This window comes from Iodobacter fluviatilis, assembly GCF_900451195.1.
Classification (GTDB): Bacteria; Pseudomonadota; Gammaproteobacteria; order Burkholderiales; family Chitinibacteraceae; genus Iodobacter; species Iodobacter fluviatilis.
On the sequence record NZ_UGHR01000003.1, the window covers coordinates 287344 to 345014 of the forward strand.

The following is a 57671-nucleotide window of genomic DNA, read 5'->3' on the forward strand; positions in this document are numbered from 1 at the left end:
CTGAGAATTTGACGACAGCTATCCTCAAGTTAACCGCAGAGGGATGGTTATCGGGTGTACTAAACGGAACAGCCAGTGTTGTCGGGCTGGAAGAACCATTGCGCAGCGAAGCGACGTCTGGGCTCAAAGGCAACATGGTGCTGCTTTCTATAGCGCAAAAATCTTCTGCACAGTTCATCAATATCATCAACGAGCTTTACCCTCAGAGTGACAATGATTGCGTCGCACTGCTCAATTCAATGTCGCACAGCCATGATTATCGCCTAGCACCAGCTCTCGCAAAGTCGCTGGGCCAACTAATTCAAGATCGTAGCTGGCGGTCCGCAGCTGCACACTCCGCCAACATTGTGCGCTTACGTGATGATTTCCAACCCCTTTGCAGGGAGTGTTTGAACATCATGCCATTGTGGGATTGCATCACCTTAAGTTGGAAAATGGGAGACTCGGTTCAAATATCCCCCGATGATGCATGGCAGATGTTTGAGCAAACGCTGGCAGAGCTCTATTCTCAGGGACCAACCCACAATGAAATTTGGAGTCGCTGCGGGGGTAAAGACGAACATCTAAGTTCAGAAGGCAATGGTATTGCTCAATGGCATCGCTGTATTAAACATGTGCGTGCGGGAAATGGCCCAGATGCATTGAATCTCCTACAAACTGCACTACGTGACTTCAGTGAAAATGCTGTTCTGAAAGTTCTGCGTGACAGCCACTCATTAAAGTGAATTGATAAAAATGAATAAATCCTTCCATTCTGGACGTGCACTTATTATCGGCATTGGTGAGTATGACTCACTCAGTTCTCTTGGTGTTGAGCCAATCAACGACGCTGACGGAGTTGCTAACATCCTCACCAGTTCCAAGTACTGTGGTTATCTCCAAGAAAATGTGCAGGTTCTTCGCAATGGTGACGCGTCTAAGATATCTATTGTCAATGGACTCAAAAAACTGGCTACTGAAACGCAAACTGGTGACACAGTAATCGTTTATTTCTCTGGGCATGGCGCGCAGCGGATGACGGGACAAGACATCGGTACGTATTTATGTCCTCCAGAGTTCGAAGGATCTCGCCCCCGCCAAACAGGAGTAGAGGCCGAAGAGTTTTCAGAACTACTCAAGAAGATCCCTGCTGAACGTCTATTGGTCCTTATCGACACTTGTCATTCAGGGGCTGCGGCACGCATCAAAGGACCATTCGATGAAATCACCAAGTGGGCATTTGGAGGCCCGAAACTTGATTCCCTTGCTCAAGGGAAAGGGCGCGTCATCATTTCAGCAAGCGCAGCTCACGAAACCTCGCTCATCCTTGGAATTCATCGCAATAGCCTCTTTACGCACTTTCTTCTCAAAGGATTACAGGGGGAAGTGGATGATCGCTCCGATGGCTTCATTCGAGTTTTAGATCTTTTCCATTATCTTGCAGAGCAAGTATCGACAACACGCAAGTCTCAGAATCCAGTACTGACGACACATACGCAAGACAACTTTCCTGTTGCCCTGCATAAGGGGGGAAGTTTCAAATCTGAAGTGGAGGTTGCTGTATTGGTCGCATCCACTGTAAGTACTGCCCCCCTCCGAGATGTGGAAGATGTGATGGTCGACCTCTATCCATTAGGTCCACTCGACCGTGAAATCTGGTCCCGTTCTGGTGGCGATGTCGCTAATTTGCGCATAGGAAGTACCGGGCGGGCAGGCTGGCATGCAGCACTTCGCTTGCTGACCCAAGGAGGTGGCGGGGCTAATATCACCATTCGCAGTTTGCTAATGGAAGCATTAAGTGAGTACGGGGCCAATTCAAACCTCAAGCGTTTGCACGATATCATTTAGACAGCAGTCCCAAAATGACTGGCAGCTTTACTATCGAAACTCGTCACTCATGTTGTCGACGAACCCGCGTCGGCAATGGGGTATAAACTGCCAGAATTTCTCCTGTAGCATCATCGCCCGACAGCATCGATCCATAATCGGTAACAATGGGAAGCAATAGACCATAAGTTTCTCAACTTATGGGTCTATCTACAAAAGCGGTAGGCCAAGTAATTTGAATGTCCTAATGTCTAAAAACGGAGCTCCGCCAACAATCCATAAGTAGTCACTTACCCGACAATCGAATAATTCATGATTATAGGACTCGGTGGCAGAGGCTCCTTATTAAAAAAATAAATCATTGAAAGCTCAATTACGCAGAATTAGTTTTCAAGTGCCGCAATAAAATGAATTCCCGTTTTTTTGACCAATGCTTCATAGCTAATAACACCTTGAAGCTTGGCTTCATTCTGGTTATCGACCCAATATGCCCATGATTTACCCGCGGTTGGGTCATAAACTAACTTATACAAGGCACTCGGCACCCAAACATGAGTCATGCTCGGATCTGCTGTTTTTCCATTTTCAAAAAAAGGCCCAGTAATAACGTACACATCGCTGCTAGCGCGCATGACATATTTACGCACAGCTTTTTCTACAGATTTAGCCCAAACGCCACGGTTATTTTCCGGGGCTTGCGGCACCATATTCGCCAGTGAAAAACTCTGTGCCATTGCTTCTGGGGTGGGCATATCCCCCGCAGGCGCCATGTGCCCTCGGTCATAACCAGTACCTTTATAATCTTCGAGTGTGGCACGCTCAGAAAAAGGTAGTCGTGCTTCTGAATAAAAGCGGTTTGTTCGCTGTTCACCTTGTGCTTCCTGTAACTGTTGCTTGTTGAGGCGTTCGGCAACAAACAGCGGCGTATGCGTTAGACCTGAATGATAAACCGCAAATGTGGAAAAGCAGATGGCGCGACCTTTCCACTCTGAGCTTAGGACTTTGGGTGGTGTCCGGTTATAGAAGAATTCAGGGCACGCTTTGAATTCACCTTCATTGCTAGGGGTGGTTTTTTCTGAGGTACGTTTTGGGTTGAAACTCAGAGCAGGTAATTCAGCCTGAATCTGTTGAATATGGATGACTGCATACTGGATTAAATGTCGGCCCTTCGGAGAGAAATGCAAATAACCGGCTGTAACGAGGGCAACTGTAAATATCAGGGGAAATCTCATAACGTATTTTGTCTTTATTTTTCAGTACTGAATATGCGATTGTGCGCAAATATTCAAACAGATTAGAGGTTAACTTGGCATCATCATTTGCAATGATTAATCAGTCTCAAACTGCTTTTACAACAGGCAAATCTTCCCAGCGTGTAGTCCAATATGGCGATAAGGTTTTTTGCCGCATTTTCCAGCCCTGATTAAATCCTGCACTAGCCACTCGAATTGAACCGCGCCCCCATTGTCGATTAATGTCATCCATCACTTTATTGAGTGCGGCGCGTTTGATGGGGTCTGCGGTTTGTAGGAATAAGTGGCCTTGCACCGCCGTATGAGGTTGCAAGTCACACAGCATCACACCTGCTTTAGCATAGGTAAAGCCAGTTCGGTAGATACGTTTGAGTACCCACATCGCGGCGCGAGTCAGTAGTAAGGTATCGTCACTGGCTTGCGTGAGTGGAATCAGAATGTGCTGGCTGTATTGCGGGTCTTTAGGGCGAAATGGATTAGTGCGAATAAACACCGCTAAACTGCCCGCCACTGAACCTTGTTTACGCAGTTTTTCAGCGGCACGTGAGATGTAGGTGCTGATGGCTTCACCCAATTCTTGTTCGGTATAGATTGCTTGACCAAAGCTGCGTGAGCACAGGATTTGCTGCTTGTCGGGGGTCGATTCTTCCAGTTCAATACTCGGGATGCCACGTAACTCATGCACTGTGCGTTGCACGACGACGCTGTAGCGTTTCCGAATTTGCTCGGCGTTCGCTGCTCGCAAATCCGCAATGGTATGAACTCCTTCCCGAGCCAACCTTTCTGATATTTTGCGACCAATACCCCAGACTTCGCTTGCATCCATGGATTGCATTTGCTCAGTTTGTTGGCTTTCACTGAGTTTCTGCCATTCGCACACCCCATCAAATGGTGCTTGTTTCTTGGCGATGTGATTGGCGAGTTTAGCGAGGGTTTTGGTCGGCGCAATCCCAACGCAAACGGGTAAGCCAGTCCATTGCAACACGGTTTGGCGGATGTCTTGCGCCAGTTTGGTATGATCTTGTAATTGACCGTCAAAACTCAGAAAACACTCATCAATGCTGTAAATTTCTTGGTTTGGGCTAAAGCGGCTCAGTATCGTCATCACCCGATGGCTCATATCGGCATACAGCGCGTAATTGCTGCTGCGCGCGATGATGCCTTCTTGCTGGGCAAAATCACGCAATTGATGCCAGGGAGCTCCCATCTTAATGCCCAATGCTTTCACTTCGGCACTACGCGCCACCACACAACCATCATTATTTGATAACACCACCACAGGTTTGCCCATCAACTTAGGTTCAAACACCCGTTGGCAGGACACGTAGAAGTTGTTCACATCGACCAAGGCAATCATCGCGGCTTCACTATCCATGCCGTAACCACGCCCCAAATTGACAACTCTTGTTCATCGCCAATGACGATGGGTGGATAGGCCGGATTCTCTGCAATCAATGCCAAACGTTGATTTCGGCAATACAGCCGCTTCACGGTAAAGTCATTATCAATCACCGCCACGACAATATCGCCATGCTTGGCGCTTAAGGCACGGTCAACAATCAGCGTTGCAGCATTAGGAATCGAGTGCTCTGCAATTGGGCTGACCATGCTGTCGCCTGAAACAGTAAAATAAAAAGTTGCTTCGGCATGCTGAACATAGCGCAAGTTTAAATCTACACGTTCTTCCGCCCAGTCTTCGGCAGGGGATGGAAAACCTGCTGAAACAGATACGCCCATAAGGGGGATCAGCATTAATGGCGGCTCAAGCATAGCCGGAATCGGAGGGTGCAAATGTAGTGACATCGGATTATCCTGAAACCATCTGAATCAGAATATTATAGAACGAACGTTCTCTTTTATGTGCGTAAACTACATTCCAATTCCTAAACGGCTGGTACTCAGCCATTTTGCCGCGGCCGAACCGCAAGCTGACTGGCCTGATGAAGTCTGGCAGGACTACGCTGCGCCAATGATTGTGCATGGTCGGCAAGGGCGACAAGCCGTGGTGGCGAACTATGGCTTCTTGCCCAAAGTAAAACTTCCCCAAGGTGCACGCTACAGTACGATGAACGCACGTGCAGAAACGATTGGCCAAGTTAAGAGCTATCGATATGCATGGCAACGTAGTCAGCTTTGCCTCATACCAATGCAGGGATTTTTTGAACCATGTTACGAATCAGGCAAAGCAGTGCGGCATAAAATCAGCCTGTTGAATGATGTGCCGTTTGCTGTGGCTGGATTATGGCGCGCATGGGAAGAAGACAACGGGCGGCGCAGCTATTCGTTCACTCAAATTACCATCAACGCCGATGAACATTCGCTGATGAAGCGAATGCACAAACCCGATGATGAAAAACGAAATCTGGTCATTATTTCTGAGGCCGATTACGACGCATGGCTGGGCTGCAAAAGCATTGAACTAGCGCGGACTTTTTTGAAAAACTATCCCGCACAATTAATGTGTGCAGCGGAACAAGCTGTGCCGAAAAAGCCATCGAAAAACTCAACACAGCAAAAATCTCTGTTTTGAGAAAATATGCAACTTAGGTGTAGTTTTACAATTTTAATAAAAATACGCATGCTGGTGAGAACATACCTTGGCCTTGCATTTTTATTTGGAGTGAAGACAATGGTGTCGGCTAAAAAGTGGTACACCACAATTCAAGACGCTGCTGATGGTAGCGGCGACAGCATATTGCTCTTTCCGGATGAGCTATTGGAAGAAATGGGGTGGATCGAGGGGGACGTTCTTGATTTCCAGATCCAGGGCGATGGTTCAGTGCAAGTGCAAAAAATAGTGCCACCCTGCTCAGATAAATAAAGTCACCCTTAGACTGCCATTCCATTGGGTAGATATATGACGGAGGTGAATGCCATGTCACAACGAGTTTCAAAATCTAAATTCAAGGCTCAGGCTTTAGAGTTTTTTCGGCTAATAGAGTCAAGCGGCGAGTCTGTGGTTATTACAGATCACGGAGTGCCAAAATTTGAGGTGCGCACATTTCTCTTACAAACTAAAAAACCTTTGGATGTGCAGTATGGCTCTGTTTTACATTTTGATTACCCTACAAATCCTGTCGCAGAAAATGACTGGGAGATAGCCTAGTGATCAATTTATTTACCAGATGAATAAAGCATCCTTGTTTGGCAACCTGCCTCAAATGGGCAAAGTGTTAATTTTTAAAATACCTATCTAAGAGCCATGCCATTCAGAAACCTCATACTTTTTCTGTGCCTTGCTATGGGGGTTTTTAATCTGTCGTAAAAAGCTACATTGCGGACACCAATGCCCCCTAAGAATCATGCCCGGATTAGCATCCCAGATATGGCCGCGATGGCATTGCCAGGTGATTTTCGTATTTGCATTCACATAGTGATCAGAGAGGCAACGTCCCTCGCGTGCTTTTGCCACATTTTGCATCGTTTCTAGAGAATGCCAGGAATCTTTCAAGCATTGCATACACCCTTTGCCAGCGATAACATCACCAGCACTTTTGACGAGTTCATGGCCATTTTTGCAGCGCCACAGCATGGGGGCATTTCTGTTTTCATAATGCGTACTTAAGCACTGCCAGCCACGCTCCGCAGCCACTGCTTGTACCTTTTGCAAAGTATGCCGACCTCTGTCATAACAAACAGGACAAAAACCACCGCGCAATATAGTGCGGTCATACGACTCCCAGCGATGCCCTTTGCTACAGCAAAAAGACAATTTAACGCTGCTATTTATGTACTCCTCAGAAAGGCATTCTCCACCCCATGCCTTTGCAACCGCTTGTAATACCCGCAAACATTGCAGCTTACCTTCAGGGCTTCGACGCTTACCAGTAGTAATGAGAATCCAGCTTTGGGCCGCTTCTTTGATGGCGGCAGGAAGGTTCTCAAACCGCAGTGAATGATCTGATTTTCTTGGCATATTTTATGCACTCGTCGGCGTATTCACGAATCGTTATGGATTTGGCATCTGAGCCGTTCCACTCGATATTCTGTTATCTAATTGGACATGACGTAAATTTTTCCCTTAGACCTTTGAATGGCATTGATTCGATTAATGCGATACTGTTTTTTTGTAAGTTGATCTCTTCCTTTAATATTTCAGTATTTTTTAGTTCAATTGTTAGCTCTTCTGAATTTTCGTATATGTTGTCATCTCCAAACTTCAAGAGTGCCGAGTAAGATAGCAGATCATTGATTAGAAGACTGTCTGAAGATAGCTGGGATGTGTTATCTAAATTTCCGCTAATTATGAAGAATAGTAAATCAATAATTTATAGTAAAAAATCTGAACCTATGCCATAGCCGTTGCCGTACAAGCTAGTTATGTATTCAATGTTTTTATGCACAGCTTCATTGTCGATTTGAAAGTCTTTCTCGATAGTTATGCCCCAAATTTCTTCTATTATTGTTTTAAGCCACTCAGATTCAGTACTCCGTGTTTTTTCGTAAAATTTGAAATGTCGTTCACAGCACATTAAATTAAACAAAAATATTTTTTCCCATTCTTTAATTTTTAAAAACACAAGTCTAATCCGATTATCGTTAACAATATTCACGACATTTTTATTTAAACATTGAGAAATCAATAAATCTTATTTTTAACTTAGAATCCGAACAAAGCTTACGAAAGCGCTCAGTAACAAAGTAAAACTGCTCATTTTCAGAATCTCTAATAATAAAATCATTTTCGCTGGGTATAAATTCATTCCTAACTTTAATTGCGTACTCTCCCTCTCTTACAAAAACAGGCTTAAAATTTAAAATTCTTCCAGCAAATGCTTTTACAAATATACCATTAATGAATATTTCACAAGGCACAAAATCAATATCGTTCGTGCATGCTTCAATAACTTCTTTTGCGTGACAAGAAAAAACAGGAAATGGCATTGTTGGCTGAAAAAAATCGTAATCTTCAATGTTTGTTAAATTAAAAAATTCTTGGGCTTTTAGCTTTAAACATACTCCCTTCTGAAATTTACTAACATTAAGTCCCAAAACGAAATATTTCAATATGTCGCCATTTTGATCTTTCAGATCAAGCAAAGATCTCTCAGTTTTACTGGTATTTTGCATTGTAAACATATTATTTTCCTTTAGTTCCCTTTTGAACTTTTGCTGAAGCGCAGGTCAGTTTTCCTGAATTCAAATCTGCTCTGAGCGTTTTCTGGAGTTCAGATATCTCTTTTTGTGTCCTTACCTTATCCCACCCTTCACGAGTAGCTTTAATATTTATAGCATCCAATTTACCAGCAACCATCCGATTATATGCAGCATGCTCTGCCGTCCACCCGCGATGGTAACCCTTCTTATTTGAATCAATACCTTCGCACACTGGCATATACATCATATTCCCAGCCGCGTTTACGTCCATTCCTGCTTTATCAAAAATAGAATGATCTTTTAAAGAGTATGGGATTATATGTTGTCGTTGATACCCTTGTTTAGTCGGCATCCAACTTGGAAAACGATCTAGCCCATATGGGTCAATCCACTCAACTGGATTAGGCGCATAAGCATGCGTATTAAATCCCCCCAATAGCCCAATCGGATCGCTGCTAATAAACCGCCCAATCTCCGGATCGTAATAGCGGTGGCGGTTGTAGTGCAAGCCGGATTCTTCGTCGAAGTATTGGCCTTGGAAGCGGATTGGATTGTTGATGCCCGCTGTCTTTGCGGCTTCGCTGATGACGACCTGCGCTTCACCCCACGCTTTATATTCCGCGCTCCATGCGATTTCGCCGTTTTCATCGCTCAGTGTTTGTGGCGTGCCGAGATGATCTACGTGGTAGTAGGCGGTGTGGCTGCTTTCGCCTTTTTCTACGATCTGCGCCAGCGGCACAAAGCTATTGGGCTCGAACAGATAATGCCGGGTGTGTTCGGCGGTTTTTTCCAGGGCAATAACGTCGCCGTCCCAAATAAATTCTGTTCTGCCTTGGGCGTTTTCTTTGCCGATGCGGCGGCCGAATACGTCGTAGAAGTATTTGGTTTCGCCTGCCGCGCTGCTGATTTTACTCAGGCGGTTAAAGCCATCCCAGCTGAATTTGGTGATCTGCTCGCCTTGCTGCTTTTCAATCAGATTGCTGCGGGCGTCGTATTTATAATGGGTTCCGGCGTATTGCTTGAGCAGGTTACCGAGCACAGCGGGTACTGCAAGGCTGTTGGCGGTGGCTTGTTGGTTTGCCCCGACCAGATTACTTGCCGGATCAAAGGCAAAGCTTTCATGGCCGAGGCGGCTGTTGGCGGCGATAAGGCGGCCCACTGGGTCGTACTGGTAGCTGATCTGGCCGCTGCGGCTGTCGCTAATGCCCAGTAGCTGGCCGACTGGATCGTATTTGTAGCTGCGGTGGCTGCTGGTTTTACCGCTGAGTGTTTGTTGGGTAATGCGGCCCATTTTGTCGAAATGGGTGTGGGCAGTCAGCTGATTGCCCAGCGTGCGCTGAGTTTCACGGTGCAAATCGTCACGTTCGAAGCTAGCGATTTCTTGTTTATTCCACAGCATGCCGTGCACATGGCCACTGCCGTAAATCAGCCAATCGGTGCGCTGGCCATCGGGGCGGATGCTGGCGATGCGGTTGCCCAGTTCGTCGTATTCGTGTTGCCAGTTGTACTGCTGTTGTTGGCCGAATAGCTTGTATTCGTGGCGCTCTGTGATGAGATTACCGACGGCATCAAAGCCAAAATGGCATTCGCTGTTTTGGTTTTTGGCGGCGTAAATCCGCCCTAATACGTCGTATCTAAAGCGCTCGCTGCTTTGGCCACTCTGCCTTGCGGTTAAGCGTCCGGTTTCATCATAGGCAAGGGTGGTGATTTTTCCAGCTTCGTCGATTTGCTGCAGTCGGCCCGTTGCTGCTTCGTATTGGTAGCGGGTGCGTTTATTGCCGAAGTCGGTTTCTTCTTGCAGGCGGCTGGCGGCATCGTAAGTAAAACGATAAGCCTCGTTATTTTCATTAATCAGGCTGAGCAGGCGGCCCAGCTTATCGTATTGGTAATTCAGCGTTTGATTGGCGGCATCTTTGCGGCTACTGACGCGGCCTGCGCGGTCGTAATCAAACTGAGTTTTAGCTTGTAGCGCGTCGGTGTGGCTGAGTAAGCGGCCTTCGGCATCGTATTGCAGCAGGCTGTGCGTGCCGTCAGGATTGACGACTTTCGCCAGCTGGCCATCGCTACCGTAGTGATATTGGCAGGCATTGCCTGCGGCATCTTGCGCCACAATCAGGCGGCCACGGGCATCGTATTGCCACAGGTTGGTTTTGCCAGAGCAATCGGTATAGCTGCTGAGCTGGCCATTGGGCAGATAGGCGAGTTTTTTACTGCCGCCTTTGGCATCTTTAATGGCGACTGGCAGACCCTGAGGGTTATAGCTGTATTGGGTGCTATGGCCCAGCGGATCGGTTTCTTTGGTGAGATTGCCCTGGGCATCGTATTCGCGCACCCATTCATGACCGGTAGGGTCGGTAATGCGGATTAGCTGGTCTTTATCGTCGTAGGCCATCAACACCCGCGTTTGATCCGGGCGGATATGCTCGATCAGGTTGTCTTTGTCGTCATAGATAAAGCTTTCTGCTGTGCCATCGGGATGGATGTGTTTGGTCAGGTTTTTAGCTTCATCCCTGAAGGCCCATTCTTCTTTGCCATCGGGGTAAACCGTGCGATACACATAGCCGTCGATATCGAAGTAATAGTAAGTCTCTTGCGCCAGCGCATCGGTGGTGATGGTCAGGCGCAGATCAGGCACATATTCGAGCTGGATACTGTTGCTGCCATCGTCGGCGTATTCACGAATCGCTTTGGATTTGGCGTCTGTGCCATCCCACTCGATATTCTGGCCCCGGCCAGTGCGGTCGGTGTAGCGAGTAATCAGGTGGTGTTGGTATTGGTACTGCCAGCGCTGCTGGTCTTCGTCGCTGGCGCTAATCAAATCGCCCGCATCGTTGTACTGATAGCTGGCGAGTTGACGAGGGGGCGTGCTGGCTAAGCTAATGCTGCTGATTCTGTTGTGCGCATCGTATTGCAACAACGCCCAAGGCGATTCGCCATTTCTCAGGCGGCTCAGGCGGCCCTGAATATCATAATCCAGCACAATTTCATTACCAGCCCGGTCGCGCAGCATGGCCAGTAAATAGCTTTCGCCATGACGCTCAAAAATCTCAAGCAGCTCATGGCCATGCGCCACGGTGAGCAGTTTGTCGCTCAGCTGGCTGAGGGTTTGGCCTTCGCTGCGGTCTTGGTGGTGTTCGCCCACTTTTAAGCGAGGATAAGGGGTTTCGCGTCCCTGATCGTCGATATACACCATGCCATCTTCGCTTAGATCAAAGCGGGTGTGGAATGGCGTCAGCCAGCGTGCGCCTTGGCTGCTTTGGTCAAAACGCGCTAAGCGGGAGTTATAAGTACGGGCCCAAACTATAGGCATCACGCCTTCTAATACAAAATCAGTGTGGCTGAAGCTTTCTTCACCAAGGGCAAAGCCAATCGAATTGTCGGTGCCACCAGTAATCGGGCAGCTTTTGCAGCTATTGGGGGCTTTTTCTGCTTTTTTAAGCTTGCGGGATTTTTCAAACTGCTGTTGGGAGACGCGGTATTTGGCTTCAGACTTCACCCCCGGCGTGGCGGAGCCATGAGTTTTATTGGTTTTTTTATGCGCCAGACGTTCTAACAAGGTTTTGAGCAGCTGGGCAATGCTGCCTTGTACTTTGTCATCGCCCAGATCTTTCATCTTTGCTTTCACCAGCGGTGAAATTTTACGTTGTAAGTGATCTGCTGCTTGCATTAGCCATTCTTTTTGCTCCGTAGCGAGCGCCAGTTGGCTAATGGTATTGATGACCACATTTCTGGCGCTGGCATGGATCTCCAACAGGGCATGGAAGATACTGGTCTTGGTGGCCTTGGCATCGCGGAAATTAGTGCCTTTGTTGTAAGCAATCCCCGCTGGAACAGCACGATAATTGCTATCTAGCTTTCCACTCGCTAGTTGCGTGAGAAATAAAGCAAACTGATCAATCAGGCCAATGATAAACGTCGCCACGCTTTCCATAATTGGCTTAATGGCTTTGCTCAGATCTTGAACCGCTGTTTCTACGGTGGCCGCCACCCGCTGGTCAGCCATGATATGGCTGATAATGACTTCAACCACGGCAGAAGCCACTGCGCCTTTATTGGCAACCACGGATTGCTTCACGACGGCAATCACTGGGCGCAAAGTCATACGCAGCGGCGCCAAGCCCGGTGGCAGCGGAATCACGCCTATCGTATCTACCCCAATGCCAAACCAATCCATCAGGCCGGGTTCTTCTTGCTTTTGCGTTAACTCATACAAGCCAATAATCACATCGCTGGCCGCAATCAGATTGCCCACTACGGGAATGCCCGCCAAAACCATTTGCAAATCATTCAGCGATAACTTGCCGCCCGTTAGCTCCTGAATCCACTTATCAAACTCCCCAACATTGCTTTGCACATCTTTAGACAATTGCGCATCCAGCGGCACCAGCGCGTATTGCTTCATCACATCGCGCACTAGCTCGCCGCGCTCGGTGTATTCGCCCTTGGTTTCTGCGGGGGTAGGATTAAGGTATGTGCCCATATTTTATTCAGCAATATTAAGCCTGGGTATGAAGCCAGGTGGGGTTATAGGAGAGACGATGCTTATTGGGTGGTCAGGCTCAAAGAATTTTATTTCTGGCTTGATCGAGTAAGGCCTGCGCTTGTTCCGCTTTGGCCTGTACTTGTTTCAGCTGATCCAGCCCCTGCTGGGCCTGAGCCTGCACTTGCTGAACTTGTGCTAAGCCTTGCTCTGCCTGCCCGAGTAGTGCTTTGGCGGGGGCAAGTTGTTCAGCGATCATTGGAGCCACAGATTGAGTCGCTAGCTGAGCTGCTTTAGCCTTGGCCGCAGGGATTAATCCTTCGAGCTGGCTTAAGGCTTGCGCCTCCTCGACTATCTTATTGGCCGCTAATGGCGCTTGGGGCCATTTAGGAATATCGAATTTACGTTCCTGATTTTTAGGTGCTCGCGGGTCAGCCTGAAAGGCAACGCTGATTGCGCCCATTGGTAAGCCACTCACCAGTGCTTTGCCCTCCGCATCCAGCGCCCCTTCATGCTTATTTCCATTCAAGTCCAGCAGGGTGTACTTGCCGCTTTTAATCCCTTCCCTATTTTCATAGAAATGATGGAGCTGAATATCACCAACGGCAGGTGCCTTGCCTGCAAATGCGGGCAAAGGCGGGTTTAAACTTGCAGGCCCGCCCCAATCATGGCTGCCCCCCTTAATGCTCACTTTGCCCGGGGCATGCAGCTCGATTTTGCCGTCTTTGATACGGATATAAGCGCCACCGGCGGTGAGTAGGATTTCTTGTTTGGCGTTGAAGAGGCCCTTGCCTTTGATCGCGGTGAACCTAGCGTTTTTGTCGGCGGTGATTTCGATGTCGTCGCTTTGGGCCTGCATTTGCAGCTGGCCTTTGGCGGCAATCAGCTTCATGGTGATTTTGTCTTTGATACCGCCGGTAAACAGGCTGATGTGCTGGCCGACGTTATGAATCCAGCGGCGGCCGGTGCTTTGGTTGCTGTCTCTTTGGGCGACATGGTCCAAGTTGCTGCCTGCGCTGAGGGTCTGGCTTTGCGGGGTGGTGATGGCTACGCCGTCGGTCCCGTGCAGCAGGATGATTTTTTGCAGGCCAGCTTGTTCTTTTGATTTAGTTTTGCCGTCTTTATCCGTGTTTGACCCCGCTTCAAAGCTTTTGCTGGCGTGCACGTGGTGGTAAAGGTGGCCGTGGCTGGCTTTGTCGCCGGGGCTGTTGTCGGGTTTAACAGTTTGATCATCGTCGCCAGTTTCGATGGTGTCGGCGAGTTGTTTGGTGGCGTATTCGCCGAGGTTTTTTGCGGTGTCTAAAGCGGATTCCAGCTGGCTTTGCACGGGGCTGCGGTCGAGCTGTTTGCCGGATGCGCCACCTTTGGCTTCGGTGCTGATGAGTAAGCCGCTGGCGCGAATGGCACCTTGTTTGTCGGTGCGCAGCTCAAAGCCTTCGCCGCGTGGTTCGCCTTTGCCGTCGGTACGTGGGTGGATCAGATAGCCCATATTGAGCTGGGTTTTACCATGCTCGCTGGATAGCTTGGTACGCACTTCGCCCTTAGTGTCATCAAACAGCAGCTCGCCGTATTGGCCGCCTTCAAATTCTTTACTCTTAATGCCTGATAGGGTTTTATTGGCGGGTAAAGCGCCTGCGCCGCTGAATGTCGGCACCGGGTGGCTGCCGTTATAGACCACGGCGGTGACGATAGGGCGGTCGATATCGCCTTCGATAAAATCGACTAAAACTTCCTGCCCAATGCGCGGAATAAACTGGTGGCCAAAGCCTGCGCCCGCACTCGGCATAGATACACGTATCCAGCAGGATGATTTGTCATCCAGGTTTGCGCCAAACTCTGGGTGCTCTGCGGCACGCTGCCAGTGGAACTGCACCTTAATCCGGCCTTGCTCGTCGGTATGGACTTCTGATCCGGCGGGCCCCACTACGGTGGCGGTTTGTACGCCAAAGCTTTTGGGCTTGCTCAGTGCTTCATGAGCAAAGCGCGGGGTAATCGGCTGGCCGCGTCTTTGGGCGGTGAAATCGGCCTGGTAAGGAGGATTCGCGGTTGAAACCGCTCCTACCAGCAGGCTGGGGGAAACTTGCAGTAGTTGCTGGGTTAGATCCACCGGCAGATTATTCTGCGCGGTGAACTTTAGCTCGGTAATGGCAAATTCCCTTTGCTCGGCGCTATCCCATTCATGGGCGGGGTGGTCTTCTAATCTAAACCACTGCCCAGCTTGCAGGCTGCGTAAAGTACCAGAGCCGGTGAAGGATTTCTTTTGCGCGTCCAAAGCCTGCTGACGCAAGTTAGCGTAGTGGCTTAGGCCTTCTGCATCGCTGGCGTAATAGTGGGTCTGGGCATCGTAATCTTCAAAACTTGTCTGGATTTGCTGCCCGCCATCGCCCTGATCCACCGCACTATGATCGGCGGTGTGGCTGGTGTTGGCGGCTTTATAGTTAAAGCTGGCGAGCGATACCGAGCCGCTGCCAACCTGACGCTGGCTATTCCACTCGGTAAGTGAATCGCTCTCTTCAGTTGCATCGGCGCGGTGAAAACGCACCTGGCTGTCTTGTGCCTCGGGTAAGGCAAAGGCATCGTCAAAGACGACAAGCTGCACTTGGGGATTGTCACCCGGCAGATGAGCAAAGCGCCACGCTAAGCCTTCCTCTTGCATCAGCCTCACTAAAAAGTCGTAATCTGACTCGCGGTATTGCAGGCAATAAGAGCGCGGGCCGTGTGTGCCGGATAATTTGAAATCCAGCGTTTGCACAGATGCAAACACAGGGTTTTTAGCCTGATGCTCGGCCAAAACCTGCTTCACGAGATCCGGCACGGATAAATCCTGGAACACGCGGGAAGTGCGGCGGTAACGGAGTAAAGCAAACGGTGGCTCTACCGTCAGCGCGTACTTTGCAAAGCCCCCATCAGATCCCAGCAACTGCGCTTGGGATATCACGCCACAGCGCTCAATCTCGCTGCCATTGGCATCAGCCACCGATAAAACCACCGGCAGGCCCAGTAAAGATTTAAGCTCAAGCACACCGTCGGGGGATAAGCAATTGATCTGGTAGCGATAAGCCTGGCTAATCCCTTCACTGCCTGTCACGCGTTGCGGCAACAGCTGCTCACCCCACGCCGCCCCATCGCCAAGTTGCAGGCTAATAAGCCGTTGATCCTGATTAAAGGCAGCGGCAAAAGAAGCAAGGAGCTGGTCGGGGCGCATGGGCATTCCACGATTTTAACAATCGCTCAGATTACCCGATGTTTTGCGTGCCTGCCAAAATTATTACAAACACTTTGACTTATTACCTATTTAACATACGCAACAAGTAAGTATTTGTACTTAGTTCACTAGAATTAAACCGGAAAAAGCCTGGGGGTGCGCTTTAAATCCACCATAATCTGGCACCATAAATCTACCATGGCCTCCATATAGAAGCCCCTCAAAGATTGCGAGAAAACTCTGCTTAAAAATGAGCTGATTTTGTGAGGAGGGTTTACCAATCAAAAACTACAGGAAATGGAGGCAATACTCAGAGAAAGACAAAAGTGGCTTCGCATAAATCGTAACTGAGAGCAAAAACTGGTTGCAGAAAGAGCGGGGATTAGCCTGCGAACGCTAAGAAACATAGAGTCAGGCAATGGATCATCATTAAATACTCTAATTAGAGTTTTACGAGTACTCGGTCGAAAACTGGTTGGAAACCATCGCCCTTCATTGCAGTCAGTACTAAGTTCGTGGCATTTTCATTTCATAGGACATTTTACGTAGGCATAAATATAACTCTATTTTTACTGAAAACTTCATTTCATTTTTTTGTACAGCAGCTTAATTTTTTGCCGCAGTTCCTGCTGCTGCTCAAGAGCGCTGATTCCTTTTCCTGGCAAACAAAAAATCAGTTTATCATCTGTAGCTGTCGCCGCTTTTATAGTTTTATGATCATCAAGTGCAAGCCAGTATTTAATTTTTCTAGTAGTAGCATCTTGCAGGATTTCAGCATATCTATCAGAGATAATGCATTCGACAACACCATAAAATCGCCATCCTATATTTCCCAAAAGCTTAATCAGAGTTTCATCATCAAAAAGCCTGCGCCAATCGGATGAAACAATTATCCTGACTTCAGGATAATCCTCTAGTATTTCCTCAAGATGTTTTAGCCAGCCAAATAAATTTGGGTTCTGGCACAAGCGGCCGTTTTCATCGATTGCGGGTTCACCATCTGCATGCAAAACACCATCAAAATCCAGATATAAAAAAATGAATGAATTATTGTCCATCATTCGAAACCTATCAGCATTTGTACTAATAGAAATACGCTTTTGGACGAAAAATGACAAGATAACCTGATGGATGGGGAGCCAAATGGCAAATCCCTAATATAAAAAAATTAAGCACAATATAAATTTCATTATAACTTTGACGAAGCATGTTTTACTTAAATACACTAAAACCCAGTAACAACCTGATTTTTCAAAGCTTAAATGTTAGTCTAACTTTGGTGCTGGGCACTACCGGGGCAAATTATCCGGCCCGTTTATGGATCGGATTGATTTAGTGATCGAGGTGCCACTATTACCTGAAACCACCCTGCTAGCCGCTGCCACAGGCGAGAGCTCAGTTGTTGTTAGAAAACGGGTCTCCACGGCCCACCAGATGCAGGCAGCGCGGCAAAATACACCGAACGCCCGCTTAAATGGCAAGCTGTTGGAGCAGCACTGCCCGCTCATTGAGGAAGCGCGCGGCCTGCTACAAAGCGCCATCCAAAAACTATCACTTTCCGCCCGAGCCACCCACCGTGTGCTCAAAGTAGCCAGAACCATTGCAGATCTGGCAGGGGATGAAGCCATCAGTACAGCTCATATTGCCGAGGCGATTCAATACCGGCGTGGCTTGGGCGGGTAATAAATACCTGACGCACAAGATATACAACGATGCAGGATTGCCGATAAGCCCTCGGAAATATATTTTTTAAAGCCTTGATGGAAAGCACTAACAGGCACTAAACAAAGTTAACTCCGGCCCTACAGGTTTTATTTCTGTGGCCTTGTGGTAGTTATATTTGTCTCAGCTTGCTAGACTCGCGACAACTTTAGTAATCGGTTTCACGTGAAACATGGCAACTCCTAAATACGACGAATCTTCCGTTAAGGTTTTAAAAGGCCTTGATCCCGTCCGGCACCGTCCCGGTATGTACACCCGCACCGATAATCCCCTGCATATCTGCCAAGAGGTGATCGACAACGCCGCCGACGAAGCTTTGGGCGGCTATGCCACTCAAATTGACGTGGTGCTGTACCGCAATCAAAGTGTGCGCGTCAGCGATAATGGCCGTGGCATTCCGGTAGGGCTGCACCCTGAAGAAGGCGTGCCAACGGTGCAAGTCGTATTTACCCAGCTGCATGCCGGCGGCAAGTTCGATAAAAAAGACGGCGGCGCTTACGCGTTTTCCGGCGGTTTGCATGGTGTGGGTGTTTCAGTCACGAATGCACTGGCAACCCGTTTAGAAGTAGAAGTCAAACGTGAAGGCCAGCAGCATCGGCTTGTGTTTGGCTCAGGGGAAGTCATTGAGCCCTTGGTGGTGCTGGGCACATGCGCCAAAAAAGACAGCGGCACCAGCGTTTATGTAGAGCCTGATCCTAAATATTTTGATTCGCCCAATATCCCGCTGGCCGATCTGGAACACCAGCTCAAATCCAAGGCCGTGCTCTTACCCGGCTTAGTCGTCAACCTAGCCATCGAGCAGCCTAATGGCGAGCTGATCAATAAAAGCTGGTGCTACCCGGATGGCTTAACCGGCTATTTATCCGAGAAAGTAGCAGGCTACAACCAGCTGATTCCTATCTTTGAAGGCGAGAAATATATCGAGCAGGTTGACGATACATTTTCGCTGGGTGAAGGCTGTGCATGGGCGCTGACCTGGACAGAAGACGGTCCGGTCAATCGCGAATCTTATGTCAATCTGATTACTACGCCATCAGGCGGCACGCACGAATCGGGCCTGCGTGATGGGGTATTTCAGGCGGTTAAAACCTTTATCGAATTCCACAGCCTGCTGCCTAAGGGCGTAAAAGTGCTGCCGGAAGACTTATTTGGCCGCTGCTCTTTTGTGCTTTCGGCCAAGATTCTGGACCCGCAATTCCAAGGCCAGACTAAAGATAAACTCACCAGCCGCGATGGCTTAAAACTGGTTTCTACCGTCGTGCGCTCGCCATTTGAAATCTGGCTGAATCAGCACGTTGATCTGGCTAAAAAACTGGCCGAGTTGTGTATCCGTGCAGCGCAAGCACGGCAAAAGAATTCGCAAAAAGTAGAAAAGAAAAAATCATCAGGCGTAGCCGTTTTACCAGGCAAGCTAACTGATTGCGCATCGGACGAAAGCGAGCGCTGCGAGTTATTTTTAGTAGAGGGTGATTCGGCAGGTGGCTCGGCCAAGCAAGGCCGCGATAAAGATTTTCAGGCCATTCTGCCCCTGCGCGGCAAAGTGCTGAATACCTGGGAAGTCGATCGCGATCAGATTTTTGCCAATAATGAAGTACACGATATGGCTGTGGCCATTGGTGTTGATCCGCATACACTGGATGATATCAAAGCCGATTTATCTGGCCTGCGCTACGGCAAGATTATCATTATGTCGGATGCGGACGTAGACGGAAGCCATATTCAGGTACTGCTGCTGACGCTGTTTTACCGTCATTTCCCACAGTTGATTGCCCATGGCCATGTGTATGTTGCACAGCCACCACTCTACCGTGTGGATGTGGCTGGCAGCGGCAAGGCCAAACCGCCGCGTAAATTCTATGCGCTGGATGAAGGCGAGCTGACCGCCATTTTAGATAAACTTCGGGTAGAAAAAATCCGCGAAAATGCATGGAGCATCAGCCGCTTTAAAGGTCTGGGGGAAATGAATGCCGAGCAATTATTCGACACCACGATGAACCCAGATACCCGCCGCATGCTGCGGGTAGGCATTAACGATGATGTGGCGCTCAACACCCGAGAGCTGATGCATATGCTGATGGGTAAAACTGAAGCCAGCAGCCGCAAGGCTTGGCTGGAAGCGCGGGGTAATGAAGCCGAGGCTGATGTTTAAGCCTGATATGATTTAAACCGCCATAAAAATAGGGCTGCAGATTTTTATCCTGCAGCCCTTTTTATTTAATTACTTTAAGAATTTAAATAATTTACCCAGCGATGTTGTTGATTCCGGCGCGGCTCTGCCAGTATCAGATTCATCAAATGCGGGGGAGCAATCATGAGGTAAAGCATCTGTATCCACTTTACCCGTTACGCTGCAAGCCCAGCTGACCGAGCCATCATCACCAGCAGAAGGGCTAAGAATAATCTCTTTATCCTGATGAGGCGCGTTTAGCGCTAAGCTAATTTCGGCCGATTCAGGGTTGATTTCTACACTTTTAATCAAGCTCTTAGCCGGAATTTTAAAACCCAATGCTTCAACGACTTCCGGCATATATTGGTTTTCTTCGTAGAAGTTTCCCACCAGCTTGGCCGCAACCATACCCTCAGTATAAGCTTGGCTTAATTCCACCTGTGTTTTGGCATTCAGTGCCTTAGTCTGGTACTGGGAATACGCAGAGATGGAAACCGGCAACAGAATCAGCAGCAAATAGATATAAACAACCATCGCGCCAATTAAACCAAAACCTGTATTGGGGATCGTGGCAGAAATAATCCATGCAAAGATATTACGACGAGGAAATACAGCAGCGTCGCCGTTTTCTATGCGGGCAACCCGCTTGCACAGCCATGGGTAATCTGCGGTTAATTCATTCACCGCCATCCAGAAGCCATCTGTATCCTGGGCCTGAGCGATATAAGCCTGTGTATTCAAGCTTTTCCAGCGGCTGCAGCCGGCTGCTAATACCGCCAGAGCATGCACAGCGCTTTGCTTATTGCTTGTGCAGGCTAAGCCATACTGATCGCAGCTGTATTCTCTGGCACGGGAATACGCTGTGCCAAGCAGGGGAATCCAGCTGGCAAAAACCAGCCACCAGTGATGCACTAAATGCTTTTGCGCAATGTGGCCCAGCTCGTGGCCGATATAAAAATTCAGCGCCTCGTTATCATCCTGCAAAGCATCGACAATATCGCTGAGCAGCACCACATAATAGCGGCGTAAAAAACGGGTGGCGAATGCGTTTAAAGCACCATTTCCCGTCATTAAATAAAATTCTGGTTGTTTTTTCAGCCCGATAATCTGGCAACAATGATCAAAACGGGTATGTAAATCAGGAAACTGCTCAGCAGTGACCCGAACACCATTGCCGCGTACATAAGAAATAAAATATGAAAACCCAAATAAGCCGATGAGATAAAGCACCAGCATAATGATCCAGATAATGCCAAAGGTGACCAGCGTTAAAGCCAGCCAGCTCAGCCCTGAAATCACGGCCATGATCACAAACAGGCGGCGCTCGTTAGCGTATGGCCTGATGACCGCCCTTTGGGGATTAATTGATGATGTACCCTGCTCTTCCATAATGCCTCTGCTAACTTTTTTGCAAAGCAGCAATTATAGCGTTTTAATCGCAAATTACTTAAACGAATCTGACTAATTTAATTCAAATCTGTTAGTAAATATACTTACACATGTAAGTATATTTACTATTTCATTTGGTTTAAATCAAAGCTGGTCCTATATTTCTGCGTAAAATCCGACTAAATTAGTCGGAAATAAGAGGAGAAGCATGATGTCGCTGTTTTCTGCTGAATCAATCACATTTGAAACACCCATCGCCATGCTGATGGCCTGCCACGACAGAGTGCGCCAATACGCAGAATTAACACTCAAACTGGCTCAGTACCTGATAAAAGAAGGGGTGGACAGCAAGGCTCAGGACGCTGCTGCAAGCATTTTGCGTTATTTTGATGTAGCGGCACCGCTGCACCACGAAGATGAAGATCTCGATTTGTTTCCGCTGCTCAGCCATTACGGCGATGCTGAGCTGCAAACCCTTATTGCATCGGTCAGTGCAGAGCACGAAACACTTGCACTGCTTTGGCAGGATATACGCAGCTATTTAATTCCACTGGCAGCAGGCCATGGTGAAATCTTGCCACTGGCTCTTGCGCAGGAATTTGCAAGACTTTACCCGGCCCATGCCGATCTAGAAGAAGCACGCATTTATCCCAGCGCCGAAAAACTGCTTGATGCGCCCACGCTAGCTGCAATGGGGCAAAGAATGGCCGAACGGCGGGCACACAGCCCCGCAGAGGATGAAGTTTTATAATCAGAGTGAGCAAATCCTTTGCCGGGCATTGCCCTCGCACTATCATGCTCAAATCCTTTGCTCTTGGTTTTCTTATGCTTTACGCCGAAGTTCTTCTTACCCGGATCACTCAAAACCCATACCTGAGCAGCGATCTGCTTTCTGCCAGTAGTAAAGCTAAGCTGGCAGCGATCCAGTCCCCCACTCGCGCACAACAATTTATTCTTGGGCGTCTGTTGCTCGCCCAGGCTGCAAGCCAATTTTTAGGAATTGAATACATGGCAGGCGATATTGAAGAAGGGGAGTTCTTCCCCTATTTAAGCCGGGCCACTCATTTACATGCCAGTATTTCACACAGCGGAGACAGCCTGGGAGTAACGGTGAACCCCCAACGAATCGGGCTGGATATAGAAAGCTGCCGCCCCAAGGCCAATATCGCCAAGCTGGCTGAATTTGCACTGCATCAGGATGAAGCCAGCTGGGTCAGCGCCGTCCCGGAAGAATCCCAAGAGCGTTTTTACTTGCTCTGGACACTGCGTGAAGCGGCTTTTAAAGCCGGGATTCGTGAGCAGGTAATCCGGGGCAACAGCTTAATGATTGATGGGAATATCAGCCCAGCCTGGCACTGGGCCAGTGAAAGAGAGCCCTCTCAACGGGTCAGCATCGCCTGTTTGGCCCCCTGCTCCATGGTTTTAATCCACAAATCCAGCCTTTAGTTGCCACAAGCACGGCCCTTCTGGCAAATAGTGCCCCTACAGCCAAAAATACAAAAAGCAGGGTGAAATTCAGCCTAAAAGACAAAAAATGCCTGAAAAATTAAGTTTAAAGGTGCTTAATCTGCTTTTTTCACCGTATTCCAGCTACACAAACCAGCTAAAAAGCTATTTTCAAAAAGACCGATAAGCGACACTTTGCGATAGTACGGTATATGCAAACGCCGAGTTAAGGTAAGCTACCCCTTCATACCAACCCTAGTTTTCTAATGATGACCGATCAAAATTCAGCTTTAGCTCAAGCATTACAATCTGCGATTGGCGAGAAATCAGCCCGTCAACAGCAAATTATGATTATTGAATTACTTTATCAGCGCTATCCGGTGATGAAGCAGTTCAAGCCTTTAATGATCGGTGTTCACAAAGAACTGGAAAAAGCACTGCCGCAATTCGGTGCCAATCATGTACATCGCTCGATTGCGGCCCATTGCCGTAAAGTGCGCTACCTGAAATCAGTAGCTCGTGGCGGTAAACGCTTTGATCTGAATGGCAAACCAGCAGGCGATGTAACTGCAGAAGAAAAAGCTGCCGCAGCCAAGTTTGTACAAAACATCGAAGACCGCAAAAAGCCACAAACCGCAGCCACAGCAGAAGAAGTGGCTGTTGAGCAGCTAGTGCTTTCTGCCACCAGCGAAGTGATTGCTGAACCAGCGAAGTGATTGCTGAACCAGCAATCACCGACGCAGAGAGCAAAGCAGAGTAAATCGCTTTAGCTCCATAGAAAAAGGCCGCAGCAGCGGCCTTTTTTAATTCACTCAGATGACTCAACCCTTATTATCTGTGCAGCAACTGCCCTGCTTTAAATGTAACTACATCATCTTTTGCCATAAAAAATATCGCATACCGCAGCGCCACATAGCCCACAACCACGGTGGCAATGCCTAATTCAAACTGCGCCAGCCATTGAATCTGATTCACATAAGCAGCAGCAAATTCCCATTGCCCAAGCAGGTGACTCACTTTAAACAGCGCCGTAGCACCAATTACCAGCGGGAAAGTAAATGCAGCATAGCCTGGTGAAAAGGGCAGAATCAGCAGCTTGAAAAAGGCGAGGTAGATAATGCCTGTCATCAGCACCGCAATCCCGAATAACAGAGCCACAATCAGCAGCGATGGCTCGGTGGTCACGGTTAAGTAGCCCGCAAGTGAGAGGCTGGCAGGGGCAGCCAGAATGGCGATGGTTGGCTTGGCCGCATCAGGTACTTCATGGCTGAAAATCAAACGGTAGAGCATCAGCGGCAGCATCACTGCGTAGCAAAATATCCCAAACCACAGCAAGCCATTTGCTAGAGCGGCAAATTGCCCGCCAGGAAAAGCCACATCCGCAACGATAATCCCTACCGGTGGCACAAACCAGCTTGGCACCATATGGTGAATTTCAAAGTCTTTAGCCCGATGCCAGATAAACGTCGCCAGAAACACCATATGCAAGATCACGGCAAATAGCCAAAGACCCTCAGCAAAAGCGGGAGCAAAGTGACCTGATGCCTTTGACACCACCATCGTAGCCATTGCAAAGGTTGGAACCACGCTGCCAACCACAGGGTGGGCTAAATCTTTCAGCAGTAAACGGGGGTGAAGCACAAATTTGAAAGCTAGAATAAGTAACAGCACTGAGGCGATCACAGCGCCTGATAGCTGAGCATAACCAGAAAAATCGCCAGCGTTTTCCCAACACCACCCAAGGCTGGCAAGGCCTAAAGCTAAACCCGCCATTGGAGTAGGAGCGGCGGCAAGTAATTGATGAATTCGCTTAAACATACGACGACCTTCTTATTTATTGCAGTACAAATAGAATACCGCCCGGATATTGTTTATCATATCTAAATGATTTGAATTAGGCGTTTAGTTAAATCAAATGAAGCTCACTCTGCAACAGCTAAAATCCTTCGCTGCCATTGCCCGCTATGGCAATCTTGGCACGGCAGCCAATGAGCTGTGCCTGAGCAAGGGCGCCATTTCTCAGTCTTTGCAAGAGTTAGAGCGCCAGCTGGCCACACCGTTGTTTGATCGGATACATCCGCGCCTGCAATTAAACGCAGAAGGTAAATTATTACAGCCCGTGGCCGAAGAATTGCTCGCCCGGATGATGGATATTGAAACGATGTTTGCCAGCGATAACGAACCGGTCGGCCAGCTGCGCCTTGGGGCTACCCAAACCATAGGCAACTATCTGCTACCTATTTTGCTGGCACGCACCGAACAAACCACCACACCACGCATATCCATCGCCAATACCCATATCCTGAGCCATGCGCTTGCGCATTTTGAGCTGGATCTCGCCTTGATCGAAGGTGAAAACCATCACCCAGATTTAATCGCCGATCCATGGCTGCAGGATGAAATGTGCATTGTGGCGGCCCCCGCTCATCCATTTGTCAAACAGGCCAAACTGGCTATCTCTGCATTAAGCGGCGAAACATGGGTGCTTCGTGAACCCATGTCAGGTAATCGGGAACAATTTGAGCAACTGATACAGCCACAGCTCAGCACCAGCCGAATCGGATTGGAACTAAATACCCTAGAGGCCGTCATGTTAGCTGTGGAACAGGGGCTGGGCATCAGCTTTATATCCAGGCTGGCAGCACAAGACCGTATCAATAATGGGCGATTAGTTTGCCTCGCCATGCAGCAGCGCTTCCCACGCCAGCTTTACCTTGCATGGCATAAACAAAAATATCACTCCACCGCTTTGCGCAGGTTTATTCAGTTTTGCAGAGATCAGGCAGGGGTGATTTGCTAAGAATAAGCGGCACATCAATACACAACGCTCATCCCCCCCAAGTGGGCAAAATATAACGCTTTGCCTCCCTGAAAAAAACGTTAGCTAAGCAACAGGACCCTGCATTGAACATATTCTTTCTGCGCATTATCCCTGGGCTGGCCATATTTCTAAATTACCCACGGGATTGCTGGCGGCAGGATTTGCTGGCGGGCTTATCGGTGGCCTCCGTCGCGCTGCCGGTGGGCGTGGCCTACGCCCAGTTGGCGGGAATGAGCCCGATTGCTGGCCTATATGCCAGCATTCTGCCCATGGTGGCTTATGCGCTGTTTGGCTCTTCTAGGCAATTAATCGTCGGCCCAGATGCCGCGACCTGTGCCATGGTGGCTTCTACCTTGCTGCCGATGGCAATGGGAAATTCTGAGCTGTATATCTCGCTTTCAGTGGCTTTGGCGCTGATTACCGGGCTGTTTTGCCTGCTCGCTAGCCGCTTTAAGCTGGGGTTTCTGGCCGACTTCTTATCCCCGCCCATTCTGGCTGGTTTTTTAAACGGTGTAGCAATCAGTATTGCACTGGGGCAGCTAGGTAAATTGCTGGGATTTACTTTTCATAAACACGATTTTATTGGCCGGATTCTGGAGCTGCCAGATCGCCTGCCCGAGCTGCATCCAGCCACAGCAGTCATTGGCCTTGGTACGCTGTTAGCCATTCAAGTTATTAAACGCCTACTGCCTAAGCTGCCCACCGCCCTTGTTGCCATGGGGCTGGCAGGGTTAATCATCTTTAGTCTGAATTTACAAAATGCAGGCATCGCCATTATCGGCTTATTGCCAGCTGGCCTACCCACCTTGCACTGGCCCACTATTCCCCGGGCCCATCTGGGTGAATTACTCGGGGCAGGAGCGGGGCTGGCACTGATCAGCTTTAGCAGCGCCATTCTGACTGCCCGCAGCTTTGCCGCAAAAAATCGCTACGAGATCGATGCAGACAGGGAATTTACCGCGCTGGGTATGGCCAATATTGCAGCGGCGTTTTCACAGGGCTTTGTGATTAGCGGCGCGGATTCCAGAACGGCGGTGAATGATAATGCCGGTGGTAAGACTCAAATGGTAAGCCTAGTCGCAGCGGCGACCATCGCCATTGCCATCGCGCTATTTACCGCCCCGCTGCAATATGTGCCGATTGCCGCACTGGCCGCCGTGCTGATTACCGCCTCGTTTGGGCTGATGAGTTTTGCCAATTTTATTTATTTTCGCCAAGCCAGCCGTGGCGAATACGGCATTGCCATCCTCACCGTGATTGGCGTGGCCTGTGTAGGCGTGATGCAGGGCATGCTATTTGCCGTGTTAATGGCTACGCTAAGGCTGCTGATTAAGCTGGCCCGGCCACATGAAAGCCTACTGGGTATATATCCTGGCAAAACCAGCTTTCACGACCTATCCCACCATCCTGGCGCAGCCCCCATTGATGGCATGTTGGTGTATCGCTTTGATGCCTCGCTTAATTTCTTTAACGCCAATTACTTCCGCCAGCGGGTTTTATCTTTAGCCGATGGTGCCTCGCCCCATGTTTCATGGGTGGTGCTGGATACCGTGCCGATTAATCAAATTGATATCGCAGGCATCGAAGCGATCATTATTTTGCAAAGAGATTTAAAAGAGCGCGGCATCGCCCTAGCCCTAGCAGGGCGCAAAAAACAAACCGAGTTTATCGCCGCCCGTCACCATAAACTGGATGAGTTACAAGCCAACTTTTTGATTTTCTCCAGCGTAAAACAAGCTTACAGGGCATTCAGGCAACAAGTGTTGGTACAAACTCAAATGATGCAAACTGCTGCTCAATTGCCACTAAAGTGGCAGGCAGAGGAAAATGAAGCTGCGCAGAATTAATCAAAGCAGGCTCGATACAACCAGCAGGCCTGAAGGATTGCAAGACATAGCGCTGCACCCCTGCTTTGCTTAATATTTGGGCAAGGTGAATTAGCTCATCCTCGCTATGCAGGCTGGGGTGAATAGTACTACGGCATTCCAGCGCCACCTTACTCGCCAGCAGCAGCTTTAATGAGGCACTGGCCACAGCACCACTACCAGTAACGGTGGTGATTTTTTCGTAAAGCATAAAATCGCTTTTGATATCAAAACCCACCCAATCCAGATAGGGCAGGCATTCCTGCAAACGCTTGGGATAAGCGCCGCCGCTATGCAGGCCAATGTTGAAACCCAGCGCTTTTACAGCACTCATCATTTCAGGTAAACGCGGCTCGGTCAGTGGCTCGCCCCCCGAAAAAACCACCGCATCCAAAAGGCCGCGGCGCGTTTTTAGCCAGATCAGAATTTCATCCCACTGTGGTGCTGCATCGTGCTGCTCTCGCGCTTGCAGATGCGGATTATGACAGTAGCCACAGCGCCAAGGGCAGCCCGCCAGAAACACTACGCAAGCCAGCTTGCCGGGATAATCACAGCTAGAAAACGGCACTAGGCCGCCAATCTTGGCCGCGGGCATCATTATTGAGCGGTATTACATTCGTTAAAGAATTGTCTTTCTTTAAACTCGCCTTTCTTACCAATATTAAAACTGCTCACCGGCCGGTGATACCCCATCACCCGAGTCCAGATCTCGCAGCGAGTACGTTCTTCATCTTTAAGCTCAGGGGCCAGCTTGGTTTGAACCGATAAATCACTCATGATGGATCCTTTTTCTCAAATATTCGAAATCAACAAATATGGGCTACTGCATCAGTTTGATGCACTTATTCCCCCTTTTTACAAAGGGGGAAGCCACAGCACTGAAGTACACGCTAATGTGTGTAGATGCTTATGCAGCAGCACAGCTCTTCTTCGCCAGCAACTCGCCATCGCATTTCGGGCAAAACTCGTGGTGGCCGCTTAGATAGCCGTGTTTCGGGCAGATAGAGAAGGTGGGCGTGATGGTGATATAGGGCAGGCGGTAGTTGGTCAGCGCTTTTTTCACCAGTGCTTTGCATGCGGCGGGGCTGGAAATCGCCTCGTTCATATACAGATGCAGCACCGTGCCGCCGGTGTATTTGCGCTGTAATTCCTGCTGACGGCCCAAGGCTTCGAACGGATCATCGGTAAAGCCCACCGGCAGCTGGCTGGAGTTGGTATAGAAGGGCTGCTCCACCGTGCCTGCTTGCAAGATATCGGGGTAAAACTTCTTATCTTCTTTAGCAAAGCGATAAGTCGTGCCTTCGGCGGGCGTGGCTTCCAGATTATAAAGATGGCCGGTTTCTTCTTGAAACTCGCTCATTTTGGCGCGGATATGATCCAGCAAACGAATCGCTAAGGCATAGCCTTCTGGGCTACTGATATCGTCTTGATCATCGCTAAAATTGCGAATCATCTCGTTAATACCGTTCACGCCAAGCGTGCTGAAGTGATTACGCAGCGTGCCTAAATACCGTTTGGTATAGGGATATAGGCCGCCATCAATTAAACGACCGATCAGTTTGCGTTTAATTTCTAAAGATTGCTTGGCCAGCTCCATCAGCGTATCAATCCGCGCCAAGAGGCCTACTTCATTGCCTTTAAATTCATAACCAATTCGCGCGCAATTAATGGTGACCACACCCAGCGAGCCGGTTTGCTCGGCCGAGCCAAATAAGCCATTGCCACGCTTTAAAAGCTCGCGCAGATCAAGCTGCAAGCGGCAGCACATGGAGCGCACCATATGCGGCTCTAGATCCGAATTTAAAAAATTCTGGAAATAGGGCAGGCCATACTTAGCGGTCATTTCAAACAAAAGATCGGTATTGGGGTGATCCCAGGCAAAATCTTTGGTTATGTTGTAGGTGGGAATCGGGAAAGTAAACACCCGCCCCAAGGCATCGCCTTCCATCATCACTTCGATATAGGCACGGTTAATCATATCCATTTCGGTTTGCAAATCGCCGTAGCTAAATGGCATTTCCTTGCCACCCACATAGGGGATTTGTTCGCGCAAATCTTCTGGGCAAATCCAATCGAAAGTCAGATTAGTAAATGGTGTTTGCGTGCCCCAGCGGCTGGGCACATTCAGGTTGTAAATCAGCTCTTGGATATACTGCTTTACCTGCGTGTATTGCAGATTATCTGCACGAATAAACGCCGCCATATAGGTATCAAATGAGCTGAACGCCTGAGCACCCGCCCATTCATTTTGCAAAGTGCCTAAGAAATTAACAATCTGGCCAATGGCTGCAGAAAAATGCTTAGGCGGTTTAGCCTCAACCTTGCCCGGCACGCCATTAAAACCCTCTTGCAAGAGGCGGCGCAAAGACCAGCCCGCACAATAACCAGACAACATGTCCAAATCATGAATATGCATGGCACCAGAGCGATGCGCCTCGCCAATAGCGGGCGGATAAACATGGCTTAACCAGTAATTGGCAATCATCTTGCCACTGGTATTTAAAATCAGCCCGCCCAAGCTCCAGCCCTGATTGGCATTGGCATTGACCCGCCAGTCAGATTGATCCAAGTATTCATTAATCGACGATTCAACATCCACCACCGTACGCACATCCGAGCGCAAACGCGCATGCTGGCTGCGGTAAGCAATAAAAGCGCGGGCGGTTTTTAAATAATGATATTGCAGCAGCGCTTCTTCAGCCTGATCCTGAATCTGCTCGATGGTGGGGGTGAGATCACCCTGCAAGCGGCTGCTAATCAGCGTGCTTAAGCGTGTCGCTTCTGCCTCATCAAATTCGCCCGTCACCCGGCTGGCACTGAGCAGGGCAAGGCGGATTTTATCCATATCAAAAGGCACGATGCGGCCATCGCGTTTAAGCACATACTGCGGATCTATAGTCATTTTTCCCCACCTGGATCAGGGTAGAATATTTTCACAGACCACAATATATGGTGTTTTAAACCTATGTGCTTAGCTAGATATAGGGTATTTGACCAGAATCAAATACTTTCAGATTAGGCTTGCAGAGCGGGCAGAATGCCCCTTCGGATCAGAAAAATTAGTAATCAGGCTGGCCGTGTGCGGTCAGAATATAATCGTTTTTTAACAGATCCATTGGCTCGGCCACATAGGGTTGCAGCAGGGCAATACGGGCGGCATCCAGCATATAAGAGAGCTTCATTTCAGGATCTGGCTTATCTTGCTCATGGCGAAACATGCTGAATAAAAACTCAACGCTGATAGTTTCGGCAATGGCCAAATGGCCGATAAAGCCGCCATCCATGCCTTTTTCCCAGACTTCAATATTGCGGATAATTTTCATAAACCATTCCTATAAACATCAAAATCAACGTTTTTACAGGGTGCGCAACCGTATCGCTGCACGCCTTATATGATCAGAACAAGCACGCAAAATAATAAGCCCGTTTCAGTTATCTCTATTCCCGCTCCCAGGCAATCCCCTGTCATCCCGCCTAATTTATGCATCAACCACTTGGCATAAGCCAAAATCAGCAGAGGAGCCAGCATTAATGCTGGGGCAATCCAATAGGATGCCAGCAAAAGCACTGCCAAAAGAATATACAGCGACCAGCTGGTTTTTTGCCAGGCAAATTGCTCGGCCATGCCAGGGGCTAAAGCGGGTAAACGGCTCCAATACAAAACACCAAAGCGTGCCCATGCGGGGATCAACAACAACGCCAAGCATTCTTGTTGTCTAGCCAGCAGCATTAAGAGCACCAGCTTAGCAGCAGACTGGCAAATCAGAGCCAACACGCCAAAGCTGCCCAGATGCGGATCTTTCAGCACCGCCAAAAACCGTTCCGGATCACGATGCGCAGCGCCTAAACCATCCGACATATCAGCAAGGCCATCTAAGTGCAGCCCGCCGGTAATCCATGTCCAAAGTAAAAAACCCGCCAAAGCAGCGAGCCAAGGGTCTGCTTTGGCAGCAAGAAACACCATCGCAGTTAAAAACGCACCAATCAACAAGCCAACCACAGGAAACCACGGCGCAGCAGCGGCAAGTAAAGTCGGCTCAAATTGACGAATCTGCGGCGTTGGCAGGCGGGTTAAAAACTGCACCGCCAGCACGGGCTCGCGCCAGTCAAATTTCATGATTTCACCGCCAAATATATCTGTACAGCGGGCGATGCTAAGTAATTTGATTTTTTATTAACACACAAAGAAAAAGCATAATCACTGTGATCTTGGCATAGGGCTTTAAAATACCCCTGAAGCACGCCGAAGCGAGGAATAAGCAGCTCGGGGTTTCGGAAAAGGGGTAGCGAGGCAGCGAGCGCGCAGCCTTTTTCGCCGAGCTGATTATCCGCAGTGAGGGGCCTTCGTGCTGTTCGGGGCGGCCTTCTTTGCTTCCTTTCTTGGCCGTTCAAGAAAGGGAGTCCCCTGCGGGGATGCCGCTCCAAAATCAACGTGCCGAAGGTACTAAAAAGATCTTTTAGAATTTGGCGAATTTCACTCACCCTGCAAAACTTCATTATCAATTCCCTGCAAAACAGGCGGATATTCATCATCCCAATAAAGCGTAATCATCCCCGCGTGCGCCAGCCAAAACTGGCTGTGCCGCGCTGCGGGCAGGCCCAGCCAATCCAGTAATAAGGCTTTAGCCACACCACCATGGGTAATCAATACCCTATGGTCCCCATGGACAGCTTGCAACCATAAGCGGCAAGCTGCATTTACCCGAGCAGAGAAACTCGCCCAGCCTTCAATACCAGCCCCCGTATAACTCTCAGGATTATGTGACCAAAGCGCCCAAGCAGCCTGTTGCTGCTCGCTCCATTGAGGCTTGGCTAAACCATCCAATTCGCCAAAACACATTTCGCGCAAATTGTGGTTAATATGGCAATTCAGCCCAGTTTTTTCCGCCAACTGCTGAGCAAAGCCCGCACAGCGGCCAAGATCAGAGCTAGCAATACTACTTGGAGGAAAGCGAACAAAGTGATCATTGCGGCTAGCCATTTGCTGCTCGCCCAAGGCCGACAAGGGCAAATCGGTATGACCGATTAACATCCCCTTTGGGGCAACCGTAGCGCCATGCCGCAAAAGTGTAAGGCGGAAACTACTCATGATTTCATACCGAAAACTTGCAAAAGATCTGTAAATACAGAGAAACATGAGAATACTAAGCACACAAAGAAACTGAGCTAAGAATTTGGCTTACTTCACGCCCTCTCAATACGGTTCCGAATTATAAAAGCGCTTCAGCTTTAAGCTAATGGAGCCAAACCTTGAACCAGAGGAACACAATAGATTCAATGGTTTTCTCTGTAGCCTCGTTTTACTCTGTGGTTCAAGGTTTGGCCCTATGGCTAACTGAAGATTCTTACTCATCAGAATACGATTTCACTCTTCTGTTTTCTCTGTGTACTCGGTGTTCTCACCGATCTCTGTATCTACAGAACTAAGGTTTTTCCAGAAAAAAGGACGCTTACTTTGTCGTAATTCCTGCTGATGAAAACGTGGCCATATCGCGGTGCAGGGCGAGGGCGCTTTGGATAAGGGGGAGGGTGAGTGCAGCACCACTGGCTTCGCCTAAACGCAGGCCCAGTTGCAAGATGGGCTCTAGCTGCAAGGCCGCCAGCGCATGACGATGGCCTTTTTCATCGGAGCAATGGCTGGCCAGCAGCCAATCGGCTACTTCAGGCTTATTCTTTACCGCCACCAGCGCAGCAGCTGTCGTAATAAAGCCATCGAGTAAAGCCGGAATGCCCGCTTCGGCAGCGCCAGTATAAAAACCCGCCAGAGCGGCGATTTCTAAACCGCCAACTTGCATCAGCCAGTCTTTAGCAGTCACGGCACCTGCAGCACGGGCACGGGCCAGTGCGTCTTTGACCACTTGAACTTTATTCTCACGGCTTTGGGCTGTAATGCCTGTGCCAAGGCCAACAATGTCTATCGGATCGATATCAGTCAGCGCACAAATCAGCGCCGCAGCAGCGGTGGTATTGCCTATACCCATTTCGCCGCCAATCAAAAGCGTTTTGCTGCGCACCAGGCCTTCTTGTGCACTGCCCACACCGATAGCCCATGCCTTATTGCATTCTTGTTCACTCATTGCAGGCTCAAGACGCAAATTTGCAGTACCGGCACGCACAGGCACTCTAAATAGCTGGGCACTGCTGCCTGCCGTTACCGCGTAATTGCTGGCTACACCCACATCAACAACAGACAAACTTGCCCCAGCTTCACGCGCCAGCACACTAATTGCAGCACCACCCGCCACAAAATTAGCCACCATTTGCCCGGTAACTTCAGCAGGGAAGGCAGATACCCCTTCGGCAGCCACACCATGATCAGCAGCAAAAACCACAATCGCAGGCTGCAAGCGGGCAGGCATCGCCGAATTTGAGCGCGCAGCAAACCAGATTGCCAACTCTTCAAGCTTGCCTAAGCTGCCCTGCGGCTTAGTTAATTGGGCCTGATGAAGTTGTGCGGCAGAAGCAAGCACTTGATTTGGAGTAGACATAGAAGGGGCCAGGCAAAAAGAATGCACCGTAGACGATGCACATTCATCATGCAAGCAGAGAGTAGAGGGCGTCTGACTTAAAGCATTAATACATCACTTTATTCGGACCTGTTGTCATTGCTTTTTGTAATGCAGTATCTGCAGCTAATAATAAATCTTCTGTGCTATCCATTTCTGTCTGAGTCTGCGCCACGCCAATACATACAGTCATGGCGAACTCCAGACCATCGGGCATCATGATTCTTTTTTCTTCTGCTTTTCTCCGGATGCGCTCTGCAACAACAATGGCGCCGTCAAGAGGAGTATCAGGCAGCAGCAGGGCAATTTCTTCGCCTGAAAAACGAGCAATCAGATCAAAATCCCGAACACTTTGCCTGCAGGCTTGAGCAATATGCTGTAAAGCCAAATCACCTCCAATCTGGCCATATGTTTTATTCAGGTTTCGTAAATCATCAACATCAATAATTAAAGCACTAAGCGGATTAGAAAAACGCTGACTGCGATTAATCTCACGCGCGGCAATATCCAAAAAATGCCGCCTGCTGGATAAACCAGTAAGAGGATCTTTACCGATTAATTCTGTGAGCTTTATTTTCTGCATGCGGCGTATCCGCTCGCTCCGCAGCCATAAGCCAAACATCAGCAGCGCCAATGCCCAAGGTATAAAAAGTATGATTTTATCGATCATTATTAACTAATCCAGTAACAATGCGTCTTTGTCAGTGTAGTTCTTATAAAGCAAGTGCGGGTAGAATGCTGCCATGTTTCAGACCCTCATTATTCGTCTCTCCTCGATGGGAGACATCATTCATAATTTTCCTGCTCTTAGCGATTTAGCAAGGCACCGGCCCGACATTGCCATCGATTGGGTGGTAGAAGAGAGCTTTGCGGCCTTACCCGCTTTACACCCTGCAGTACGTACGGTGATTCCCACCGCATTAAGACGTTGGCGTAAAGCACCGCTTAAATCAAAAGCAGAATTTATTCACTTTCGCCGCAAATTACGCCATTACCAATATGATTTAATTATTGATTCACAAGGCTTAATTAAAAGTGCCTTTATTGCCAAACAAGCCATTGGACCAATTAGCGGTTACGACAAAGCATCAGCAAGGGAAGGCTTAGCCAGCCTAGCGTATCAGCACAAGTATGCTGTGCCACGTAATCAGCACGCCATTCTCAGAAACCGCCAGCTGAGTGCGCAGGTGTTTAACTACAAAATTAATGACACCATCGATTATGGCCTGAATATTCCACAGCTTGATTTACCATGGTGCCCGGCTCAAAGCTATGCGGTACTGCTTTCTGCAACCAGCCGCAGCGATAAAGAATGGGCAGAAGAAAACTGGATTACGCTGGGTACACGCCTGAATGCAATGGGAATCAGCAGCGTGCTGCCTTGGGGTAATGAGCAAGAGCAAGAACGCAGCCTGCGTCTGGCTTCCGCCATCCCCAATGCGGTTTGCCCGCCAAAGATGAACTTAGCCGAAGCGGCATCACTTCTGGCATCCAGCCGGATTGTGGTGGGAGTAGATACTGGGCTTGCCCATCTTGCTGCAGCCGTTGCTGTGCCTGTAGTCGCTATTTTTTGTGCATCCGATCCGCAGCTCACCGGCGTTCTGGCCAGCAGCTATGCCATTAATTTAGGTAGCAATGGTGCACCACCCAGCTTGGAATCTGTCTGGCAAGCCACGCTGGATGGCATGAAATGAGCCGCGAGAAGCTACGTTGCATGGCTCAGTTTACCCACCATCTAACAAATCGAACTGGAGATAGAGCATGAGCCGCTGGCTTTATCGCGCTCTACTCTGCTGCGCTTTTCCTCTCATCTTTTTATATCTGCTCAAACGCTCTGGACGCCAGCCTGCTTACCGCCAGCACTGGCTAGAGCGGCTGGGCTTTTATAAGAGTACAGCAAATAGCGCGCCGCTAATTTGGCTGCACGCAGTATCCGTGGGCGAAACCCGTGCGGCAGCGCCCTTAATCTTTGCACTGAAAACAGCCTATCCACAGCACCGGTTTTTAATCAGCTGCATGACGCCAACAGGCCGTGCTACCGCGCAAGAGTTATTTGCCGACTTAGCCGAAATTATCTATCTGCCTTATGACTATCCCAGCGCAGTAGGGCGCTTTTTAAAGCATTTTCAGCCCAGCTTTGGCGTACTGATGGAAACCGAAATCTGGCCGAATCTGATCCATGCATGTGCAGATCACAAGATGCCCTTATTTTTAGCCAATGCGCGTTTATCCGAAAAATCGCTCAAGGGCTATTTAAAAGTCAGCTCACTCATCAAGCCTGCTGTAGCTCGCCTTGCCGGTGTATTGGCACAAAGCGAAATGGATGCCGCACGCTTAAAGCAATTAGGCAGCAGCAACACGCATATTGTTGGCAATATCAAATTTGATAATCTGCCCGATGAAAGCGCCATCAGCCATGGGCTAAGCTGGCGTTCCAACTTTGGATCCCGCAATGTGCTGCTGTTTGCATCCAGCCGGGATGGTGAAGAAACACTGCTGCTTGATGCTCTGGCAAACTGGCCAGAATCAATGCTACTCATTTTGGTACCACGCCATCCACAACGCTTTGATGAAGTTGCTACGCTTATAGAATCCCGTGGTTTACCACTGCTCAGGCGCAGTGCATGGGATGAGGGGCCTGTAGCAAGCCATGTGCAAGTTTTGCTAGGTGACTCGATGGGGGAAATGACGCGCTACTACGCCGCAAGCGATCTGGCCATTATCGGCGGCTCCATCCTGCCCTTTGGCAGCCAGAACCTGATAGAAGCCTGCGCCCTAGGTACACCCGTATTACTGGGCCCATCTACCTACAACTTTAGTCAGGCCGCAACGGAAGCCATCGCCAGCCAAGCCGCATGGCAGGGCGATGACGCCCAAGCCATCATCCAGCAAGCCAAGTATTTGCTTGCCCATGCAGATGAGTGCAAAGCCATGGGGCAAGCAGGCAAAACCTTTGCCAGTGCACACCGGGGCGCTACTCAAAAACTGCTTTCTTATTTGCCTCTTTGCATACCAAAATATTGAAATACAAAAATTTGCAGGGTAGACACAATAGCGTGTCCGCCCTGCAAATATTATGCACCCACAGAAAAACCTAAACTGATCAAATGATTTTCTCCGTGAAACTCCGTGTTCACTGTGACCTCCATGGTCCAAGAATTGGGTTTTCGCGGTACGCCCTTAATTTACCCCCTCCCTTTCTGCGCCAGCAAATGCACCGCCAGCCCCAGCAAAATACACGCCGTTCCCCAAATCAAAGACCCCGAAACTTCTTCGCCATTCAAGCTGTATCCCATCCATAAAGCCGTCGCAGGCGTAATCAGTGAAATAAGTGACACAGTAATTGGCTTGCATTCGCGGATCAGCCAGTAATACAAACTAAAGCCCAGTACCGAGCCAAACACCGCTAAATAGGCAATTGCAACGAAGCTTTGCCTAGGAAAAGTTAAATTTGTGACATCGGTTTGCCATACGCACACTGCGCTCAGCACCACCGTTGCAATGCTTAATGCCCCTGCATTCACCGCAAGTGGCGACTGCCCGGCGGCTAGTTTTTTAAGTTTTACTGCCGCCGCAGCCTGTATCAATACCGCGAGCAGCACCACCGCCACACCTGCTACGCCAGCTGAATTTAACTTTTCAGCAAAAATAATCAGCAAGCCAGTGATACCAATCATCATGGCCAGTACTTCAAAGCGACGTAATTTTAAGCCCAGCCATAGCCATGAAAAACCGGCCGTAGCTAAAGGGATCAAACCAAACAGCACCGCAACTAAACCAGACGATACGGTTTGTGATGCCCAATAAACGCAGAGCATGGCCAAAGAGGTAGCAATGCCAGCACAGGCACTGGCTGGCCAGCTGCTGGCAGGTATTTTTTGCTTGCAAATGATCAGCACAAGAAGTGCTAAGACAGCAGCCAGACCAAAGCGAGAAGCGAGTGCGGCAGAGTAGGGCACGCCTTGCACGCTCCAGTTAATCGCCAAGGGCGTGGTGGACCAGAGTAAAACCAAAATTAAATACGCTATTTTTTGCATGGATTATTCTTATTTTTTCCACCTTTTACACACGTCAATTTCAACAGAAATAATACAAGACATAAAAAGTGAGTAGATTCGGGCGAGTATCTAGGCATACTATCTTGCCTTCAATGCAGGCCCACTCATACTAAAAGCAAATGCCCCTACTGTTCTGCAAGCAGTTGCAAGGACATTGTGACATTTTGCATGCAGAGTACAGGCTTGATAATTAGCTACAATCCCATCCTCAAATGTTCCACGTGAAACCATGACTCAGCACGATATAGAACCTAATGATGCCGACGAGTTGGAAAGCATCGCAGATCAAGGCCCGCGCCGTTTTGTTGAAGCGCAGATCTCTGCTACTCCAGACGATGCCGAATCCGTACAGCTAGGCTTGTACGCAGAAAAAAGCTATCTCGAATACGCAATGAGCGTGATTAAAAGCCGCGCCTTACCCCAAGTGGAAGACGGGCAAAAACCGGTACAACGTCGCATTCTTTACACCATGCATGGCCTTGGCCTAGTTGCTAACGCCAAGCCGATTAAATCGGCTCGTATTGTCGGTGATGTAATGGGTAAGTACCACCCGCACGGCGATCAATCTGCTTATGACGCGCTGGTACGGATTGCTCAGGACTTTTCGCTGCGCTATCCGCTGATCGATGGTCAGGGTAATTTTGGCAGCCGCGATGGCGATGGTGCTGCAGCGATGCGATACACCGAAGCACGCTTAACACCGATTGCCGAGCTGCTACTGAGCGAGCTGGATAAAGGCACCACCGATTTTGTGCCCAACTACGATGGCGCATTCCAAGAGCCTTCCCTGCTCCCTGCACGCCTGCCTATGCTGCTGCTGAACGGTGCATCGGGGATTGCAGTAGGGATGGCAACGGAAATCCCGGCACACAATCTGGGTGAAGTTGCTGATGCGGCTATTGCGCTGATTAAAAAGCCCACGCTTTCCACCAGCGATTTGCTCACCTATATCCAAGGGCCAGATTTACCCGGAGGCGGGCAGATTATCTCGCCACGCAAGGATATTGTAACGGCCTATGAAAATGGCCGGGGCAGCTTAAAAGTACGCGCCCGTTGGACCAAAGAAGACTTAGCCCGTGGCCAGTGGCAGATTGTGATTCATGAATTGCCACATGGTACTTCCACGCAAAAAGTCCTGGAAGAAATTGAAGATTTAAGCAATCCAAAAATCAAAAAGGGCAAGAAAGCCCTGACCCAGGAACAGATTCAAACCAAGCAGCTGATCCTGTCTTTAATCGATAGGGTGAGGGATGAATCGGGCAAGGAAAACGCCGTTCGCTTGGTTATCGAGCCAAAATCATCAAGGCAAAATCCAGACGATATGATGAAGCTGCTGCTGGCGCACACCGCGCTGGAAAGTGGTTTATCGATCAATATGGTCACCATCGGCCGTGATGGCCGGCCTGGGCAAAAATCACTGCAGCAAGTGATTGCCGAATGGATTTCTTTCCGCTTTGATACCGTTACCCGCCGCACCGAGCATCGCCTGGGGCAGGTGAATGATCGTATGCATATTTTAGAAGGCCGCTTAATTGTCTTCTTAAATATCGACGAAGTGATCCGCATTATTCGTCATAGCGACGAGCCCAAAGCTGCATTGATTGAAGCATTCAATTTAAGCGATCGTCAGGCAGAAGATATTTTAGAAATTCGCCTGCGCCAATTAGCAAGACTGGAAGGCATTAAGCTTGAACAAGAGCTGGCCGATTTAGCAAAAGAAAAAGCCGAGCTTGAGCATCTTTTAGCTACACCAGAAGTCATGCAAAAGCTGATCATTAAAGAAATTGAAGCGGATAAAAAGAAGTTTGCCGATCCGCGCAGAACGCTGATTGTCGAAGCAGAGCGTGCCTCGCTGGAAGTCACGGTAGTGGATGAGCCAGTCACGATTATCTTGTCAGAAAAAGGCTGGATGCGTGCACGTCAGGGCCATGGGCTTGATCTGCAAAACCTAAGTTTTAAAGACGGCGATGCAATGCTGGCCTTTATTGAATGCCGCTCTATTGACCCGATCGCGATGTTTGCCAGCGATGGCCGGGTGTACAGCATTCAAGCCTCGGTGATTCCGGGTGGCAGGGGAGATGGCGTACCTGTTACTACCTTGGTCGATCTGGCAGCTAAATCACAAATTATTCAACTGCTGGCTGCAAAACCACAAGAACACTTAGTGATTGCCAATTCCAGTGGCTATGGTTTTTATTGTTTGTTTGAAAACCTGATGAGCCGCCAAAAAGCAGGTAAAAGCTTCCTGAACCTAGAAGAAGGTGAAACGCTGCTTAAGGTTTCTACCTTTGTTCCACGTGAAACATCGCAAGTTGCTTGTCTCTCCAAAGGCGGCAAGTTACATCTGTTTGCCTTTAGCGAGTTTAAACAACTAACAGGTGGTGGACGTGGTGTGATTACCATGGCGTTGGATGATAAAGACACGCTCTCGGCCATTACAATTTGCGATGGTGTCACTTTACAAATCAATGGTACGGGTAGGGCTGGTAAAGCTGTGGAATGGAAGCTGAATGTCAATGAAATGGCTCCCTACCAAGGAAAACGTGCACGTAAAGGTAAGCCAATCAGCTCAAATCTAAAATTCCCGAGTTTTTGATTATGGCAATGTCCGCCTTGATTGCAGCGGCTTGGGCTGATTTAGGTATTCCACTCGATTTACTTAATCATCGCCCCTTGCAGCTTTTTGAAGAAGCGAGTGAGCTGATTGATGTGTCCATCGCCAGCGATGGCCGTGTATGGCAACTCACCCCAAGTGCAGCAGCAGCATGGCTGGCGATGCAGGCTGCTGCTGGGCTAGAAGGGATTGATATTCAGATTGCCTCGGCGTATCGGGCATCCAGCCGCCAGTGTGAGCTAATTCAAAGAAAGTTATCGCAGGGGCAGGATATTGAGCAGATTTTACAAGTACTTGCCCCGCCCGGCTGCAGCGAACACCACACCGGCCGGGCTGTAGATATCTACCAGCCCGGCGGGCCAGTGGTTGAAGAAGCCTTTGAAGCTACCCCTGCATTTAATTGGTTAAACCTCAACGCCGCACGCTTTGGTTTTAGCCTGTCGTTCCCACGCGGTAATCCATCCGGCTATCTTTATGAGCCTTGGCATTGGTGTTGGCATGATATATAGGGTAGGTGGAACCCGCGTCTTTATTCAAAATTGCTCGCAGATTGCACCCCCATATTCGCTAACTAAATTGTTTTTTCATTAGCAAACAGCGAAAAAAGCATAACAACCAAGCTCTTTGCATAGGGCTTTATAAAATCCCCTTGAAACACGCCGGAGCGAGGAACAAGCAGGGCGGGGTTTCGGCCAGAGGCAGCGAGGCACGAGCGAGTCTCGCCCGCCGCCGACTGTCCACAGCGCAGGGGCCTTCGGGTTTCGTGGGGCGGCCTTCTTTGGCTTCGTTTCTTGGCCGTTCAAAAAAGGAAGGCCCCCGCGGTGGCTACCGCTCCAAAATCAAGGTGCCGAAGGCACTTAAATAGGTCTTTTGACTTTAGTTAGAGCGTATGGGTATCACCCACCCTAAGAATGATGCAATAAGCACTCTATTTATCATTCACCACCGTCGTCACCAGCTTTAACAGCTCTGGCAAAATCTCCGGCAGCCGGTCCTGAATGCTGCGCCCTGGCAGAAGGGGCAGACAAAGATCATAGCGGCCATCGTAATAGCACTCCACCCGCGGCCGCTGCGGGTCCAGCATCCAGCCCGAGTAGGGCAGCCATACCAACATTAAATCACGCCAGCGCGGGCCAATATCTGCTCTCTCCCCAATATGCCTAAACACAGCCCAGCGTCCTGCAGGGCGCTGATACTCACCCAATAGCCTGGGTAATTTAAATTGACGTGAGACAGGCACTGCTACATCGTAGCGACGGCGCTCAGCAGGGGTTGTAGCAGGATCGCTCCAGACTAGGCCAAACCATCGATCAGCCTTAATCTCAAGCGTTTGGCATTGCTCCTGAAAGCTGGCCAAAAACTCTTCTAAATGAAAACCATAATCGCCCACAGCCCGCAGATAGGCCATTCGTTCTGTCGGCCATTCTTCTAATTCGATGCAGCCCTCAACCTCATCCCAGCTCCAGACTCGATCTACATCAGTACCAACAATCGCAGGCCCTGGCCGATAAGACATTGCGCCTAAATTATTAGCAATCCAGCAAATTGCCACAGCCCGCCCGGCACGTAAATCACTGGGCGTAAAACCAAAGCTGCGGCTAAATGCGCGACTGAAAGTGGCTGGTGAAGAAAAACCAACTAAATCGGCTACCTGCCCAATGGATAAATGTGGTGACCATTGCAAAAGCGATGCAGCAACTTCTAAGCGTAATTGCCATAAAAATGCCTGCGGGCTATCGCCATATTCACTTTGAAAGCGGTGGGCTAAATGCCATGGCGAGTAATGAGTGACATCGGCTAAATCAGCCAATTGCAAAGGCGCAGCCAAGCCGCGCACCATGCGATCAATCGCTTTTTCCAACCTTAAGCAAGGGGGATTAGTCATGTTTCACGTGAAACAATTAAAGTGCCTCATCAAGCGGGGTGATCGTTACGTCATCAGCTGGCCTTGCCCAAAAGAAGCGATCAGGTATCTGCTGTCCCATGCCCGGCCGGTAAGCGGCCTGCAGTGTTTGCCAGGTGTAGTCCTGGCCTTCTTTAACCGCTTCGTTTATTTCAGCACCATTGGCCAAAGCACCTGTTAATGCCGCAGCCAGTGTACTGCCTGCTCCGTAAAAACTGCCAGGCAAACGATCCCATGTATCAACGCTGGCCCGCCCCATATCACTGTATAAAGCGTTAATGACCTTAGGCGTATTTTCATGAGCACCGGTAATGAGTACATATTCGCAACCACAATCTAAAATTCGGCTGGCCGCAATATCCAGTGTTAAATCTTCCTGCTCATCCAAATCATCCGAAGCAAGGTGTCTTGCTTCAATGCTATTTAGCGTAACCAGCGTGGTATGAGGCAATAAAAGCTCACGCGTCATAGCCAGTAATTCTTCGTTAGCCAAATGATCCCCAGCCTTAGAGAAAAATACCGGGTCTAATATCAGTGGAATTTCAGGATAATCAGATGCTATCTCAGCGATTACGGTGAGTGTTTCTAAGCTGCCAATTAGGCCTACTTTGATGGCATCCACTTTCATATCTTCAAGAATGCAACGTGCTTGATCTTCTACCCATTCGCTCTCAATAAGTAAAACATCTTGCTCACCTGCGCTATCTTGAATAACGATGCCAGTAATCACTGGTGCCACATGGCAACCCAAGGATGATAAAGCAAGCATATCTGCTGCAAGTCCAGCACCACCGGATGGATCATTACCAGCAAATACAAGCACAATAGGGGGGCTGGTAGTCATGGGGACATTCACTGAATCAGGTAAAATTGAAATTTTATCTTACTTAACAGGTAACTCGAATGAAAAAATATATGTGTCTCATTTGTGGCTTTATTTACGATGAAGCTGAAGGGATGCCAAACGATGGCATTGCAGCTGGAACAACTTGGGAAGATGTTCCTCCAAACTGGACTTGCCCGGATTGTGGGGCAAGAAAAGATGATTTTGAGATGATAGAAATCTAAAAGGATAGCTATGAAAAAGCTGATTAGCGCTGTTGTACTTTCAGCCTTATTACCAGGCTGTCAGCAGGTAAATACAACAGAATCAGGCGTAACCCAGATCAACCGCAAGCAAAGCATGAGCGTGCTATTGTCCGAGCAACAAGTCGACAATATGGCTAGGCAGTCTTATCAGGAAACGCTGAACAAAGCGCAAAGCAAAGGCGTGCTCAACAGTGATAAGCAAATGACAGCCAGAGTGCGCACAATTGCTAATCGAATTATTCCGCAAACCAGCGTATTTCGCCCGGATGCCAGCAAATGGCAATGGGAAGTCAATGTTGAAAGCAGCCCGGAACTAAACGCCTATTGCATGGCGGGTGGCAAAATTATGTTTTATTCCGGCATTATCGAAAAACTAAAACTCACCGATGATGAAATTGCCCAGATTATGGGCCATGAAATCAGCCATGCTTTAAGAGAACACAGCCGAGAGCGCATGAGCAGTGCCTACAATAAACAGCTGGCGATACAAGGCTTATCCCTGCTGACAGGTGGCAAATATGATGGCTATATGGGCATGGCCGATGAGCTGATGCAAGTAGGCTACTTCCTGCCTAATAGTCGTGAACATGAATCTGAAGCCGATACAATGGGCTTAGAGCTGGCGGCAAGGGCAGGATATAAGCCACAGGCAGCAGTGAGCCTGTGGCAAAAAATGGCTGCGGCTAGCAAAGGGCAGCCTGCAGAATTCCTCTCTACTCACCCTTCAAATCAAACGCGTATCCAAGACTTGCAAGCCAAAATTCCAGCCGTACAAAGCTTATACGATGCAGCTGCACGTAAATATCCAAATAAAAAGGAAAATTAATGCTCTGGGTAAAAGCACTGCATATTATTTTTATTACCAGTTGGTTTGCAGGCCTGTTTTATCTGCCCAGATTATTTGTAAATCATGCCATGAGCACAGATAGCGAAACCATTGCACGCCTGAAATTAATGGAGCATAAGTTAATCCGCTTTATGACGCCTTTAGGTATTTTGGCGCTGATATTTGGTATCTGGGTTTGGTCTTACTTTGATTTTTATATGGGAGCAGGCTGGCGCTGGATGCATGTAAAACTCACGCTTGTAGCCGTTTTAATTGCTTACCATGCTTATTGCTGGAAGATTTGCAAAGATTTTGCAGCAGACAAAAATACTCGCAGCCATCGCTGGTATCGCTTTTTTAATGAAATTCCTGTGCTTGTTTTAGCGGCTTGCGTCATTTTGGTTGTAGTAAAGCCCTTTTAAATGCTTTGGGGAAAAATGAATAATGGCTATAGAAATTGAACGTAAGTTTTTATTAAGTAATGAAGATTGGCGTAAAGAAGTGCATCAGTCCAGCCGGATTGCCCAAGGCTATTTATCCAGTGATCCAGATCGGGTAGTACGTGTACGTTTGCGTGCAGAGCAAGGATTTATCACGATCAAAGGTAAAACAGCAGGGATCGAACGCATAGAGTTTGAATATGAAATTCCCTTTGCTGATGCAGAAGCATTGTTAGCACTGTGCCCAAACACACTGGATAAAACACGGCATTTAATCGATTTTGCAGGATATATTTGGGAGATCGACGAATTTCATGGTGAAAATGCGCCTCTGATTATTGCTGAGCTGGAATTACCTGCCAGCGATGCAAGCTATACCAAACCCGTTTGGGCAGATGAAGAAGTATCAGATGATCCGCGATACTTTAATAGCTATCTTTCAGAACATCCTTATTCAAGCTGGTAAGAAGCATTAATCAAAAATAAGCGCCTTGCAAAAGGCGCTTTTTTTATCTGTCGTTTGCTAACTACGTAGTAAAAAATAAAAGACTACGTCATACAAAAAAACAATAAACAAAAAGACTATGGCGGTTTCTGCACAAGATTGATGGCGCTATGATGTGGCTTTCTATTGTGGACTTCGTCATGAATCAAAACCAACAATTATTTGCTGCCGCACAAAAGCATATTCCTGGTGGCGTAAATTCGCCAGTACGTGCTTTTGGTTCTGTTGGTGGCACACCACGCTTTTTTAAAAAAGGCGAAGGCGCTTATGTTTGGGATGCAGATGATCAGCGTTATATTGATTATGTTGGTTCTTGGGGGCCACTTATTTTAGGCCATACTCATCCTAAAGTGCTTGAAGCGGTGATTCAAGCTGCTAAAAATGGTATGAGTTTTGGAGCGCCAACAGCTGCAGAAGTAGAGTTAGCCGATTTAATCTGTGAAATGTTGCCATCAATTGAGCAAGTTCGGCTTGTTTCAAGTGGCACTGAAGCCACAATGAGCGCTATTCGCCTCGCTCGTGGTTTTACTGGGCGCGACAAATTAGTGAAATTTGAAGGTTGCTACCATGGCCATGCAGATAGCTTACTTGTAAAAGCAGGTTCTGGATTGTTAACTTTCGGAAACCCTTCATCAGCAGGTGTTCCAGCGTCAGTTGCAGCCGATACATTGGTTTTGCCATATAACGATGTTGCTGCACTGGAAGCATTGTTTATAGAAATGGGCGATAAAATCGCAGCCATTATCGTAGAACCTATCGCTGGCAATATGAATATGGTGCAAGCCAGCCCTGAATTTGTTCAGGGGATGCGTCAATTAACTGAAAAATATGGTGCAGTTTTGATTTATGACGAAGTTATGACCGGTTTTAGGGTTGATTTGCACTGCACTCAAGGTTTGCATGGTGTGAAACCAGATCTGACATGCTTGGGTAAGGTTGTTGGCGGGGGTATGCCTCTGGCTGCATTTGGTGGCCGCAGCGATATTATGTCCAAGCTGGCACCTTTAGGACCGGTTTATCAGGCAGGTACATTATCTGGTAATCCAGTTGCAGTTGCAGCCGGGTTAGCAACATTAAAACTGATTTCTGAAGACGGTTTTTTTAATCAATTATCTATTCAGACTGAGAAATTATGTAATGGTTTAATTCAAATTGCGAAAGAAACAAACACTATATTTTCTGCGCAAAGCTCAGGGGGAATGTTTGGTTTTTACTTCAGTGAAAATATTCCCCAATCTTTTGCAGATGTAATGAATTCAGATCGTTCTAAATTTAATGCCTTTTTTCATGGCATGTTAAAGCAAGGAGTATATTTAGCGCCTTCTGCATTTGAAGCAGGTTTTGTTTCTGCAGCACATTCAGATCAAGATATATTATTTACTCTTGAAGCTGCTAAGAAAGTGTTTATGCAAATAAAGTAAGTACTTTTTTAGGTATATAAAAAAAACGGCCATTTTGGCCGTTTTTTTTTTGTTTATATTTAATAGATACAATAATTAATAACACCGTAAGTCTTTGATTTTAAATGTAAATTTAAACTGATTTATTAATTTCTTTTTCAATTAATTTCTCAATTTCAATAATATCAGCAACGCCTACGTATTTCTTAATAATTTCGCCATTCTTATTAATTAAAAAAGTACTGGGTGTTAATCCGACATCTCCAAAGGCCTTAGCGATCTTTCCATTTACATCATGTTGTATAAAGAAAGGTAATTTTTTTTCTGCCACATAATTAACAATATAGTCTGGATTGTCATAATCCATAGCAATTGCAATAGTTCTATAATTATTATTTTTATATTTTTCTTGTAGTTTAATTAATTCAGGCATTTCCTGAATACAGCCTGTGCAACTTGTTGCCCAGAAATTAACCAATATGATTTGGTTTTTTAATGCAGACGGGTTTAGGTTTTGACCTTGAATGCTGGTTAATTTTATATCAGGTGCTTTTTTATTAGGAGTTTGAAAAAGTAAGTATCCAGCTATGGCTATGATGGTTGTGATAACAAGTAGATGTCGAAAATATTGTTTCATAGCTGTCTTCCTGAACATGCAAGTGGGCGATTTTAGAACATTTTTGGGAAGATTTGCGCTGGAAAATTTATTTACACTTTTTTTCTTTTAATACTTCATTTAAGAAGAAAGATATAAGAACAACTAATAAGGGCAGCTGTTTTCTGTGGATAAGTCATTTTTCCTTGTTTTTTCAATAACTTAAGTTATCCACAATGCTGGGTGCGGAATATGTTTGGCCTGTGGATAATTTGGAGATAGTTTTTTGGGTTTTGCAGGCTTGAAGGTTTTCCACAGTGCTACTTACTTTTATCCACAGCCCAAGTAGTTGATTTGATGGATCGTTTGATTTTTCACCGTATAATGGCCCGTTTTGATGGAGGGGTTCGATGGCGATTCAGTGGTTTCCAGGGCATATGAACACTGCCCGCAAGCAGGTTGCAGAGACCATGGCCAAGGTAGATTTGGTGATTGAGGTGGTTGATGCTCGCTTGCCACTGTCCAGCAGCAATCCCATGATTGAGCCGATGCGCCGCTTAAGGCAGCGTCCTGCTCTCAAGGTTTTGAATAAAGCTGATTTGGCAGATCCAAGGCTCAATAAAATTTGGCTGGAATGGTTTAAGTCTCAGCCAGGGACTGAAGCCGTGTTACTGGGTGAAGATAATAAGATTCAGGGTGCAAAGCTGATTCCTCAGTTATGCCAGGCACTTGCACCGCATCGTGATGGTGAAGAAAAACCACTTCGGGCGATGATTGTAGGTATTCCTAATGTGGGTAAATCTACACTGATCAATCATTTAGCAAAGCGTAAGATCGCAAAAGTGGCTGATACGCCAGGTGTGACTAAAATGCAGCAGCGGGTAGAAACGTTGGCAGGCATGATTTTGTATGACACACCTGGTTTGATGTGGCCAAAAGTGCAAAATGAAGATTCAGGCTATCGTTTAGCGATGGCGGGATCGATTGGCCGCAATGCTTATGATGAAGTGGATGTGGCGCTGTATGCCATTGAAACTTTGGTAGAGCGTTATCCACAATTACTGCTTGATCGTTATAAATTGAAAGATTTATTAGGCGATGCAGAGCCGTTGTTTGAGCTTATTGGTAAGAAGCGCGGCGCTATGCTGTCGGGCGGTCGTATTGATACGCAAAAGACCGCAGATATGATTTTGACAGAGTTTCGTAGTGGTACTTTAGGGCGTATTACTCTTGAAACGCCGGATGATTTCCTTGAAATGCCTGTGTACGATCCAAACGATGAAGTTGAGTTGCCAGATCCGGATTTGTAAACGAAACTGGGTGTTGCACACAATTTACAGAATGAAAAGAGTCATTATCGGCGCGGCGTATTCTCTTTAAGTGCCTTAGAATTCGTCTGCTCTGCTGCCTATGGAAGTCGTTGATGGAAGCTGAACTTTTAAATCTTGAAGACAAAGTGGCTCAACTCGCGTTGCTTTGCCGTGAGCTGCGCGATGAAAATCGAGGCTTGCGTCAGAAGTTATTGCTGACACAGCAGCAAAACCAAGGCTTATTGGCAAAAATAGATGGCAGCAAAGAAAGAGTTGCCGCTATTTTGGCTAAGCTGCCGGAGGATACAGAATGAGTGACGCGGGGATTAAGCAGCTTGATGTCTCTATTATGGGGCGCGAATTCCGTGTGGCGTGCCCGGATGATGAAGAAGCTACACTGATACAGGCAGTTGAGCTGCTGGATCAGCGTATGCATGAGATCCGGGCCTCTGGAAAGGTGATAGGGCTTGAGAAAATAGCGATTATGGCGGCTTTGAATATCACACATGAATATTTGCATACGCGGGTAGACGGGGGTTTTGACATTGCGACAATTCAGCGTAGAATTGCCAGCATGAATTCAACGATAGACGCAGTGATGGGCGAACAGACTGAATTGTTTTCCTGACTTGCGGCTGTTGTAAACCAATGCTTTCCTGCGGTGTTTGTTACGGCTTGTCTCTCTGAACCAATAATTACTTTGGTTGCCTGCCATGAGTATGCCTGTTGTGAGCATCCCCCGTTGGATGCACCTGATGGCATCCGGTCGGTGACCGCTTGAACCTTCGGTTCAAGATTGCTCGTCGGACGGCACTCGCGGGAAGCTCTTCATTGTTTCACTATTCGTGAATATCAATAGTCAATCTGGTAAATCCGAAGCGCGGCGTGTTATACGTCGCGCTCGTGCTTTGATCCCCCCTTTAGAAAGACATTCTGCAGAATCCGCTGTTGTTGCCATGGCAAAACAGTTGGGATTATTACGTCGGGGTTTAAAAATCGCCGCGTATGTGCCTGCCGGAAGTGAGTTTTCTCCCTGGTTGTTAATGCTGAATGCATTAGTGTGTGGAGTAGATGTGTATCTGCCCAAAGTGCCAAAGCGGGGAAGGAAATTAAGTTTTGTACGTTTAGATTCAACAAATCGTTGGAAACTGGGGCCGCAAAATATTCTTGAGCCTTTGGGTGGTGAAATATGCTCGCCACGCGATTTGGATATTGTGTTTTTACCTTTGCTGGGGTTTGATGCAAGTCTTGCGCGAATGGGGCAAGGCGGGGGCTATTATGATTGCACGTTTGAATTCAGACGTTTGCGGCAAAGCTGGAAAAAGCCCCGCTTAGTTGGCCTTGCATTTGATGTGCAGTATTTTGAGCAATTACCCGTAGATACTTGGGATTTACGTCTAGATTACATCTTGACTGGAAAAAAAATTTGGCGGAAGCCATAGTTATGATGTTTTTTTGTAAGTTTGATTTTTTTGTCTTTCAGTAATGGAAAGTAAAAGCGGTCATCTCAGCAACAAAGCGGCAAAAATACGATTTTCATGAGAAAACGCAAATTATTGCCATGACAAAGGCAATAAATACACAGTTATTTTTTTTGACATCGCACTAAACTACGTCGCGATTGGCCATAAAGCCAACATAGAGTCTCTACAAGCACTGCCCCCCAATAATGAGGTTGCCATGAATAATTCGACTCAAGCCTCTCGGCTGGATCTTTTTGCACCGTTATCAGGTGTTGTTGTCGCGATAGAATCGGTTCCTGATCCGGTGTTTGCGCAAAAAATGGTGGGTGATGGAGTATCGATTGATCCAATTTCCAACCTGCTGCTTGCCCCTGTTGCGGGTAAAGTTACTCAGCTGCATTCATCAAAACATGCCATTACCATCACAACTCCCGCTGGGATTGAAGTACTGATTCATATTGGTCTAGATACAGTGATGCTGCGTGGCGAAGGATTTACAGCCAAGGTGGCTGAAGGCGCTGAAGTAAAAGTGGGTCAGCCTCTGATCGAGTTTGATGCCGATTTGGTTGCCCGCAAAGCACTGAGTTTGCTGACCCAAATCGTGATTACTACAGGCGATAAGGTTGTTAAATATATTCCAACGATTAAAAAAACGATCGTTGCTGGCCAAGATATCGTGTTGTCTCTGGATTTAGCCGGTGCCACCGTGGTGGGGCAGGCTGTTGCTGCTGATGCAGCTATTCAATCTGCCGCTGTGATTGTGCCAAACCCAACAGGCTTGCATGCTCGTCCTGCTGCGGTGTTAGCAAATACAGCAAAAACATTTAAATCTGATTTAAAACTGGTCCGTGCCGGAGACGAGGCAAACGCTAAGTCGGTTGTCTCCATTATGGGTCTTGAAGTACAGCATGGTGATTCAGTCTTTGTAAAAGCGACCGGTCCTGATGCAGCTCAGGCTGCAAAAGCTCTGGCTGAGCTGATTGCCAGTGGTTCCGGTGAAGAGTGTGGTGGCGTGTTGCCGCCAGTTGCTGCAAAGCATTTGCCTAAGCCGCAAACTCGTGCTGCATTGAAATCGAATGATCCTAATATGCTGATGGGTGTTTCTGCCTCACCTGGTCTTGCAGTAGGGCATATTTATCAGGTTAAACAAGAAGTTATCGATGTTGTTGAATCAGGTGATGTACCTGAGCTGGAAAAACGCCGCCTTGAAAATGCGTTGAAAGAGGCGTACCAACAGCTTGAGGCGTTAAAAGGTGAGATTGCCGATCCGGCAAAAGCAGAAATTTTTGCTGCTCACCAAGAATTATTGTCAGACCCTGATTTACTGGATCTGGCAACGGCCGGTATCAGCCAGGGTAAGAGCGCAGGATTTGCATGGCGCGCTGCGTTTACCAATTATGCAGATAAGCTTGCTAAGCTGAAAAATGAAGTTTTAGCTGGCCGTGCCAATGATATTCGCGATATTGGCCGCCGCGTTTTGCGTTTGATTGCGGGCATTAAAGAAGCGGCACTTGAAGTACCAAATGATGCCATTCTGATTGCAGAAGACCTGACCCCATCCGATACAGCCTCGCTGGATCGCAACAAAGTACTTGGTTTTTGTACGATTGGCGGCGGTGCAACCAGCCACGTTGCTATTTTGGCCCGCTCTCTGAATATCCCTGCAATTTGTGGGATTGAAGAAGCCGCATTGCAATTGGCAAATGGCACTCCTGTGATTCTGGAAGGCAGCAAAGGCTGTTTACGTTTAAATCCTTCCAGCGAGGAAATCAGCAGTATCCGTGAGCGCCAGGTCAAGCTTGCCAAGCGCCAAGCTGAAGAATTGGAATCTGCGTTTGAGCCGGCAACCACCACAGATGGTATCTGTGTTGAAGTGGTTGCCAATATTGGTGGCCTTGAAGAAGCTCAGCAATCGGTGAAGTTGGGCGGTGAAGGGGTTGGTTTACTTCGCAGCGAGTTCTTGTACCTTGAGCGTACCGATGCGCCAACTGAAGCAGAACAAGACAAAATCTACAGCGATATTGCTAAATCACTGGGTAAAGACCGCACTTTTGTTGTGCGTACGCTGGATGTGGGGGGCGATAAGCCGCTGCCTTACTTGCCTATGCCTGTAGAAGAAAATCCATTCTTAGGCGTACGTGGCGTGCGCTTGTGCCTAGCTGAGCCAGAATTATTGCATACACAAATCCGCGCGATTTTGCGCTCGGCTGAGCATGCCAAGTTAGCCATTATGTTCCCGATGATTACTTCTTTAGAAGAAGTGCGTGAAGTTAAGCGTATCGTTGCAGAAGAAAAAGCGGCTCTGGGCATTACAGCTCAGGTGCAGGTTGGGATTATGGTTGAAGTACCTGCCACCGCCGTAATGGCAGAGATTTTTGCCCGCGAAGTGGATTTCTTCTCGATTGGCACAAACGATTTAACTCAGTACACACTGGCTATGGATCGTGGTCATCCAAAACTGGCTAAAGAAGCGGATGCCATGCATCCGGGCGTATTACGTTTGATTGCCAACACAGTGAAAGGCGCGCACACCCATGGCAAGTGGGTTGGCGTTTGCGGTGGTATTGCATCTGACCCGGCTGCGGTTCCATTACTGATTGGTATGGGCGTTGATGAGTTGTCGGTAAGCGTTCCTGCTATCCCTGCTGTGAAAGCGCTGGTTCGTAAACTTTCAAAAGTGGAATGCCAGAAGCTGGCTGCAGAAGTGTTGCAAATGGGGACTGTGGCTGAAGTTCGTGCCCGCTTAGCCCAGCAAATAACAGATTAAATTATGCTGAAAACAGGCCGGAAGCGGCCTGTTTTGTCAAGCGTATAGGTCAATGTCTTGCTTCACGGTTCATGCGGTATTCTACGGATTGTGGTATTACATGTCATACGTGAGAATTAACAGTGGAAAAAGTAAATACAATGAGCGATAGCTTTCCTATTCTGTTGGTGGCAGCCCTTGGTGGATGGAGCAATATTCGCTCCTTAGAAACTGTGGCTTTGACTCGTTTAAGGGTTGATTTGATTGATGAGAGCCGTTTTGATGCAGAGCGTTTACAGCAGGCTGGTGTATTAGCTGTGATGCCTTTTGCAAATCATGTCTATCATTTGCTGATTGGCCCTGAAGCACCGCGTTATATGGAAATTCTGTCTTAATCTTGATTGATGCCTTGGCGGCTTTTTGCGCCTGAGCTGGGTCGTACGGAGAAATTATGTTTAAGAACGCATTTGCATTCTTACAGAAAATCGGCAAGTCGCTGATGTTACCGGTGTCAGTATTGCCGGTTGCTGGGCTGTTGCTTGGATTTGGTGCATCCAATTTTTCCTTCTTGCCGGATGTGGTCTCACACCTGATGGCAGCGGGTGGTGGTGCGATTTTTGGTAACTTAGCCCTGATTTTTGCAATTGGTGTTGCGCTGGGCTTAACCGAAAATGATGGCGTTGCTGCTATTGCGGCGGTTGTTGGTTACGTTGTGCTGCTGGCAACTATGGGCGTAATGGCCCCTGTGCTGGGTACAGAGCCTGCAATGGTTATGGGCATGAAGGCAATGGAAACCGGTGTATTTGGCGGGATTATCGCCGGTGCTCTGGCTGCTGGCCTGTTCAACAAATACTATCGTATCGAGCTGCCTCCTTACCTTGGCTTCTTTGCCGGTAAGCGTTTTGTGCCGATTGCAACCGGTATTGCGGCGATTTTTGTTGGCGTAATCTTGTCGCTGGTTTGGCCTCCGATCCAGGGCGTGATTAAAAGCTTCTCGCAATGGGCTGCATATGCGGATCCGCGCATCGCTGCAACGCTTTATGGTTTTGTAGAACGGATGCTGGTGCCGTTTGGCCTGCACCATATCTGGAACGTACCGTTCTTCTTTGAAATTGGTAATTACGTTGTGGATGGCAAACCTGCTGTACATGGCGATATTGCACGCTTCTTTGCGGGTGATCCTACTGCCGGTATCTTGTCTGGCGCGTTCTTGTTCAAAATGTTTGGTCTGCCAGCAGCTGCAGTTGCAATCTGGCATACGGCTAAGCCTGAAAACCGCGTTAAGATCGGCGGTATTATGATTTCAGCTGCGCTGACATCATTTATGACAGGTATTACCGAGCCAATTGAATTTGCTTTCTTATTTGTAGCTCCACAGCTCTACGTTATTCACGCTTTCTTGGCCGCATCTACCCAGTTTGTTGCTAATTCGCTCAATATCCATATGGGCTTTAGCTTCTCTCAAGGGGGTATCGACTTCCTGATGTTTAATGCTCTGGGTAAGTACGCGCAAAATTGGTGGTTAATTCTGCCTCTGGGCGCGGTTTACGCAGCGATTTACTACTCGGTATTCCGTTTTGTGATTGTGAAGCTCAATCTGAAAACGCCGGGTCGTGAAGACGAAACCGCAGAAGAACTTGTTGTGGATAGCAGTGAACATGGCCGTGCGCGTGAATTAGTACTGGCCTTTGGTGGTCGCAGCAATATCAGCGGTTTGGATGCATGTATTACCCGTTTGCGTATTTCGGTTAAAGATATCTCGAAAGTGAATCAGCCTAAGCTGAAAGCCATGGGTGCTGCCGGTGTGATGGTGGTGGGCAATGGTATTCAGGCTATTTTTGGTACGCAATCAGACAATCTGAAATCCGATATGGTGAACTACCTGAAAGTAGCTGGCCCTGAAGCGGATGCAGTAACTGCTCCTGTGCAACAAGCCGCAACAGCGGGCGTGCAGGCGGCAGCAGCAACTTCCGTAGGCGACATCAATGGTAAAGCCATGCAAATTCAGGCGGCATTGGGTGGTATTGCCAATATCCGCAAGCTGGAAGCTATTGCAGGAACTCGTTTACGTGTAGAGCTGGCTGATGTTTCACTTCTTGATGAAGCTGCTTTAAAAGTAGCTGGCGTAGAAGGTGTAATGCCCCAGGGTAATCAGGTGTTCCATTTGATTATTGGTCAGCAGGCACTTGATGTTGCCAGTGCCTTAAGCAAATAAACGCTTGGCACTTCATAAAAACCCGCCAGTGATGGCGGGTTTTTTTCGTTTAAACACAGGAGAATGGTAAGCTGGATGTCAACGTATCTTGCAAACAAAGATAAATATGAATGCTTTTGAGCGTGATGGTTTTGCTTTGGTTTCAGCCATATTCAGCGCTGCTGAATGCAGAACCATTGCCGGGCAGATTGAAACAATGCGCAGTGCCTCTGCAGGTACGCGGCGTTTATTATTGCAAGACGGGTGCCGCTCTCTGGTTGTAAAAATCCGCCAGCATCCGGCTTTGTCATCATTGCTATCCGGCATGGTTGCGGTGCAGTGCACCTTTTTTGAAAAATCTGCTTCCCGCAATTGGCTGGTCGCTGTGCATCAGGATTTAAGTATTCCTGTGGCAGAGCGTATTGAGCATCCAGCTTTGCACGGCTGGTCAGTTAAAGAAGGCCAGCTGTATGTACAAGCACCTGTGGAGGTCTTACAGCAGTTGATAGCGGTGAGGATACATCTGGATGTTTGCGGGGCAGAGGATGGTCCGCTGCGCATCGTGCCAGGATCGCATTTGCAGGGCTTGGTGACGGCAGAGGATGCTGCTATTGCACGCGGGCAAGAAATCGTCTGTGTGGCAGACGCAGGCAGCATATTGTTGATGCGGCCTTTACTTTTGCATTCATCTTCAAAATCATTAGGTACAAGCCAGCGCAGGGTTTTGCATTTTCTATTTGCTTCTTTTGAGCTTCCTTTTGGGCTGCGCTGGAGCGATACAGTTTAATTGAGGTATTTGTTTGATTATTGATCGAGCAGAAACGTGATATTTTTTGTGAGTCAGAAGTTAAACCGCAGGATTAACGAGGAAGAAACCATGAATAAAGTCTTACGCAGAAGCCGTGATGATCAATGGATTGCAGGGGTAATGGGCGGGCTGGCAGATTATCTGGGAATAGGCTCGGGCAAGCTGCGGCTGATTTTTGTTATTGTGTCTTGTCTTTCGGTCGCATTTCCAGGTATTTTTGTTTATTTGATTCTGTGGTTTTTGATGCCGAAGCAGGGGACCTGATTTTTAACTTGGCTTCATTGTGCTTCTGATTAAAGGCGCTGAATTTGACTTTACTTACTCTTAATCGCGGCGTGTATGCCAATGTGCAAATCAGGCCGCGGTGGCCTGCTCAGCAGGTGCAGGTAGATTCAGATGCATTTAGCAAATTGCAGCGAATTCAGATGAAACTACCTGAGCATATTGTTTTGATTTTGACGCGGGGTTACGAAAAAAAAGAATCTCAGCTTGGCTTCGCCCGCAATAAATTTCGAGCTCTGGGTATCAACGCTTTTCGCTGTTTTTATTCCAGCAGGCAAGGTGAGATCGCTGCTATTTTTGGAAGTAATGGTCACGATGTGGACGGCACACATCTTGATGTGTCCTTTCTTCTGCATGGGCGTCGTGTACGGCTATTGCCTTTGAGCGTATTTACGCCTTTGTTTTGGCAAAAACGCCGGGTGGAGCGATATGCACTTCCTCTGTATCAGGTAAAAGAAGCCCTTATTAAAGAGGGTTTTCGAATTCACCTAAATCCGACTGAAAGCCTGCAAATCCATTGTGATCTTGTTGTGTAAATGTATTTAAATTTGTTATTAATTAGCTGCTTTGTTGAATATTGGCGGTGTCCATGCCCTTATTCTCATTTTGAAGTGCATAAAAAAAACCATCGCCCTGAGGGCGATGGTTTTTTTGACGGGTTTTAAAAATTTAAAACCCCATCGCCAGATTAAAGCCCTCGGCAATAGCGCGTTTGGCGTCTACTTCGCCGGCAAGCAGCGCGCCGCCAATGCGGTGCACGGGTGCTCCGCTTGCACTGAGTTCATCCCAAAGTGTGGTAACTGATTCCTGCCCTGCGCAAAGCACGATCTGATCGACTTCAAGGCAGATTTCTTCATTGTTTTGCTTGATATGCAACCCAGCATCGTCGATCTTCAGGTACTCAACTGAGCCGAGCAGGTTTACGCCGCGTAATTGCAAGGTAGCGCGATGTATCCAGCCGGTGGTCTTGCCGGGGCCGCTGCCGGGCTTGCCCTTGCTGCGCTTTAATAGCCAGATTTCGCGGCCGCTAGGCTGCATGGCGGGTTTGGCTAAGCTGCCTGCGCTCTTCATGCTGGCATCAATACCCCAGTCGCGGATAAAGTTGTCTGTAGGGCTGAGCTCGCTATGGGTTTCGGATAAAAATACGGCCGTATCCACGCCAATGCCGCCTGCGCCAATAATCGCAATTTTTTTGCCGGGTTTTACTTCGCCGCGCAGCAGGGCGGGGTAGGAAACCACGCTAGGATGTGTGATGCCATCGATATTGGGCACGCGTGGTTTTACACCGCTGGCAATGACGATTTCATCAAACTCACCAGCTAACTCAAGCGCTTTAGCAACGTGATTCAGTTTTACATTTACGCCAAGGTAATCCAGCTGATTGCGGTAGTAGCGTAGCGTTTCGGTGAATTCTTCTTTGCCGGGGATGCGCTGGGCAATGCCAAATTGGCCGCCAATGGCATCGCTTGCTTCAAACAGCGTGACCTTGTGGCCGCGGCTAGCTGCGGCAGTAGCGCAAGATAATCCGGCTGGGCCTGCGCCAATCACGGCAATGCGTTTGGCTTGCTGGGTTTTTGCGGTTTGTGGGAATTCGGTTTCGCGGCAGGCGCGCGGGTTAACCAAGCAAGAGGCTGCTTTGCCTTCAAACACATGGTCTAGGCAAGCTTGGTTACAGGCGATA

Annotated in this window: 56 protein-coding genes, 1 other RNA gene and 1 pseudogene (2 of these 58 only partly in view); 34 read left to right on the forward strand and 24 right to left on the reverse strand. The window is 48.2% G+C overall.

The window, feature by feature from the left end:
* Together DYD62_RS16675 and DYD62_RS16680 are read left to right on the forward strand one after the other, a co-directional pair.
* Positions 1-725, forward strand: the 3' end of a protein-coding gene (locus DYD62_RS16675) for a GAP1-N1 domain-containing protein (RefSeq protein ID WP_115228552.1). It extends 1747 nt beyond the left edge of the window; 725 of the gene's 2472 nt are visible here — the last part of the coding sequence; its start codon lies off the left edge, out of view; its stop codon occupies positions 723-725.
* A 10-nt stretch (positions 726-735) separates the two neighbouring features.
* Complete coding sequence (locus DYD62_RS16680; RefSeq protein WP_115228553.1) at positions 736-1827, forward strand: caspase family protein; 1092 nt, start codon at positions 736-738, stop codon at positions 1825-1827.
* 362 nt (positions 1828-2189) lie between these two features.
* Here the strand turns inward: DYD62_RS16680 and DYD62_RS16685 are convergent, their stop codons facing one another.
* The 3 genes from DYD62_RS16685 to DYD62_RS16695 all read right to left on the reverse strand — a co-directional run bounded on the left by DYD62_RS16685 (position 2190) and on the right by DYD62_RS16695 (position 4862).
* Positions 2190-3038: a DNA/RNA non-specific endonuclease gene (locus DYD62_RS16685; protein ID WP_115228554.1), complete on the reverse strand. Its 849-nt coding sequence runs from the start codon at positions 3036-3038 to the stop codon at positions 2190-2192.
* Positions 3039-3144: 106 nt separating this feature from the next.
* The gene (locus DYD62_RS16690; protein ID WP_115228555.1) at positions 3145-4434 is read right to left on the reverse strand and encodes a Y-family DNA polymerase; all 1290 of its coding nucleotides are present in this window, start codon (positions 4432-4434) and stop codon (positions 3145-3147) included.
* Entirely contained in the window at positions 4413-4862 is a 450-nt protein-coding gene (locus tag DYD62_RS16695; RefSeq protein WP_233702962.1) for a LexA family protein, read from the reverse strand. The genes DYD62_RS16690 and DYD62_RS16695 overlap by 22 nt, the downstream gene beginning before the upstream one ends.
* A gap of 55 nt (positions 4863-4917) precedes the next feature.
* Between DYD62_RS16695 and DYD62_RS16700 the strand changes: the two genes are divergently transcribed.
* From DYD62_RS16700 to DYD62_RS16710, 3 genes are read left to right on the forward strand one after another with little or no spacing between them, the layout of a single operon-like run.
* Positions 4918-5589 carry an SOS response-associated peptidase gene (locus tag DYD62_RS16700; protein ID WP_115228556.1) on the forward strand — a complete coding sequence of 224 codons (672 nt, stop codon included), beginning with the start codon at positions 4918-4920 and terminating at the stop codon, positions 5587-5589.
* Between the two features lie 48 nt (positions 5590-5637).
* Positions 5638-5880 (forward strand): hypothetical protein, encoded by a 243-nt coding sequence (locus DYD62_RS16705; protein ID WP_207916795.1) that lies wholly within the window; start codon positions 5638-5640, stop codon positions 5878-5880.
* A gap of 54 nt (positions 5881-5934) precedes the next feature.
* Positions 5935-6165, forward strand: a complete 231-nt coding sequence (locus DYD62_RS16710) for a type II toxin-antitoxin system Phd/YefM family antitoxin (protein WP_115228916.1) — start codon at positions 5935-5937, stop codon at positions 6163-6165.
* An 87-nt stretch (positions 6166-6252) separates the two neighbouring features.
* Here DYD62_RS16710 and DYD62_RS16715 read toward each other — a convergent pair whose 3' ends face one another.
* The 5 genes from DYD62_RS16715 to DYD62_RS16735 all read right to left on the reverse strand — a co-directional run bounded on the left by DYD62_RS16715 (position 6253) and on the right by DYD62_RS16735 (position 15841).
* A complete protein-coding gene (locus DYD62_RS16715; RefSeq protein ID WP_115228557.1) occupies positions 6253-6975 on the reverse strand; it encodes a hypothetical protein in 723 nt (240 codons plus the stop codon).
* A gap of 352 nt (positions 6976-7327) precedes the next feature.
* Complete coding sequence (locus DYD62_RS16720) at positions 7328-7579, reverse strand: hypothetical protein (protein WP_115228558.1); 252 nt, start codon at positions 7577-7579, stop codon at positions 7328-7330.
* Between the two features lie 40 nt (positions 7580-7619).
* Positions 7620-8138, reverse strand: a complete 519-nt coding sequence (locus DYD62_RS16725; protein WP_115228559.1) for a hypothetical protein — start codon at positions 8136-8138, stop codon at positions 7620-7622.
* Between the two features lies 1 nt (position 8139).
* Complete coding sequence (locus DYD62_RS16730; RefSeq protein WP_115228560.1) at positions 8140-12636, reverse strand: RHS repeat-associated core domain-containing protein; 4497 nt, start codon at positions 12634-12636, stop codon at positions 8140-8142.
* A 79-nt stretch (positions 12637-12715) separates the two neighbouring features.
* Positions 12716-15841, reverse strand: coding sequence for a type VI secretion system Vgr family protein (locus DYD62_RS16735; RefSeq protein ID WP_115228561.1), 3126 nt, complete (start codon positions 15839-15841; stop codon positions 12716-12718).
* Positions 15842-16201: 360 nt separating this feature from the next.
* Here DYD62_RS16735 and DYD62_RS24465 point away from each other — a divergent pair, with 360 nt between their 5' ends.
* Complete coding sequence (locus DYD62_RS24465; RefSeq protein ID WP_115228917.1) at positions 16202-16390, forward strand: helix-turn-helix domain-containing protein; 189 nt, start codon at positions 16202-16204, stop codon at positions 16388-16390.
* 32 nt (positions 16391-16422) lie between these two features.
* Here the strand turns inward: DYD62_RS24465 and DYD62_RS16745 are convergent, their stop codons facing one another.
* Positions 16423-16902, reverse strand: a complete 480-nt coding sequence (locus DYD62_RS16745) for an HAD domain-containing protein (protein ID WP_207916773.1) — start codon at positions 16900-16902, stop codon at positions 16423-16425.
* A gap of 238 nt (positions 16903-17140) precedes the next feature.
* Here DYD62_RS16745 and DYD62_RS24250 point away from each other — a divergent pair.
* The 3 genes and pseudogenes from DYD62_RS24250 to parE all read left to right on the forward strand — a co-directional run.
* Positions 17141-17194: pseudogene (locus DYD62_RS24250) on the forward strand (hypothetical protein); the annotation flags it as partial.
* Positions 17186-17524: a magnesium chelatase subunit ChlI family protein gene (locus DYD62_RS16750; RefSeq protein ID WP_267896135.1), complete on the forward strand. Its 339-nt coding sequence runs from the start codon at positions 17186-17188 to the stop codon at positions 17522-17524. The pseudogene DYD62_RS24250 and the gene DYD62_RS16750, both read left to right, overlap by 9 nt.
* 211 nt (positions 17525-17735) lie before the next feature.
* On the forward strand, positions 17736-19712 hold the full coding sequence (gene parE / locus DYD62_RS16755; protein WP_115228563.1) for a DNA topoisomerase IV subunit B: 1977 nt from the start codon (positions 17736-17738) through the stop codon (positions 19710-19712).
* A 69-nt stretch (positions 19713-19781) separates the two neighbouring features.
* On the opposite strand, the gene DYD62_RS16760 is transcribed toward parE, so the two are convergent.
* Positions 19782-21119, reverse strand: coding sequence for a M48 family metallopeptidase (locus DYD62_RS16760; RefSeq protein WP_115228564.1), 1338 nt, complete (start codon positions 21117-21119; stop codon positions 19782-19784).
* 208 nt (positions 21120-21327) lie between these two features.
* Here DYD62_RS16760 and DYD62_RS16765 point away from each other — a divergent pair, with 208 nt between their 5' ends.
* The 3 genes from DYD62_RS16765 to DYD62_RS16775 all read left to right on the forward strand — a co-directional run bounded on the left by DYD62_RS16765 (position 21328) and on the right by DYD62_RS16775 (position 23281).
* Positions 21328-21870 carry a hemerythrin domain-containing protein gene (locus DYD62_RS16765; RefSeq protein ID WP_115228565.1) on the forward strand — a complete coding sequence of 181 codons (543 nt, stop codon included), beginning with the start codon at positions 21328-21330 and terminating at the stop codon, positions 21868-21870.
* A gap of 74 nt (positions 21871-21944) precedes the next feature.
* Complete coding sequence (locus tag DYD62_RS16770) at positions 21945-22565, forward strand: 4'-phosphopantetheinyl transferase family protein (RefSeq protein WP_165928778.1); 621 nt, start codon at positions 21945-21947, stop codon at positions 22563-22565.
* A gap of 266 nt (positions 22566-22831) precedes the next feature.
* The gene (locus DYD62_RS16775) at positions 22832-23281 is read left to right on the forward strand and encodes a ProQ/FINO family protein (protein WP_115228322.1); all 450 of its coding nucleotides are present in this window, start codon (positions 22832-22834) and stop codon (positions 23279-23281) included.
* Positions 23282-23396: 115 nt separating this feature from the next.
* Here DYD62_RS16775 and DYD62_RS16780 read toward each other — a convergent pair whose 3' ends face one another.
* Complete coding sequence (locus tag DYD62_RS16780; protein ID WP_115228567.1) at positions 23397-24383, reverse strand: TDT family transporter; 987 nt, start codon at positions 24381-24383, stop codon at positions 23397-23399.
* A 97-nt stretch (positions 24384-24480) separates the two neighbouring features.
* On the opposite strand from DYD62_RS16780, the gene DYD62_RS16785 reads away from it, so the two are divergent.
* On the forward strand, positions 24481-25365 hold the full coding sequence (locus DYD62_RS16785) for a LysR substrate-binding domain-containing protein (RefSeq protein WP_115228323.1): 885 nt from the start codon (positions 24481-24483) through the stop codon (positions 25363-25365).
* A gap of 104 nt (positions 25366-25469) precedes the next feature.
* Positions 25470-27233: a SulP family inorganic anion transporter gene (locus tag DYD62_RS16790; protein ID WP_165928777.1), complete on the forward strand. Its 1764-nt coding sequence runs from the start codon at positions 25470-25472 to the stop codon at positions 27231-27233.
* Here DYD62_RS16790 and DYD62_RS16795 read toward each other — a convergent pair.
* From DYD62_RS16795 to DYD62_RS16835, 8 genes are all read right to left on the reverse strand, one after another.
* On the reverse strand, positions 27136-27849 hold the full coding sequence (locus DYD62_RS16795) for an anaerobic ribonucleoside-triphosphate reductase activating protein (RefSeq protein ID WP_115228569.1): 714 nt from the start codon (positions 27847-27849) through the stop codon (positions 27136-27138). The two genes, DYD62_RS16790 and DYD62_RS16795, sit on opposite strands and share 98 nt — an antisense overlap.
* Positions 27849-28028 (reverse strand): anaerobic ribonucleoside-triphosphate reductase, encoded by a 180-nt coding sequence (gene nrdD / locus DYD62_RS16800; protein WP_115228570.1) that lies wholly within the window; start codon positions 28026-28028, stop codon positions 27849-27851. The genes DYD62_RS16795 and nrdD overlap by 1 nt, the downstream gene beginning before the upstream one ends.
* A gap of 130 nt (positions 28029-28158) precedes the next feature.
* Positions 28159-30153, reverse strand: coding sequence for a ribonucleoside triphosphate reductase (locus DYD62_RS16805; RefSeq protein WP_115228571.1), 1995 nt, complete (start codon positions 30151-30153; stop codon positions 28159-28161).
* Between the two features lie 157 nt (positions 30154-30310).
* Positions 30311-30574 carry a hypothetical protein gene (locus DYD62_RS16810; RefSeq protein ID WP_115228572.1) on the reverse strand — a complete coding sequence of 88 codons (264 nt, stop codon included), beginning with the start codon at positions 30572-30574 and terminating at the stop codon, positions 30311-30313.
* 65 nt (positions 30575-30639) lie between these two features.
* Positions 30640-31368, reverse strand: coding sequence for an adenosylcobinamide-GDP ribazoletransferase (gene cobS / locus DYD62_RS16815; RefSeq protein ID WP_115228573.1), 729 nt, complete (start codon positions 31366-31368; stop codon positions 30640-30642).
* Between the two features lie 357 nt (positions 31369-31725).
* Positions 31726-32340, reverse strand: a complete 615-nt coding sequence (locus DYD62_RS16825; protein WP_165928776.1) for a histidine phosphatase family protein — start codon at positions 32338-32340, stop codon at positions 31726-31728.
* A gap of 361 nt (positions 32341-32701) precedes the next feature.
* Positions 32702-33739 (reverse strand): nicotinate-nucleotide--dimethylbenzimidazole phosphoribosyltransferase, encoded by a 1038-nt coding sequence (gene cobT / locus DYD62_RS16830; RefSeq protein ID WP_115228576.1) that lies wholly within the window; start codon positions 33737-33739, stop codon positions 32702-32704.
* An 85-nt stretch (positions 33740-33824) separates the two neighbouring features.
* Positions 33825-34427, reverse strand: a complete 603-nt coding sequence (locus DYD62_RS16835) for a GGDEF domain-containing protein (protein WP_115228577.1) — start codon at positions 34425-34427, stop codon at positions 33825-33827.
* A gap of 73 nt (positions 34428-34500) precedes the next feature.
* Between DYD62_RS16835 and waaC the strand changes: the two genes are divergently transcribed.
* A complete protein-coding gene (gene waaC, locus DYD62_RS16840; protein WP_115228578.1) occupies positions 34501-35451 on the forward strand; it encodes a lipopolysaccharide heptosyltransferase I in 951 nt (316 codons plus the stop codon).
* A gap of 67 nt (positions 35452-35518) precedes the next feature.
* Positions 35519-36781: a lipid IV(A) 3-deoxy-D-manno-octulosonic acid transferase gene (gene waaA / locus DYD62_RS16845; protein WP_115228579.1), complete on the forward strand. Its 1263-nt coding sequence runs from the start codon at positions 35519-35521 to the stop codon at positions 36779-36781.
* 161 nt (positions 36782-36942) lie between these two features.
* Here waaA and DYD62_RS16850 read toward each other — a convergent pair whose 3' ends face one another.
* Positions 36943-37794, reverse strand: a complete 852-nt coding sequence (locus DYD62_RS16850) for a DMT family transporter (protein ID WP_115228580.1) — start codon at positions 37792-37794, stop codon at positions 36943-36945.
* Positions 37795-38044: 250 nt separating this feature from the next.
* Here DYD62_RS16850 and parC point away from each other — a divergent pair, with 250 nt between their 5' ends.
* Both parC and DYD62_RS16860 read left to right on the forward strand, forming a co-directional pair.
* A complete protein-coding gene (gene parC, locus DYD62_RS16855; RefSeq protein WP_115228581.1) occupies positions 38045-40411 on the forward strand; it encodes a DNA topoisomerase IV subunit A in 2367 nt (788 codons plus the stop codon).
* Between the two features lie 8 nt (positions 40412-40419).
* Complete coding sequence (locus DYD62_RS16860; protein ID WP_115228919.1) at positions 40420-40938, forward strand: M15 family metallopeptidase; 519 nt, start codon at positions 40420-40422, stop codon at positions 40936-40938.
* A 419-nt stretch (positions 40939-41357) separates the two neighbouring features.
* On the opposite strand, the gene DYD62_RS16865 is transcribed toward DYD62_RS16860, so the two are convergent.
* Together DYD62_RS16865 and thiD are read right to left on the reverse strand one after the other, a co-directional pair.
* Positions 41358-42314, reverse strand: a complete 957-nt coding sequence (locus DYD62_RS16865) for an AraC family transcriptional regulator (RefSeq protein ID WP_115228582.1) — start codon at positions 42312-42314, stop codon at positions 41358-41360.
* A gap of 16 nt (positions 42315-42330) precedes the next feature.
* A complete protein-coding gene (gene thiD, locus DYD62_RS16870; RefSeq protein WP_115228583.1) occupies positions 42331-43176 on the reverse strand; it encodes a bifunctional hydroxymethylpyrimidine kinase/phosphomethylpyrimidine kinase in 846 nt (281 codons plus the stop codon).
* 59 nt (positions 43177-43235) lie between these two features.
* Between thiD and DYD62_RS16875 the strand changes: the two genes are divergently transcribed.
* The 5 genes from DYD62_RS16875 (at position 43236) to hemL (ending at position 46613) form a co-directional block, all read left to right on the forward strand.
* Positions 43236-43400 carry a rubredoxin gene (locus DYD62_RS16875; protein WP_115228584.1) on the forward strand — a complete coding sequence of 55 codons (165 nt, stop codon included), beginning with the start codon at positions 43236-43238 and terminating at the stop codon, positions 43398-43400.
* 10 nt (positions 43401-43410) lie between these two features.
* Positions 43411-44247, forward strand: a complete 837-nt coding sequence (locus DYD62_RS16880) for a M48 family metallopeptidase (RefSeq protein ID WP_115228585.1) — start codon at positions 43411-43413, stop codon at positions 44245-44247.
* Positions 44247-44669, forward strand: a complete 423-nt coding sequence (locus DYD62_RS16885) for a CopD family protein (protein ID WP_115228586.1) — start codon at positions 44247-44249, stop codon at positions 44667-44669. Before DYD62_RS16880 ends, DYD62_RS16885 begins: the two co-directional genes overlap by 1 nt.
* A gap of 22 nt (positions 44670-44691) precedes the next feature.
* Positions 44692-45153 carry a CYTH domain-containing protein gene (locus DYD62_RS16890; RefSeq protein ID WP_115228587.1) on the forward strand — a complete coding sequence of 154 codons (462 nt, stop codon included), beginning with the start codon at positions 44692-44694 and terminating at the stop codon, positions 45151-45153.
* Between the two features lie 179 nt (positions 45154-45332).
* Positions 45333-46613: a glutamate-1-semialdehyde 2,1-aminomutase gene (gene hemL, locus DYD62_RS16895; RefSeq protein WP_115228920.1), complete on the forward strand. Its 1281-nt coding sequence runs from the start codon at positions 45333-45335 to the stop codon at positions 46611-46613.
* Positions 46614-46725: 112 nt separating this feature from the next.
* Here hemL and DYD62_RS16900 read toward each other — a convergent pair whose 3' ends face one another.
* Positions 46726-47229 carry a TlpA family protein disulfide reductase gene (locus tag DYD62_RS16900; protein WP_165928775.1) on the reverse strand — a complete coding sequence of 168 codons (504 nt, stop codon included), beginning with the start codon at positions 47227-47229 and terminating at the stop codon, positions 46726-46728.
* A gap of 368 nt (positions 47230-47597) precedes the next feature.
* On the opposite strand from DYD62_RS16900, the gene ylqF reads away from it, so the two are divergent.
* The 11 genes from ylqF (at position 47598) to DYD62_RS16955 (ending at position 56526) form a co-directional block, all read left to right on the forward strand.
* A complete protein-coding gene (ylqF, locus tag DYD62_RS16905; RefSeq protein WP_099396758.1) occupies positions 47598-48497 on the forward strand; it encodes a ribosome biogenesis GTPase YlqF in 900 nt (299 codons plus the stop codon).
* Between the two features lie 113 nt (positions 48498-48610).
* Positions 48611-48811, forward strand: coding sequence for a hypothetical protein (locus DYD62_RS16910; protein ID WP_099396757.1), 201 nt, complete (start codon positions 48611-48613; stop codon positions 48809-48811).
* Complete coding sequence (locus DYD62_RS16915; protein ID WP_115228589.1) at positions 48808-49125, forward strand: cell division protein ZapA; 318 nt, start codon at positions 48808-48810, stop codon at positions 49123-49125. The genes DYD62_RS16910 and DYD62_RS16915 overlap by 4 nt, the downstream gene beginning before the upstream one ends.
* Positions 49126-49147: 22 nt before the next feature.
* Positions 49148-49324: non-coding RNA, 6S RNA (gene ssrS, locus DYD62_RS16920), on the forward strand.
* A gap of 18 nt (positions 49325-49342) precedes the next feature.
* Complete coding sequence (locus DYD62_RS16925; protein ID WP_165928774.1) at positions 49343-49939, forward strand: 5-formyltetrahydrofolate cyclo-ligase; 597 nt, start codon at positions 49343-49345, stop codon at positions 49937-49939.
* 238 nt (positions 49940-50177) lie between these two features.
* Complete coding sequence (gene ptsP, locus DYD62_RS16930; RefSeq protein WP_115228590.1) at positions 50178-52727, forward strand: phosphoenolpyruvate--protein phosphotransferase; 2550 nt, start codon at positions 50178-50180, stop codon at positions 52725-52727.
* Positions 52728-52867: 140 nt separating this feature from the next.
* A complete protein-coding gene (locus tag DYD62_RS16935) occupies positions 52868-53101 on the forward strand; it encodes a PTS sugar transporter subunit IIB (RefSeq protein WP_115228591.1) in 234 nt (77 codons plus the stop codon).
* Positions 53102-53157: 56 nt separating this feature from the next.
* Complete coding sequence (gene ptsG, locus DYD62_RS16940; protein ID WP_115228592.1) at positions 53158-54921, forward strand: PTS glucose transporter subunit IIBC; 1764 nt, start codon at positions 53158-53160, stop codon at positions 54919-54921.
* Positions 54922-55027: 106 nt separating this feature from the next.
* Positions 55028-55687 (forward strand): phytanoyl-CoA dioxygenase family protein, encoded by a 660-nt coding sequence (locus DYD62_RS16945; protein WP_115228593.1) that lies wholly within the window; start codon positions 55028-55030, stop codon positions 55685-55687.
* A 90-nt stretch (positions 55688-55777) separates the two neighbouring features.
* Positions 55778-55972 (forward strand): PspC domain-containing protein, encoded by a 195-nt coding sequence (locus DYD62_RS16950; RefSeq protein ID WP_115228594.1) that lies wholly within the window; start codon positions 55778-55780, stop codon positions 55970-55972.
* Positions 55973-56133: 161 nt separating this feature from the next.
* Positions 56134-56526 (forward strand): hypothetical protein, encoded by a 393-nt coding sequence (locus DYD62_RS16955; protein WP_207916771.1) that lies wholly within the window; start codon positions 56134-56136, stop codon positions 56524-56526.
* A gap of 133 nt (positions 56527-56659) precedes the next feature.
* On the opposite strand, the gene DYD62_RS16960 is transcribed toward DYD62_RS16955, so the two are convergent.
* Positions 56660-57671, reverse strand: the 3' portion of a protein-coding gene (locus DYD62_RS16960; protein WP_115228596.1) for an NADPH-dependent 2,4-dienoyl-CoA reductase. The gene runs 1007 nt beyond the window's last position; 1012 of the gene's 2019 nt are visible here — the last part of the coding sequence; its start codon lies off the right edge, out of view — the gene reads right to left on this strand; the stop codon is at positions 56660-56662.

Bases quoted from the DNA above. Each gene is read 5' to 3' on its own strand.
- DYD62_RS16680 (WP_115228553.1), top strand. From the start codon at position 736: ATGAATAAATCCTTCCATTCTGGACGTGCACTTATTATCGGCATTGGT.
- DYD62_RS16685 (WP_115228554.1), bottom strand. From the start codon at position 3,038: ATGAGATTTCCCCTGATATTTACAGTTGCCCTCGTTACAGCCGGTTAT.
- DYD62_RS16690 (WP_115228555.1), bottom strand. From the start codon at position 4,434: ATGGATAGTGAAGCCGCGATGATTGCCTTGGTCGATGTGAACAACTTC.
- DYD62_RS16695 (WP_233702962.1), bottom strand. From the start codon at position 4,862: ATGTCACTACATTTGCACCCTCCGATTCCGGCTATGCTTGAGCCGCCA.
- DYD62_RS16700 (WP_115228556.1), top strand. From the start codon at position 4,918: ATGTGCGTAAACTACATTCCAATTCCTAAACGGCTGGTACTCAGCCAT.
- DYD62_RS16705 (WP_207916795.1), top strand. From the start codon at position 5,638: ATGCTGGTGAGAACATACCTTGGCCTTGCATTTTTATTTGGAGTGAAG.
- DYD62_RS16710 (WP_115228916.1), top strand. From the start codon at position 5,935: ATGTCACAACGAGTTTCAAAATCTAAATTCAAGGCTCAGGCTTTAGAG.
- DYD62_RS16715 (WP_115228557.1), bottom strand. From the start codon at position 6,975: ATGCCAAGAAAATCAGATCATTCACTGCGGTTTGAGAACCTTCCTGCC.
- DYD62_RS16725 (WP_115228559.1), bottom strand. From the start codon at position 8,138: ATGTTTACAATGCAAAATACCAGTAAAACTGAGAGATCTTTGCTTGAT.
- DYD62_RS16730 (WP_115228560.1), bottom strand. From the start codon at position 12,636: ATGGGCACATACCTTAATCCTACCCCCGCAGAAACCAAGGGCGAATAC.
- DYD62_RS16735 (WP_115228561.1), bottom strand. From the start codon at position 15,841: ATGCGCCCCGACCAGCTCCTTGCTTCTTTTGCCGCTGCCTTTAATCAG.
- DYD62_RS16745 (WP_207916773.1), bottom strand. From the start codon at position 16,902: ATGATGGACAATAATTCATTCATTTTTTTATATCTGGATTTTGATGGT.
- parE (WP_115228563.1), top strand. From the start codon at position 17,736: ATGGCAACTCCTAAATACGACGAATCTTCCGTTAAGGTTTTAAAAGGC.
- DYD62_RS16760 (WP_115228564.1), bottom strand. From the start codon at position 21,119: ATGGAAGAGCAGGGTACATCATCAATTAATCCCCAAAGGGCGGTCATC.
- DYD62_RS16765 (WP_115228565.1), top strand. From the start codon at position 21,328: ATGATGTCGCTGTTTTCTGCTGAATCAATCACATTTGAAACACCCATC.
- DYD62_RS16770 (WP_165928778.1), top strand. From the start codon at position 21,945: ATGCTTTACGCCGAAGTTCTTCTTACCCGGATCACTCAAAACCCATAC.
- DYD62_RS16775 (WP_115228322.1), top strand. From the start codon at position 22,832: ATGATGACCGATCAAAATTCAGCTTTAGCTCAAGCATTACAATCTGCG.
- DYD62_RS16780 (WP_115228567.1), bottom strand. From the start codon at position 24,383: ATGTTTAAGCGAATTCATCAATTACTTGCCGCCGCTCCTACTCCAATG.
- DYD62_RS16785 (WP_115228323.1), top strand. From the start codon at position 24,481: ATGAAGCTCACTCTGCAACAGCTAAAATCCTTCGCTGCCATTGCCCGC.
- DYD62_RS16795 (WP_115228569.1), bottom strand. From the start codon at position 27,849: ATGATGCCCGCGGCCAAGATTGGCGGCCTAGTGCCGTTTTCTAGCTGT.
- nrdD (WP_115228570.1), bottom strand. From the start codon at position 28,028: ATGAGTGATTTATCGGTTCAAACCAAGCTGGCCCCTGAGCTTAAAGAT.
- DYD62_RS16805 (WP_115228571.1), bottom strand. From the start codon at position 30,153: ATGACTATAGATCCGCAGTATGTGCTTAAACGCGATGGCCGCATCGTG.
- DYD62_RS16810 (WP_115228572.1), bottom strand. From the start codon at position 30,574: ATGAAAATTATCCGCAATATTGAAGTCTGGGAAAAAGGCATGGATGGC.
- cobS (WP_115228573.1), bottom strand. From the start codon at position 31,368: ATGAAATTTGACTGGCGCGAGCCCGTGCTGGCGGTGCAGTTTTTAACC.
- DYD62_RS16825 (WP_165928776.1), bottom strand. From the start codon at position 32,340: ATGAGTAGTTTCCGCCTTACACTTTTGCGGCATGGCGCTACGGTTGCC.
- cobT (WP_115228576.1), bottom strand. From the start codon at position 33,739: ATGTCTACTCCAAATCAAGTGCTTGCTTCTGCCGCACAACTTCATCAG.
- DYD62_RS16835 (WP_115228577.1), bottom strand. From the start codon at position 34,427: ATGATCGATAAAATCATACTTTTTATACCTTGGGCATTGGCGCTGCTG.
- waaC (WP_115228578.1), top strand. From the start codon at position 34,501: ATGTTTCAGACCCTCATTATTCGTCTCTCCTCGATGGGAGACATCATT.
- waaA (WP_115228579.1), top strand. From the start codon at position 35,519: ATGAGCCGCTGGCTTTATCGCGCTCTACTCTGCTGCGCTTTTCCTCTC.
- DYD62_RS16850 (WP_115228580.1), bottom strand. From the start codon at position 37,794: ATGCAAAAAATAGCGTATTTAATTTTGGTTTTACTCTGGTCCACCACG.
- parC (WP_115228581.1), top strand. From the start codon at position 38,045: ATGACTCAGCACGATATAGAACCTAATGATGCCGACGAGTTGGAAAGC.
- DYD62_RS16860 (WP_115228919.1), top strand. From the start codon at position 40,420: ATGTCCGCCTTGATTGCAGCGGCTTGGGCTGATTTAGGTATTCCACTC.
- DYD62_RS16865 (WP_115228582.1), bottom strand. From the start codon at position 42,314: ATGACTAATCCCCCTTGCTTAAGGTTGGAAAAAGCGATTGATCGCATG.
- thiD (WP_115228583.1), bottom strand. From the start codon at position 43,176: ATGACTACCAGCCCCCCTATTGTGCTTGTATTTGCTGGTAATGATCCA.
- DYD62_RS16875 (WP_115228584.1), top strand. From the start codon at position 43,236: ATGAAAAAATATATGTGTCTCATTTGTGGCTTTATTTACGATGAAGCT.
- DYD62_RS16880 (WP_115228585.1), top strand. From the start codon at position 43,411: ATGAAAAAGCTGATTAGCGCTGTTGTACTTTCAGCCTTATTACCAGGC.
- DYD62_RS16885 (WP_115228586.1), top strand. From the start codon at position 44,247: ATGCTCTGGGTAAAAGCACTGCATATTATTTTTATTACCAGTTGGTTT.
- DYD62_RS16890 (WP_115228587.1), top strand. From the start codon at position 44,692: ATGGCTATAGAAATTGAACGTAAGTTTTTATTAAGTAATGAAGATTGG.
- hemL (WP_115228920.1), top strand. From the start codon at position 45,333: ATGAATCAAAACCAACAATTATTTGCTGCCGCACAAAAGCATATTCCT.
- DYD62_RS16900 (WP_165928775.1), bottom strand. From the start codon at position 47,229: ATGAAACAATATTTTCGACATCTACTTGTTATCACAACCATCATAGCC.
- ylqF (WP_099396758.1), top strand. From the start codon at position 47,598: ATGGCGATTCAGTGGTTTCCAGGGCATATGAACACTGCCCGCAAGCAG.
- DYD62_RS16910 (WP_099396757.1), top strand. From the start codon at position 48,611: ATGGAAGCTGAACTTTTAAATCTTGAAGACAAAGTGGCTCAACTCGCG.
- DYD62_RS16915 (WP_115228589.1), top strand. From the start codon at position 48,808: ATGAGTGACGCGGGGATTAAGCAGCTTGATGTCTCTATTATGGGGCGC.
- ptsP (WP_115228590.1), top strand. From the start codon at position 50,178: ATGAATAATTCGACTCAAGCCTCTCGGCTGGATCTTTTTGCACCGTTA.
- DYD62_RS16935 (WP_115228591.1), top strand. From the start codon at position 52,868: ATGAGCGATAGCTTTCCTATTCTGTTGGTGGCAGCCCTTGGTGGATGG.
- ptsG (WP_115228592.1), top strand. From the start codon at position 53,158: ATGTTTAAGAACGCATTTGCATTCTTACAGAAAATCGGCAAGTCGCTG.
- DYD62_RS16945 (WP_115228593.1), top strand. From the start codon at position 55,028: ATGAATGCTTTTGAGCGTGATGGTTTTGCTTTGGTTTCAGCCATATTC.
- DYD62_RS16950 (WP_115228594.1), top strand. From the start codon at position 55,778: ATGAATAAAGTCTTACGCAGAAGCCGTGATGATCAATGGATTGCAGGG.
- DYD62_RS16955 (WP_207916771.1), top strand. From the start codon at position 56,134: ATGAAACTACCTGAGCATATTGTTTTGATTTTGACGCGGGGTTACGAA.